This is a genomic window from Clostridium gasigenes, assembly GCF_017348895.1.
GTDB lineage: Bacteria > Bacillota > Clostridia > Clostridiales > Clostridiaceae > Clostridium > Clostridium gasigenes.
The window spans coordinates 3,558,476-3,616,146 of sequence record NZ_CP071376.1; the positions used below are offsets into that span (position 1 = coordinate 3,558,476).

Annotated in this window: 51 protein-coding genes, 1 pseudogene and 1 riboswitch (1 of these 53 cut by a window edge); of the genes and pseudogenes, 8 read left to right on the forward strand and 44 right to left on the reverse strand. The window is 28.8% G+C overall.

The window, feature by feature from the left end:
* Positions 1–471: 471 nt before the first annotated feature.
* The 16 genes from J1C67_RS16685 to J1C67_RS16755 all read right to left on the reverse strand — a co-directional run bounded on the left by J1C67_RS16685 (position 472) and on the right by J1C67_RS16755 (position 11,020).
* Positions 472–705, reverse strand: a complete 234-nt coding sequence (locus J1C67_RS16685; protein ID WP_167865300.1) for a hypothetical protein — start codon at positions 703–705, stop codon at positions 472–474.
* A gap of 272 nt (positions 706–977) precedes the next feature.
* Complete coding sequence (locus J1C67_RS16690) at positions 978–1,550, reverse strand: GNAT family N-acetyltransferase (RefSeq protein WP_167865301.1); 573 nt, start codon at positions 1,548–1,550, stop codon at positions 978–980.
* A gap of 295 nt (positions 1,551–1,845) precedes the next feature.
* Positions 1,846–2,013, reverse strand: coding sequence for a hypothetical protein (locus J1C67_RS16695; RefSeq protein WP_167865302.1), 168 nt, complete (start codon positions 2,011–2,013; stop codon positions 1,846–1,848).
* Between the two features lie 270 nt (positions 2,014–2,283).
* Positions 2,284–2,787 (reverse strand): L-2-amino-thiazoline-4-carboxylic acid hydrolase, encoded by a 504-nt coding sequence (locus J1C67_RS16700; RefSeq protein WP_207253529.1) that lies wholly within the window; start codon positions 2,785–2,787, stop codon positions 2,284–2,286.
* Positions 2,788–3,163: 376 nt separating this feature from the next.
* The gene (locus J1C67_RS16705) at positions 3,164–3,697 is read right to left on the reverse strand and encodes a 2'-5' RNA ligase family protein (protein ID WP_167865304.1); all 534 of its coding nucleotides are present in this window, start codon (positions 3,695–3,697) and stop codon (positions 3,164–3,166) included.
* A 37-nt stretch (positions 3,698–3,734) separates the two neighbouring features.
* Complete coding sequence (locus J1C67_RS16710) at positions 3,735–4,394, reverse strand: HAD family hydrolase (RefSeq protein ID WP_167865305.1); 660 nt, start codon at positions 4,392–4,394, stop codon at positions 3,735–3,737.
* A 283-nt stretch (positions 4,395–4,677) separates the two neighbouring features.
* The gene (locus tag J1C67_RS16715) at positions 4,678–5,181 is read right to left on the reverse strand and encodes an L-2-amino-thiazoline-4-carboxylic acid hydrolase (protein WP_207253530.1); all 504 of its coding nucleotides are present in this window, start codon (positions 5,179–5,181) and stop codon (positions 4,678–4,680) included.
* A gap of 472 nt (positions 5,182–5,653) precedes the next feature.
* Entirely contained in the window at positions 5,654–6,097 is a 444-nt protein-coding gene (locus J1C67_RS16720; protein ID WP_243176632.1) for a hypothetical protein, read from the reverse strand.
* A 785-nt stretch (positions 6,098–6,882) separates the two neighbouring features.
* Entirely contained in the window at positions 6,883–7,674 is a 792-nt protein-coding gene (locus tag J1C67_RS16725; protein WP_167865308.1) for an alpha/beta hydrolase, read from the reverse strand.
* Positions 7,675–7,717: 43 nt separating this feature from the next.
* Entirely contained in the window at positions 7,718–7,840 is a 123-nt protein-coding gene (locus J1C67_RS19745; RefSeq protein WP_279286151.1) for a hypothetical protein, read from the reverse strand.
* A gap of 69 nt (positions 7,841–7,909) precedes the next feature.
* Positions 7,910–8,395 (reverse strand): 50S ribosomal protein L7ae, encoded by a 486-nt coding sequence (locus J1C67_RS16730; RefSeq protein ID WP_167865309.1) that lies wholly within the window; start codon positions 8,393–8,395, stop codon positions 7,910–7,912.
* 344 nt (positions 8,396–8,739) lie between these two features.
* On the reverse strand, positions 8,740–9,543 hold the full coding sequence (locus J1C67_RS16735; protein ID WP_089972733.1) for a lipid II flippase Amj family protein: 804 nt from the start codon (positions 9,541–9,543) through the stop codon (positions 8,740–8,742).
* A 192-nt stretch (positions 9,544–9,735) separates the two neighbouring features.
* On the reverse strand, positions 9,736–10,191 hold the full coding sequence (locus tag J1C67_RS16740) for a hypothetical protein (RefSeq protein WP_167865310.1): 456 nt from the start codon (positions 10,189–10,191) through the stop codon (positions 9,736–9,738).
* A gap of 63 nt (positions 10,192–10,254) precedes the next feature.
* Entirely contained in the window at positions 10,255–10,428 is a 174-nt protein-coding gene (locus tag J1C67_RS16745) for a hypothetical protein (protein ID WP_167865311.1), read from the reverse strand.
* A 34-nt stretch (positions 10,429–10,462) separates the two neighbouring features.
* Complete coding sequence (locus J1C67_RS16750; RefSeq protein WP_167865312.1) at positions 10,463–10,795, reverse strand: DUF6897 domain-containing protein; 333 nt, start codon at positions 10,793–10,795, stop codon at positions 10,463–10,465.
* A gap of 69 nt (positions 10,796–10,864) precedes the next feature.
* The gene (locus J1C67_RS16755) at positions 10,865–11,020 is read right to left on the reverse strand and encodes a hypothetical protein (protein ID WP_207253531.1); all 156 of its coding nucleotides are present in this window, start codon (positions 11,018–11,020) and stop codon (positions 10,865–10,867) included.
* A gap of 146 nt (positions 11,021–11,166) precedes the next feature.
* Here J1C67_RS16755 and J1C67_RS16760 point away from each other — a divergent pair, with 146 nt between their 5' ends.
* Together J1C67_RS16760 and J1C67_RS16765 are read left to right on the forward strand one after the other, a co-directional pair.
* Entirely contained in the window at positions 11,167–12,531 is a 1,365-nt protein-coding gene (locus tag J1C67_RS16760; protein ID WP_089972721.1) for an MATE family efflux transporter, read from the forward strand.
* 121 nt (positions 12,532–12,652) lie between these two features.
* A complete protein-coding gene (locus J1C67_RS16765; protein WP_089972716.1) occupies positions 12,653–13,096 on the forward strand; it encodes a magnetosome magnetite crystal formation protein family in 444 nt (147 codons plus the stop codon).
* Between the two features lie 62 nt (positions 13,097–13,158).
* On the opposite strand, the gene J1C67_RS16770 is transcribed toward J1C67_RS16765, so the two are convergent.
* The 5 genes from J1C67_RS16770 to J1C67_RS16790 all read right to left on the reverse strand — a co-directional run bounded on the left by J1C67_RS16770 (position 13,159) and on the right by J1C67_RS16790 (position 16,175).
* Positions 13,159–13,659: a zf-HC2 domain-containing protein gene (locus J1C67_RS16770; RefSeq protein WP_167865314.1), complete on the reverse strand. Its 501-nt coding sequence runs from the start codon at positions 13,657–13,659 to the stop codon at positions 13,159–13,161.
* A gap of 80 nt (positions 13,660–13,739) precedes the next feature.
* Complete coding sequence (locus J1C67_RS16775; RefSeq protein WP_089972710.1) at positions 13,740–14,267, reverse strand: zf-HC2 domain-containing protein; 528 nt, start codon at positions 14,265–14,267, stop codon at positions 13,740–13,742.
* Positions 14,257–14,745 (reverse strand): RNA polymerase sigma factor, encoded by a 489-nt coding sequence (locus J1C67_RS16780; RefSeq protein WP_242874012.1) that lies wholly within the window; start codon positions 14,743–14,745, stop codon positions 14,257–14,259. Before J1C67_RS16780 ends, J1C67_RS16775 begins: the two co-directional genes overlap by 11 nt.
* Positions 14,746–14,859: 114 nt before the next feature.
* Entirely contained in the window at positions 14,860–15,471 is a 612-nt protein-coding gene (locus tag J1C67_RS16785; protein ID WP_167865315.1) for a DUF4004 family protein, read from the reverse strand.
* Positions 15,456–16,175 carry a hypothetical protein gene (locus J1C67_RS16790; RefSeq protein ID WP_089972703.1) on the reverse strand — a complete coding sequence of 240 codons (720 nt, stop codon included), beginning with the start codon at positions 16,173–16,175 and terminating at the stop codon, positions 15,456–15,458. Before J1C67_RS16790 ends, J1C67_RS16785 begins: the two co-directional genes overlap by 16 nt.
* A gap of 355 nt (positions 16,176–16,530) precedes the next feature.
* On the opposite strand from J1C67_RS16790, the gene J1C67_RS16795 reads away from it, so the two are divergent.
* A complete protein-coding gene (locus J1C67_RS16795; RefSeq protein WP_167867717.1) occupies positions 16,531–16,971 on the forward strand; it encodes an HTH domain-containing protein in 441 nt (146 codons plus the stop codon).
* The gene (locus tag J1C67_RS16800; protein ID WP_207253499.1) at positions 16,932–17,864 is read left to right on the forward strand and encodes an IS3 family transposase; all 933 of its coding nucleotides are present in this window, start codon (positions 16,932–16,934) and stop codon (positions 17,862–17,864) included. Before J1C67_RS16795 ends, J1C67_RS16800 begins: the two co-directional genes overlap by 40 nt.
* Before the next feature lie 216 nt (positions 17,865–18,080).
* Here J1C67_RS16800 and J1C67_RS16805 read toward each other — a convergent pair whose 3' ends face one another.
* Together J1C67_RS16805 and namA are read right to left on the reverse strand one after the other, a co-directional pair.
* Positions 18,081–18,284 carry a DUF4177 domain-containing protein gene (locus tag J1C67_RS16805; RefSeq protein ID WP_242873960.1) on the reverse strand — a complete coding sequence of 68 codons (204 nt, stop codon included), beginning with the start codon at positions 18,282–18,284 and terminating at the stop codon, positions 18,081–18,083.
* 65 nt (positions 18,285–18,349) lie between these two features.
* Entirely contained in the window at positions 18,350–19,381 is a 1,032-nt protein-coding gene (namA, locus tag J1C67_RS16810) for an NADPH dehydrogenase NamA (protein WP_089967619.1), read from the reverse strand.
* 191 nt (positions 19,382–19,572) lie between these two features.
* On the opposite strand from namA, the gene J1C67_RS16815 reads away from it, so the two are divergent.
* Positions 19,573–20,652 (forward strand): sugar ABC transporter substrate-binding protein, encoded by a 1,080-nt coding sequence (locus tag J1C67_RS16815; RefSeq protein ID WP_167865585.1) that lies wholly within the window; start codon positions 19,573–19,575, stop codon positions 20,650–20,652.
* A 59-nt stretch (positions 20,653–20,711) separates the two neighbouring features.
* On the opposite strand, the gene J1C67_RS16820 is transcribed toward J1C67_RS16815, so the two are convergent.
* The 10 genes from J1C67_RS16820 to J1C67_RS16865 all read right to left on the reverse strand — a co-directional run bounded on the left by J1C67_RS16820 (position 20,712) and on the right by J1C67_RS16865 (position 42,619).
* Positions 20,712–21,440, reverse strand: a complete 729-nt coding sequence (locus tag J1C67_RS16820; RefSeq protein ID WP_139164828.1) for a hypothetical protein — start codon at positions 21,438–21,440, stop codon at positions 20,712–20,714.
* A gap of 3 nt (positions 21,441–21,443) precedes the next feature.
* Entirely contained in the window at positions 21,444–21,779 is a 336-nt protein-coding gene (locus J1C67_RS16825) for a PadR family transcriptional regulator (RefSeq protein WP_089967625.1), read from the reverse strand.
* A gap of 279 nt (positions 21,780–22,058) precedes the next feature.
* The gene (locus tag J1C67_RS16830) at positions 22,059–27,248 is read right to left on the reverse strand and encodes a S8 family peptidase (RefSeq protein WP_139164829.1); all 5,190 of its coding nucleotides are present in this window, start codon (positions 27,246–27,248) and stop codon (positions 22,059–22,061) included.
* Between the two features lie 151 nt (positions 27,249–27,399).
* A complete protein-coding gene (locus tag J1C67_RS16835; protein ID WP_089967628.1) occupies positions 27,400–29,145 on the reverse strand; it encodes a S8 family peptidase in 1,746 nt (581 codons plus the stop codon).
* Between the two features lie 361 nt (positions 29,146–29,506).
* A complete protein-coding gene (locus J1C67_RS16840) occupies positions 29,507–35,080 on the reverse strand; it encodes a S8 family serine peptidase (protein ID WP_342356956.1) in 5,574 nt (1,857 codons plus the stop codon).
* 305 nt (positions 35,081–35,385) lie between these two features.
* Positions 35,386–38,967, reverse strand: a complete 3,582-nt coding sequence (locus tag J1C67_RS16845) for an SbcC/MukB-like Walker B domain-containing protein (protein WP_167865583.1) — start codon at positions 38,965–38,967, stop codon at positions 35,386–35,388.
* Positions 38,960–40,096 carry a TIGR02678 family protein gene (locus J1C67_RS16850; RefSeq protein WP_167865582.1) on the reverse strand — a complete coding sequence of 379 codons (1,137 nt, stop codon included), beginning with the start codon at positions 40,094–40,096 and terminating at the stop codon, positions 38,960–38,962. The genes J1C67_RS16845 and J1C67_RS16850 overlap by 8 nt, the downstream gene beginning before the upstream one ends.
* A 19-nt stretch (positions 40,097–40,115) precedes the next feature.
* Positions 40,116–41,606, reverse strand: a complete 1,491-nt coding sequence (locus J1C67_RS16855) for a TIGR02677 family protein (protein WP_167865581.1) — start codon at positions 41,604–41,606, stop codon at positions 40,116–40,118.
* Positions 41,607–41,814: 208 nt separating this feature from the next.
* On the reverse strand, positions 41,815–42,285 hold the full coding sequence (locus J1C67_RS16860; protein WP_167865580.1) for a GNAT family N-acetyltransferase: 471 nt from the start codon (positions 42,283–42,285) through the stop codon (positions 41,815–41,817).
* 97 nt (positions 42,286–42,382) lie between these two features.
* The gene (locus J1C67_RS16865; RefSeq protein WP_423738881.1) at positions 42,383–42,619 is read right to left on the reverse strand and encodes a PadR family transcriptional regulator; all 237 of its coding nucleotides are present in this window, start codon (positions 42,617–42,619) and stop codon (positions 42,383–42,385) included.
* Between the two features lie 361 nt (positions 42,620–42,980).
* Between J1C67_RS16865 and J1C67_RS16870 the strand changes: the two are divergent.
* A pseudogene (locus J1C67_RS16870) lies at positions 42,981–43,589 on the forward strand (DUF1847 domain-containing protein).
* Positions 43,590–43,941: 352 nt separating this feature from the next.
* Entirely contained in the window at positions 43,942–44,091 is a 150-nt protein-coding gene (locus J1C67_RS16875) for a hypothetical protein (protein ID WP_167865579.1), read from the forward strand.
* A 302-nt stretch (positions 44,092–44,393) separates the two neighbouring features.
* On the opposite strand, the gene J1C67_RS16880 is transcribed toward J1C67_RS16875, so the two are convergent.
* The 10 genes from J1C67_RS16880 to J1C67_RS16925 all read right to left on the reverse strand — a co-directional run bounded on the left by J1C67_RS16880 (position 44,394) and on the right by J1C67_RS16925 (position 54,856).
* The gene (locus J1C67_RS16880) at positions 44,394–45,092 is read right to left on the reverse strand and encodes a TraX family protein (RefSeq protein ID WP_167865578.1); all 699 of its coding nucleotides are present in this window, start codon (positions 45,090–45,092) and stop codon (positions 44,394–44,396) included.
* Positions 45,093–45,333: 241 nt separating this feature from the next.
* Positions 45,334–46,263 carry a DMT family transporter gene (locus tag J1C67_RS16885; RefSeq protein WP_167865577.1) on the reverse strand — a complete coding sequence of 310 codons (930 nt, stop codon included), beginning with the start codon at positions 46,261–46,263 and terminating at the stop codon, positions 45,334–45,336.
* Between the two features lie 147 nt (positions 46,264–46,410).
* The gene (locus J1C67_RS16890; protein ID WP_167865576.1) at positions 46,411–47,037 is read right to left on the reverse strand and encodes a cyclase family protein; all 627 of its coding nucleotides are present in this window, start codon (positions 47,035–47,037) and stop codon (positions 46,411–46,413) included.
* A gap of 21 nt (positions 47,038–47,058) precedes the next feature.
* Entirely contained in the window at positions 47,059–47,814 is a 756-nt protein-coding gene (locus tag J1C67_RS16895; protein WP_167865575.1) for a hypothetical protein, read from the reverse strand.
* A gap of 87 nt (positions 47,815–47,901) precedes the next feature.
* Complete coding sequence (locus J1C67_RS16900; RefSeq protein ID WP_167865574.1) at positions 47,902–48,657, reverse strand: YoaP domain-containing protein; 756 nt, start codon at positions 48,655–48,657, stop codon at positions 47,902–47,904.
* 195 nt (positions 48,658–48,852) lie between these two features.
* On the reverse strand, positions 48,853–51,564 hold the full coding sequence (gene mgtA / locus J1C67_RS16905) for a magnesium-translocating P-type ATPase (protein WP_167865573.1): 2,712 nt from the start codon (positions 51,562–51,564) through the stop codon (positions 48,853–48,855).
* A gap of 128 nt (positions 51,565–51,692) precedes the next feature.
* Positions 51,693–51,848, reverse strand: coding sequence for a hypothetical protein (locus tag J1C67_RS16910; protein WP_167865572.1), 156 nt, complete (start codon positions 51,846–51,848; stop codon positions 51,693–51,695).
* Positions 51,849–51,940: 92 nt separating this feature from the next.
* A riboswitch (M-box (ykoK) riboswitch) is annotated at positions 51,941–52,098 on the reverse strand.
* Positions 52,099–52,178: 80 nt separating this feature from the next.
* Positions 52,179–52,967, reverse strand: a complete 789-nt coding sequence (locus J1C67_RS16915; protein WP_167865571.1) for an EcsC family protein — start codon at positions 52,965–52,967, stop codon at positions 52,179–52,181.
* 16 nt (positions 52,968–52,983) lie between these two features.
* Entirely contained in the window at positions 52,984–54,159 is a 1,176-nt protein-coding gene (locus J1C67_RS16920) for a glycoside hydrolase family 3 protein (RefSeq protein WP_167865570.1), read from the reverse strand.
* Between the two features lie 205 nt (positions 54,160–54,364).
* Positions 54,365–54,856, reverse strand: a complete 492-nt coding sequence (locus J1C67_RS16925) for a DUF1097 domain-containing protein (RefSeq protein WP_167865569.1) — start codon at positions 54,854–54,856, stop codon at positions 54,365–54,367.
* A 284-nt stretch (positions 54,857–55,140) separates the two neighbouring features.
* Here J1C67_RS16925 and J1C67_RS16930 point away from each other — a divergent pair, with 284 nt between their 5' ends.
* Complete coding sequence (locus J1C67_RS16930; protein WP_167865568.1) at positions 55,141–57,318, forward strand: HelD family protein; 2,178 nt, start codon at positions 55,141–55,143, stop codon at positions 57,316–57,318.
* Positions 57,319–57,474: 156 nt separating this feature from the next.
* Here J1C67_RS16930 and J1C67_RS16935 read toward each other — a convergent pair whose 3' ends face one another.
* Positions 57,475–57,671: the 3' portion of an aldo/keto reductase gene (locus J1C67_RS16935; protein WP_167865567.1), read on the reverse strand. 721 nt of this gene lie beyond the right edge of the window; 197 of the gene's 918 nt are visible here — the last part of the coding sequence; its start codon lies beyond the right edge, outside the window — the gene reads right to left on this strand; the stop codon is at positions 57,475–57,477.

A 57,671-nucleotide genomic window follows, 5' to 3' on the forward strand; every position in this document is an offset into this window, starting at 1 on the left:
TCTTCTCCTTTTCCGTTTTACAAATTACTATTTATCTGTAAGTTCAATAAAGAACTAACTCTCAATTTAATATTATTATTAATTATAACACATTTTTATCTAGTTCACACTATCAACATACTGTTCATTTTCTTTGAATTGCGCACCAAAAAATACCGCATATTCATTTATGAATAATGCGATATTTCAATCTATTATTTATTTTTGTTGATTTATACTGTAAGAACGTTCTGAAGTTTGTTTATTTTAATCCATCTATGAAGCCAAGGGAAAAAGATATGCATGGAATAAATACTGTCAAAATACAAGATATAATTCCTAACCGTTTTATGAATTTATATTTTAAAAATTTTCCTATAATTATTAATATAATTCCTGTAGATAAAAGTTTAATAAAAAGATTTAAAAAATCCAATAGTATCACCGTCCTTAATGAGTCATAAATTACCAGTGTGACTCAATCTAATAATGTCATTCATTTCTCTTCCATTTTAAATAAGTATACATCAATTGAATTGTTAATCCAATAACAATAGTTATTGTCACTATTATATTTAAAATAAAATTATCAATTATAAACCACTGAAGTAACATCGCAATTACACCAAATGGTATCACCCATAGAGTTCTAATAAATTTTCTTCTATAACTTAAATTCCAATAGATAGGTTCATACCCTTTGTCTACCTTACTATTCTTTGACATATTGTACCCCCCTTTTATTGATAGTATATATTAAATAATCTATTACTATTATGAATCAATTATAACATATTTTCACAATACCGTACTATTCAATTTTCAAAGAACAAATTTCATTATCTAATTCGTAATATCCACATACTGTTCATTTTCCTTGAATTGCGCACAAAAAAATATCACATATTCCGCTATGAATAATATGATATTTCAGTCTGTTAGTTATTATTATTAATTAATAGTATCCTAAGGTTCGGTATTAAATTCTCTTATAATATTTATAAATCTAAATACCATATAAGTTGAACTTCATCTTCTACATCAGTATCATTGTAATAAGCATATTCATCTATTTTCCCTAATACAACACCATGTTTATGATAAAATCTACATGCTTGAACATTATTATTTTGGCATTCAATTTTCATCTGTTTGAATTGCTTTAGTTTCGACCATTCAACAGCCATACTAAATAATTTTGTACCTATTCCTTGTTGCTTATATCTATCATCAACTCTTATATCCCATAACACACTCATATCCTCTCTACCATCAAGCATATTAACATTTTTCGTTTTTGAAGCAACTGTGACTGCTCCAATAGGAACTTCGTTATCAAAAGCCATAAAGAATGCCCAATTACTTATGTCAAATTCTTTGGCATATTTTGTTGCTTCCTCATATTCACCTAAATCTCTTATATATTCTTTAACTGATGTTTCTTTTAACAAAATTCCTCCTAAACCATTCTTAACTTTTTCTAATTTAAGTATGCTTTTTACATGCACTAGCATAGGAATACTGTCATATTTTTTAAAGTATGATTTATCAATCTCTCTATATATAATCACTGTATTTACCGCCCCTAATAAAGTTGAATCTGACTTCGTACTTAATTACTATTACAAATTAATTATAACATATTTTGTAAGCATCGCATTATTCAGGTTTCAGAGAACTCTTTTATTCGCACTCTCCACATACTGTTCATTTTCCTTGAATTGCGAACTAAAAATGCCTTAAAATTCACTTCTGAATAATACGGCATCTTACATAATTGTTCGTTTATTTAGTTGTGCTCAGGCAATTGCAATGTACTAGGTTTTTATATGGTTACAACGTTTTATAAGAATATTATTCACAATTTTAATTAATTTTTTTACTATTTGACGCAAAATACATAAGTGAAAAACCTATAACTGCAAAAATGTAAAATAAGCCATCAATATATTCATTTTTATAAAACCTAGGTATTGATAAGATAAAAAATAATACTGCAAAAATTAAACTTGTTAAATTATTTTTATTTTTCATTTTAAATCCCCCTATAATTATGGCTGTGACACAATAATATACCATGTTATCTTATTTTTCCACACCGTATTATTCAATTTTCAAAGAAAATTGTTCGTGTTTTAAATTTCAATAGTTAGTTCGCCATTCCTACATACTGTTCATTTTCATTGAATTGCTAATTAAAAAATACCTCATATTCACCCCTAAATAATGTGATATTTCAATCTGTTATTTATTTATAGTAATTCGTAGTATATGAAGCGAGTAAATTATACACATAAACCTTACTCAAATATATTTACTGTTTTTAAAATGAAAATCACACATTCTCTTTCCCTCCCCAATAGTACCACTTCGTTCAAATGTAATATTAGGCAAATAACCACTAAATGACGTTATATCATTGGAACAAAAGACTGTACACAACTCAGGGTGTCCATACTGACTTGTAACTTCAAAATACACACACCTTTTAAGATTAAAATGAACCTCTTTATTATCGTATCTGACCCACTCTGTTTCCCATCCCTCATCAGGAAAATTCTTTCCCATAACCTTCTTACTACACAATTTAAACAGATAATAACTAAACGGCATTTTCCCAAGTTTTTCGTTCTTTTTCTTTGAAAGCGTAGCATGTTTCTGTGTTTCTTCAAGCGTGTTTGCATATGCATCATTAGTTGAAAAACTATATTCAAGCAAAGCCATATAATATGCAAGGACAGGAAAAATATTTTTTGTCATATGCTCTTTTATTACATCGCTATTCCTGTAATCCGCTTCATCTTTCATTTTCCGGAAAATTTCTTCTGCTTTATTCTATATATACAAACCTTTTCCATTTCCATATTTTTCGATACATATTTATTTCAAATCTTTGTATTTTGTATCACAGTAATTCATTACTTCAATTCCCTTCTCTCAAAATTACTTATATCCGATAAAATATAAATAATCTTTACTTCGCTATTATCTACTATTATAAATTAATTATAACATATTTTGTAAATATAGTATTTTTTATCTAGTTATCAATATCTACATACTGTTCATTTTCTTTGAATTGCGAACAAAAAAACATCGCATATTCAGCAATGGATAATGCGATATTTAAGTCTGTTATTTATTTTTATTAATTCGTAGTATATTAAAATTATTTCTATGTTACTTATTCAGTAATCTTTAGTGGAATCTTTAACTCTATAATTGAGTCTTGATTTTCATCAATTATCTCTACACTAACCTCATTAACAACTGTTTTAAAACAATTATCTATATTCTTTGTATCATTAGTTGCAATTTTAAAAATTTCATTATCATCTAAACAACCTACTGTCATATGAGGTAAGAAGTTACCACATTTTAACCATTCAGGATAGTGAACTTCCAAAATTCCTGTATATAATTTTTCATGCAATTTAATAATTTTATCATTCCCTTTTTGTATTCCTAAAAACAGATAATTCCCAAATGATTTAACTGGAGTAATACCTTGAAGAATAACTTCAAATGGTTTAATTTCACTTACTACAGATGATATATGTTTTTTTAAATCGCCTGTTTCTATATCACTTTTAAATGGAAATACCAGTGTTATATGAGGTCTTACATTCTTTGCTAAAGGGTCATACTTATCTCTTATTCCATCAATTATTTTTACATTTTCAAACTTAGGAAAAATCATAATACATCTTTTTAACATTTTTATCCCCTCCATCTTAATGAACAATAGAAGAAAATTATTCATTACAATTAGAATTAAGTAGATGAATTACTTCATTAAGACTTGTTAACTTGGAATATAATATACTCAATATTTCCTCTGTAGGCTCAATTAAGTCAGGTATCATTACTGGTTTTAACTTAGCAGAATATGAAGAATTAATTCCATTTGGAGAATCCTCAAGCGCTAGACACTCTGATGGGATAACTCCTAATAATTCAGTAGCTTTTAAATAAATATCTGGTGCAGGTTTACTATTTTCAACCATATCTCCACATACTATTACATCAAAATATTCTGTAATATTGGCTCTTTTAAAATGCCTAAGTGCAACTTCTTTATTTGATGATGTTGCTACTGCAATCTTATAATTGTTCTCTCTTAAGTAACTTAATAACTCAATTAATCCTGGCTTCAAAGGTATGCCATAGTCATTAAAATAATCATGGAAAAATTCTTTTGCATGCTCACTTAAATCTTCCTCAGTAACCTTATCTCCATACTCTTCAATAAAAACTTTCCTGGCACTTTTAATATTCATACCTAAAGTTTTATAAACCATATGCCCCATTTTATCCATACCAAGTTTTTCTCCAGCATAATCCCAAGCTTGAATTGTTAGCCTTTCTGTATCAAACATCAGTCCATCCATATCAAATACTACGGCTTTTATCATTTCTTTCTCCCTATAAGTAAAATTTCCACAACACGTAACTGTTTCACAATATTATACTATTACAACTCAATTATACCATATTTTACAAATATAACATTGTTCAATTTTTAAAGATCATATTTTATTATCTAATTCGCACTTTCCACATACTGTTCATTTTCATTGAATTGCTAATTAAAAAATACCGCATATTCACCCCTGAATAATGTGATATTTCAATCTGTTATTTATTTATAGTAATTCGTAGTATACGAAGCGAGTAAATTATACACATAAACCTTACTCAAATATATTTACTGTTTTTAAAATGAAAATCGCACATTCTCTTTCCCTCACCAATAGTACCACTTCGTTCAAATGTAATATTAGGCAAATAACCACTAAATGACGTTGTATCATTGGCACAAAAGACTGTACACAACTCAGGGTGTCCATACTGACTTGTAACTTCAAAATACACACACCTTTTAAGATTAAAATGAACCTCTTTATTATCGTATCTGACCCACTCTGTTTCCCATCCCTCATCAGGAAAATTCTTTCCCATAACCTTCTTACTACACAATTTAAACAGATAATAACTAAACGGCATTTTCCCAAGTTTTTCGTTCTTTTTCTTTGAAAGCGTAGCATGTTTCTGTGTTTCTTCAAGCGTGTTTGCATATGCATCATTAGTTGAAAAACTATATTCAAGCAAAGCCATATAATATGCAAGGACAGGAAAAATATTTTTTGTCATATGCTCTTTTATTACATCGCTATTCCTGTAATCCGCTTCATCTTTCATTTTCCGGAAAATTTCTTCTGCTTTATTCTATATATACAAACCTTTTCCATTTCCATATTTTTCGATACATATTTATTTCAAATCTTTGTATTTTGTATCACAGTAATTCATTACTTCAATTCCCTTCTCTCAAAATTACTTATATCCGATAAAATATAAATAATCTTTACTTCGCTATTATCTACTATTATAAATTAATTATAACATATTTTGTAAATATAGTATTTTTTATCTAGTTACAAGTATCTACATACTGTTCATTTCCCTTTAATTGCGAACAAAAAATACCGCATACTCAACAATGAATAATGCGATATTTAAGTCTTTTATTTTTTTTTATTAATTCATAGTGTCCTAAAATTATTTCTTTAAAGTTAATTTAACTCACCCTATAAATTGGAATTTAATTGTAGCATTATGATTATTTGGTGAGGTTATGCACGAAAACCCTCCGCTCTTTTTGTTGTCATTATTATTGCTTTTTGAGTTTAACCGTTGTAGTCGTGCCCATAGCTGAAGCTTCATAGCTTAATATGCCGTTTTGGTATGTCATAGTTTTAGTATCATCACTCGAAGCAAGCAAAGCACTTTTAGTTTTACTATGGTCATTTTCCGAAGTCCATGAATAAGGTTCGTCAGCAGTTGTTGGAGCGACGAAAGAACCAGCCCAATAAAGTGATTTTGTGTCGCCACCATCACTTACCCAGTAAATTGCAATCGTATCACCAATTATTGTTGCAGCTTGATAAGAGTTATCAGATTTGCTATTTTCTTGTTTCCATTCACCCGTCAAGTCAGGTATTTGCTTTTCAGGGGCATTACCGCTATTGTCCGAGCTTGTCAGCTTGGAGCTACACCCAGTAAATATTGCTATTAGTAGAACCACGCAAAGGCTAATTTCCGCCAGTTTTTTCATTTTCATTATCCTCCTATTTTTTAGTATAGTCTTAACTTAATCTATCAATCACAATACCATTAATCATCACCTTAGCCAAAAACATATAGAATATTCTTATATATGTAATGTGGACATATAACATAAGAATATTTATTACATCCATCTTCCCAAGGAAGGGCCAAATACCCTCCAGACAACGATTGTTGGTAGTTAATACATTCATCCTCCTTATAATTTTTTAAAAAAACTCGATACATCCTTCTATTTACAACTTTTCTTACTAATTTGCATATCGTTTTCATCTATAGCAATCACTATCTCTCTAGATGTTATAATATTTTTCAAAAGAAAATACTCGCTAATATTACAAATTTATTTTAACATATTATAACACATTTTGTAAATATCACATTATTCAATTTTAAATAATACGGTGTTTTAAATAATTATTCAGTTTTTATTGTTGTGACGTTAAGTTATAACTTTATGAATTAATTCAGCTTCAAATTATGTTCATTTCTAAATTTCGTCTAAAAAAATCTGAAAGCGATAAATGTGCTCCTATGCAACAAATTACCACAAAAATTATATAGAGATTTTTCATCCCGTAAAGAAACGCATCTTCCTTACCAATCACATAATCTGAAACATGCTACCCTAGATTTTGACTCATAAAACTATATAAGCTTGTTGTTGAAATCGTAATCCCCACAATTTGACTCTTGCTTTATAATAAATCTACATAAAGTGATTTATTATTTTTTTATACCTATATAAATTACACAAGTCCTATCCACAATATATTAACATCCATAAAATTTTAGATATTTTTCAATATTTGATTGTATATATTCAGCACTGTGATTACCAGGGAATATATAATTTCGAGAATTTATTCCTTTTTCTTTCAATATTTTATGTAAAATTGAACAACCTTCATAAAATCTACCTTCATCTTTATCTCCAGAATCAAGATAGACATCAATATCAGAAGAGATATTATTGTTTCTTGCAATATATATTGGATCATATTTTTCCCATATACCCATGCCTTTATAATATGACTTGTCTTCATCTTCAAGTTCCAGTTCTAAAGCAGGCATATGCCCTCCTACTTTTGAAAACATATGCTGATGTCTAAATGCATTGTGAAGAGCTGCATAACCTCCAGCAGATATCCCACCTATATATCTCCCTTTTCTATCTTTTATAGTATTAAAAGTTTTATCTGTTAAAGATACCATCTCTTTTATAAAGCAATGTTCATACATTCCTAAATTTATGACTCTATTATTATCTCCAGAATCAGGCACTTCTTTACAGCTTAAGGATGAATTCAAACCTCGGCTGTTTTCAATTCTTGGACATACAATTATCATTGGCTTAATTTCCCCATATTTTATCATTCGATCAGCTTTAGTGTTTATATCCATTTCAAACATTATATTTTCACTCCCACTTCTTCCATGTAGAAAATATAATACAGGTAAACGAGTTAAACTATTATAGCATTCAGGTAAATACACCACCATTGGAATTTCTTTACCAAGTACATCGCTATAAAAATTCACTTTTTCTACTTTTGATTTATTCATTTTGTACTACCTCATTTACTATTACAACTCAGCTTATTACTAATTATTCAATATAAAAATTTTTTTCCAGTTTAACATGCTTTTTATTATCTAAAACTAATTCTATTATTTCTGTAGCTGTATTTACATCAACAAAATCAATCTTATAACCATATGTTTTTAACATATGCTTATAATACTTCGTCGCATCTTTGACTTGTTATTTCTTTTCACAACCCTTACTAACTTCTTATGTTTAAAAACCCATTATTTCAAATGTACCTTCATCAATATGCAATTTAATGTCAATATCTGCTTTTTTATAACCTATTATTTTTATACGATTATCACCTTTTTTTATAGGTAAAGTTATTGATGTTTCTCCCTCCATAATAGCTTTTTCTATATTTTCTACAAGAGTAACAACTGTACCATCAGGCGATATTAAAACAATTTTTGCTTTTCCACTATTTACTGATAAATTATATGTCATTTCTAAATCAAAATCCTCATTGCTTTTATATCTCCAAACAGTTCCACTTCCACTTAATTCCACATCGCCTTTATAGCTTTCAGTTTCTATAGTTTCATTACTTTTATCTAATCCAAAGCTATCAGATTCATTAGCTATTTTACTATTATCATCATAAATGCTGTCCATACTATTATTACCACATCCAATAAACAAACTAATTATCATACTAACCATAGATATCAATATTATTCTTTTTTTAAAATTCATTTTGACACTCCTCATATCAATCTACGCCTTATCTATACGCTTAACCATTATTATAAGCAATATTTACATTTATTTTTTCTATAATAAACCAATTATAATATATTTTAAATTATATGTATTAACTTTCAAAACAATGTTATTTATATATTAACCATCTTAAAATGTTATGAACTAAAAAACACCACATATTCATTTAAATAATACGGCTTTTTAAGAAATTACTTAATTATATAGTTGTTGTATCTTATATGAAAATTGTGAACTAACTTTATTTGACCAATTCTAAATACTTACTAATAACTAATTCTTCTAAACATTTTGATGAGTGGATAGCAAATTATATTCTAAATTGTTTTAGCTATAAAGGATATTATTTGAGCTGCTGGAACTAATAAAATCTGTGCTAAAATCGTACCTACTATTAGTCCGCCAACAATAAAAATTATACATCTATCAAATTGCAATTGAGTACATTCTCCTTTGATTACATCATCTGTTAGAATTGATATATATGGATCGATGAATATAACCATAAGTATTGTTGACAGCCCATTTATCACAGCTGACAATGTACTGCATGTTGTTCTTAATTCTGGATTTAAGCATCCTGCATACAGTGATGCCAAAACACCAACAGTTGATATTGAAAATGCTAAAGTGTTAAGTAAAATAATTTTTTTCGGCATAATTTTCAAAAATTTCAAATGTGACAAATTTTCTTTTTTAGGTCTTGTAACACTATTTTTAAATTGCAATATCCCTGATTTCGAGAACCCATGTAATAATAATTTAGGTATAGAACGATTAATACTAAATGATTCGACAGCCTTCACAAAAATTTTTATAAAGGTTGGCATTAATGCCGAGCCAATAATCGTCGCAAGTGTTGTCGATAATAATATCCATCTGAATGTAGATAATAAACTTTGGGGATTTCCTGTTTTTATAGTATTTTCAATTGTTTTAGCCAATAACGGCGCTTGAACACTGTTTGCAGTTCTAGAAATTAATGCAAAAATATTAAATACTGCAAAAGATACTGCTATTCTTCCTGTTCTTACAGCAACAATTCTTACAGAATAAGCTAGCGTTGAAATTATAGAAATTATAACTGTAAGAATTAAAACTATTATTACTTGTGTAGACATTTACTTTCCACCATCCATTCTTCTACCTTAATTCATCCTATTCTACGAGTGCTCTTTAAGCTCACTCATTCTACCCATATTGTAACATATTTTTACAATATCCTACTATTCAATTTTCATTAACAATTTCTACATATTGCTCTCCACCTTTATTTTAACCTAATCGCTATATCTGTCTGCTCATAAATAAATTCATGACCTACCATAATAGAATTTGCCAGGTATTTTTTCTTTTAGAATAGTCATAACTTTATCATAATCACTCGTTTTAAAATGAAATGTTTGCTCCATAAATCTACCTGATAACTCAATCTTTATATCCTTTGAACTAATTACCATAACTTTTTCAATTTCATTCCATAATATAATCTCTTTATATTTATACATTGATATGAAACCTTTTGAGTTAATTCCTTGTTTAATCCACATGCTTACAAACATAAAAATGCCTAATATTCCTGTTATGTAATGCATCCAAGTATTCGCATAAAAATATATAATTCCAATGAAAATAATCACAGCAAACAATACAGTAATAATTTCCACATAACTCTTTCTTGTTGATATTATTAATTCTTTTATATATCTTAACTGTTTTAAAATAATAGCAATAAAAAACAATGGGATGACAATGTCAATAACACCCATTAAAAACATCTCCTTCTAATCTCTAGTTATTATATATCGTATTGTAATATTCCATCCGCACTTCTACACAAATCTATCTTTAATAATTTTACTCTTTCCTATTGCAATTACATTATACCCATCATTAACAATGCCTCCTATTTTCATTGGAACTCCATTAGTAATAAGGATTAGTACCCCACTTATAAAAGTAGAAATTAAAACTGTATTTACAACATTGTTCCAATCATTTAACAAATATATTAGAATACATAAAATCGAAATTAAAGCATTAATCAATTATAAATGATTTTTTCTTTCCTTTTTTATTTTTAGGATATTCCCGAATACGGCTTATATAGTCAATATTTATTATTTCAGAAGAATTTCCTGTTTTTATAGAAATCCAGTTGTTTTCCAAGGATTCAATTACTCCTGAAATTTGCGCTCGAAAAGTATAAATCAAACATTCTTTCCCAATAAAATTTTTAATTATCTCATTCATTTCTATTACTCCTTCTTTCTTCTTCTTTATTTTTTTAATTATATATTTTTGCCATTCTTTTTCCTTTCTTACTGCCATTACATAACATATAAATATACAAATATAAATTGCTGTATTCAATTACTGTGACCTCCAATTATACAATTATTTAAATTTTAAATATTTTATTTCATAATATCCTACAATATTTTATTTAGCCCCTCTATTTTCCTTTATAGTACTATTATAACATATTTTTATATATGCTTTTTCATATCCAATTTTTAGCCCTGTAAGCGCCTTTACTGTATAGAAACTAGTCTGATGTGTAGACCTTCTAAATTTATAAAATTCTACAAAAGCCATTTTACAATATTCGCTAGTTTGACTGAATATTTTTACTACCGTATAATTAATACCATACATCTTTAAATAAATAACATTCTAAATATTATTTAACTTGTTATTTGGAGATGTCTTATATATTTACCTAACTTTAAGGGGGCTGCATAATGAACTTAAAAATATTAAATAAAAGTACCGAAGAAAGAAGAGATTTAATTTTAAATGGATCTATTACTAAAACTATATTACTCCTATCTATTCCGGCATTAATGTTTGGAGTGGTCCAATCACTAATGCCTGTTATTGATGGCTTGTTTATAAATAATGTTATTGGAACTACTACCGCTGGAGCTATTTCTTATAGTTCTCCAATTATAAATATGATAACAGCTTTAGCTCAAGGGTTAAGTGTTGCTGCTTCTGCAATTATTGGGCAAAGTAATGGACGAGGTAATTTTCAAAATTCCAAAAAAATTTCAACTCAAATAATTGTTTTTGCATTTTTACTTGGCTGCGTTTTAGCACCTATTCTAGCTATTTTAGCTTATCCTGTTTCAAAAGGCGTAAGCACTGAAATGTCTAAAACTGTTTTTACATATCTTTCTTTATCATCTTTAGTTTTACCATTTTCATTTTTAGAATCTATTTATAATTCTATAAAAAATGCAAATGGTAAGCCTGAAGCAACTTTTATACGAATGATTATTATGCTAATATTAAAGGTTATCTTTAATAGCATATTTATTCTTGTTTTTAATTTAGGTATAGTAGGTGCTGTTCTTGCATCTCTTGCTTCAAACATTATTATATCTATATGGATGTTTTATGAACTTTTTGTTTTTGAAGGTGATGATAAGCTTTCATTAAAGGATTTTTCCTTTAAAATTAATATTATAAAAAGCTTACTTAGAATTGGTATTCCATCTATGATTTCTAGTTTAATGGTTAACTTAGGTTTTTTTCTTATAAATAGAGAGGTTGTTAAGTTTGGTGATACAGTTTTGTCTGCACAAGCAATTGCCTCTAATGTAAGTAGCCTTTGCTTTAATATTCCTGCGGCTTTTAGTTTAGCTATTACAACAATGGTTAGCATGAACATAGGCTCTGGAAATGAAAATAAGGCAAAGAAATCTTGCCTTGTAGGTTGTATTGTTAGTTCTATTGCATCTGTTATTATAATTATTATAATGATTCCACTTGTTCCATATTTAACTGTTCTTTTCACAAGAGACCCAGAAGTGCTTGCAATAACTAATAGTTCTTTAAATATTTACATATTTTCTATATTAGGATTTGGTATTTGCATGATTCAGCAAGGTGCATTTATAGGACTTGGTAGAACTCGCATTCCTTTAATAACAAACCTACTTAGATTTTGGCTACTAAGGTACTTGTTTATATTATTAACTGAAAAATACTTAGGCTATTATTCAGTGTTTTATGGCAATTTATTTTCTAACTATTTAACTGCTATAATATCTACAGTTATTATATTTAAAATCCAGTGGAAATCTGGAATAAAATCATCATAAAAAAGTATATAACCAAACTAAGGAGGTAAATTCAATTTGCCTCCTTAGTTTTTTATATAAATTGTAACACTTATTATATTTTAAGCATATTAATTAAGGAGATTATTTTTAAGGAGTATATATGGAAAATAAATTTGAACCACATAAATCATCATTAGGACTAGATGCAAACATAGTTGTATTAATTGCATATCTTGGAGGTATAATTGTAAGTTTTATACCTGGTATAAGTTTTCTTGCCTTTGCAGTTCCTGTTATAATCTACTTTGTAGAAAAGGATAGTAAATTTGTAAAGTTTCATGCAATGCAAGGTGTACTTTTAACTGTAGTAGGTGTAATTTTTTCAATTATAATTAGTATTTTAGTTGGTATCTTTGTAGGACTAGTACTTTTTTCTTCAGCTGTTGGTGCAGTTTCTGTACTAAGCATAACTAGTATCTTCGCTTTAATTGTACCTGTTATTATGTTTATTTTTATGATTATAGCAACAGTTAAAGGTTGGAATTATGAATGTTACGAAATGCCTGTAATAGGTAAGTTGGCTTCTAAAATTGTATTTAAATAATTAAATTTCATTCAAAAAGGAGGTAATTTAAAATTATCTCCTTAGTTTCTTCTAATTTAAAATCAACTATTAACTATAATATTTACTAGTGAATAAAGAAATAAGCAACTACATATAACAGAAATAACCACACAAATAACCTTTATAAATTTTTTCTTTGTTTTTTTAAATAAAAAAATACTTAGTATGGCTCCACCTAAAGGCAATGCAAATTTTATAATTATTGCTATTATAACAATCAAACATAATGTCAATGTAAAGCCAGCATCTCCATAATTTACTTCACTCTGAAATACTAAAATTAGAAACGTAATAACACCGAGAATAATACAGGCCAGTAAAATAGTTGTACATTTCTTGCTTATTCCTTTTAAATAATCAATTTTTCTTTCTTCAACAGGATCTACATCAATTAATGTATTCATATTCTCCCACTCTTTTTTGCAACAAACACATTCTTTTAGATGATCCCTTACTAATTCTTTAGTCTCATTACTAAGAATACCATCTATATAATTTGGCAGTAAATCCTGAACAATTTGACATGATATATTCTTTTTCATCATTAATACCTCCTCTTATAATAAGTTTTATAGTTAGCTTTTAATTAATTTACAGTATATAATCTAAAAGATAACTTTCACTAGTAGCCCCTTATTATTAATAAGAAAAAATGCCCTAATAATAAACCTATTCCAACTAGAGCCCATATTCCTAAAAATGAAATAATCACGTTAGGCCAAAATGCTTTTTCTTTTTTACTAATTGTCTTCTTCCATATCACCGCAATAAATACTCCAAATAAAGGTACTAAATATATTCCTGCAAAGAAAATTATCATTTGTATTAATCCAGAAGTTATAAAGCTTTTCCCCCTTGATTCAACATAAAAGCAAAAAGTTAATATACTTGTTAAAATAATTCCAAGTATAATAACTATAATAAAGGAAGTATTTACTCTTTTTCGTAATTTTTTTATAGACTCAGCCTCATTAATAACTACTTCTCCGTTTTTTTCTCTAATTTCACAATTTTTTTTATATTCATTTGCGCATATCTGACATTCACTTAAATGTTCTTTAACACATATATTAGTTTCTTCACTTGCAATTTCATCTAAATATATAGGTAATAAATCTTGCACCGTATTACATGATAAATCACTCTTCATCTCGCATCCTCCTAATAACTTTTGATTTGCTCCTAAAAAAAGTAACTCTAGCCCAGTTTTCTGTTTTATTAAGTATTTCTCCAATCTCTCTAAAGCTCAAATCACCGGTAAGTCTAAGGTACATAACTTCTTTACTAATATGGTCTAGAGATTGTATCATTTTATATATTTCTTTCTTATTTTCTGAACAAACAACTAGTTCTTCTGTAGAATATATACTATATTCCATATTATAATCAAGGGTAGTTATCTTATTCTTGTTTTTCTTGTTCCATTCTTGATACAAAACATGTTTCGCAATCTGACAAAGCCAAACCGAAATTTTACATTTCCCATTATACTTATTAAGAGACTTCATGGCCCTTACAAAAGTTTCTTGTGTTAACTCTTCTGATAAATCTGCATCACGTGTATAGCTATACAAGAAACGATATACAGTTTGTGCCTGTTCCCTATAAATCCCTTCAATATTATTCACTATTTCACCCCCTATAATATATATCTGGTTTTTAACAATTCCGTTACAAGGCAAATTTAAGAAATTAAAATTTTTTATTTTTTTGCCACTAATATTTCGATAAATTTCCCTTGTTTATTCTAATACTTCCATTATTTTAGATAGCTCAATTATATAAATTACTTTTGCTTCATTATCATTTATTAATTCTTCTTTTTCTTTAGTTACATAATGAAAACAAACTCCTAGTTTTCTTTTAATTATTAGGTTGTAGTCACTTTTTATGATTTTTGAATAATCCTTACTTGCTTGCATTGAAATATTTTTTATCTCTTCATTACTCATTAATCCACTTTTTATTAATTCATTATATATAAGCAATGAAAATAAAATGTTATCATCATATTCTTCTGAAGTACCCATAAATTCCTCAAACCTGTTTAAAACTAATTCTGATACTATTTCTCTAGTTATTAAGTAGCTTCTTTTAATGTTTTTTACTATTGTTTTATTTGTAAACTTATTAGCTAGTTCATCTAATGACGCATCATCTTTAAGTTCTAGTATTATATTAATTCTCTCTAATATTTTATCTCTTTGGAAAAATGTTTCTTGACCTGTACTAACACTTTTCTTTATAAACCATTCTTCTGGAATTATATTTTTTCTTTTCCATCTATATAATTGTCCGTATGATATATTAGTTTTACTTAATAGCTCTTTTTTAGATATTAATTCTTCATGCATTCTCTTTCACCTACTTCACTTCTTTTATCTACTGTTAATGTGCCTGAATATTCAATTTTATTAATATTGCAACCTTCACCAATAACAATATTCTTTCCTCTAACGACTTTACAAATAGTATTTTCAAGATATATAGTATCTCCTTCAATAGAATCACAACTTAATTCTTTCTTTAAAATTGGAAAAATAGAAAATCCAAGTAAACTTAATCCTTTTCTAATTGTTATTTTTTCTCCACCTATTTCACTTATACTTGATTTACCTTCTATATTTATTTCAACTATATCAGCAGATAAAAGTTTTCCAATAACTAATCGTGCACTTGCCTTAAAATCTCTTCCTTCACAAGAACCATCAATATTTAAGTTACCTGAAATTCTTACCTTATCAAAGGTACAATCATTATTCACCTTAGTTGTACCACTAATATTTAATGTAGTTGCTTTAATAAAGTTCACCTTTGTAGAACCACTTATTTGAATTAAATCTGAAGATATTAATCCCCCTTCTGATTTCATTGCTCCAGAAATATTTATATAACCACCTTCTAAATTAGCAAAAGACGTGCAGCTACCCGATGCTATAATCTTATTCCCTTTAGCATCACCCATTATTTTAGTAGCACCTGATAAAATAATTTTGTCATACGCTCCCCCATCTAATCTACCTACGCCACTAATATTAATATTCTTTAATTCACTCATATTACACACTCCTTACCTTTTAAACCTATCTACTCAACGTAACATTGTTACACCTATACCTAAAACAACTAATGATTAATTACTATGAAATAAGAGTATAGCGCAACATTGTTTCATTGTAAATACATTTTTTATATAAAATGTCTATAGTTCAAAAGGTATTCTATATAGCTTATTTTCACAAAACAAATTAACTATATGTACTTTTTTCTATTATTGAAAAAACTGCAATAAAGTTTTAAACTGGTACCTATAGAATGGACAGTTAGAAAAAAAGTGCTAAACATTTATTTAACTGACTCTATTTTATAGGGTCTTTTTTTATTGTAAAATATTTTAAAGGAGGATTGTAGTTATGGGAAGAATCTATTTTACAGATGAACAATTGAAAGATTTATCAGTAAATCCATTTGTAAAAAAAGCTAGTAATAAAGCTATTACTTATACAGATGAATTTAAGGAGTATTATGTTTCTGAATATAATACCGGGAAAATGCCATTAGAAATACTACGGAATGCAGGATTTGATGTTAAGGCTTTAGGAAAACAGAGAGTTGATAATTTATCGCGCCGATTTCTAAGTATGGGAAAACGACAAGAAGGTTTTAGTGACTTAAGGAAGGAAACCTCTGGACGATTAGCTACAAAACATTTGACACCTGATGAACAAATTACACGTCTCAAACATCAAGTTAGATATCTAAAACAAGAAAATGAGTTTCTAAAAAAAATGAATTTTATAAATCGGGAGGCGCAATGGAAGTTCAAGCTAAAACAGAAGAAAAATTCAAAATAATTCAGCAAATGCTTTCACGGAATAATAATTTATTAAATATTAGTTGGCTCTGTGAATATGCAGGGGTATCTAGATCAGGTTATTATAATTGGTTATCTTCTAAAGATCATAGAAATAAAAAAGAGGAAGAAGATAGAAAAGATTTTGAGATTATATTAGCTGCTTATCAGTTTCGTGGATATGACAAAGGTAAACGTGGTATTTACATGAGGCTTCTAAATACTGGGGTACGTATGAACATCAAGAAAATAAGTAGATTGATGAAAAAATTTAATTTAACATGTCCTATTAGAAAAGCAAACCCGTACCGCCGAATGGCAAAGGCCCTAAAAACTAATAATGTTGCTGAAAATTTATTAAATAGAGAATTCACTAACTATGGGGCAAGAATGGTCTTATTAACAGACATTACATATATATCTTATGCCAATAGTCAAAGAGCATATCTTTCAACTATTCTGGATGCTTATACAAAGCAAATTCTAGCATATGTTCTAAGTGAATCTCTAGAAATAGATTTTGTATTAGAAACTGTACATATACTTATTCGTGAACATGGCATTTCTCTGACAAGCGAAACTCTAATTCACTCAGATCAAGGTTGCCATTATACTAGCGTTAAATTTCAAGAGATTATATCAAAGCAAGAAATTAGACAATCGATGTCTCGAAGAGGTAATTGTTGGGACAATGCCCCACAAGAATCCTTCTTCGGACATATGAAAGATGAAATTCACCTTGGAAAATGCAACACATTTAATCTACTGAAACAAGAAACTGATAATTATATTGATTATTACAATAACAATAGATATCAATGGAATTTGGCCAAGCTATCACCAAATAAATACTACGAATATCTAGAAACCGGTGAATATCCGATTAAAATCTAGCTAAACTAATTTTATATATTAATATAATTTAAAGCACTGGTAAATACCTACAAACGGTATAATACCAGTGCTTTCTTGTCATACATCTTCCATGAAAAATATTCCAATTGATTTTTTAGGCGTTTTTTTCTAACTGTCCTTGACATAGGGACCACTTTATTTCAGCTATATTGCAGTTTAATTTCTTTATATTGAAGATGTTAAATCTTTGATTAGTTATTTTCTTCTCTTAAAAACTGATATTATTTCTCTACTTTCACCATATCCCTTATTAGTTGAAAAACACGATACCAATTCCCATCCTTCTTCTCCAAGCTTATTAATTTTACTGTCAAAATCCTCTATTTCTAATATGCCACCTTGAAACCCTTTAGTTTCAACTTTAATACTTACATATTCCCATTTTTCCAAGACTATCACCTCTCAATTCATATATATTTCTTGTTTAACTAATCTTTCTAAATGATAAACTTTTACAGGGTTATTTAAAAACCTCTTTCATATTGCTTAGGTAAATATTCTAATTTTATACCAGTATTTTTAGCTTGGTTTAGAACCCAATTTGGATCTCTTAATAGTTCTCTTCCTATATAAACTAAATCTCCCCTTTTACTTTCAATAATTTCTGTTCCTTCATTACCTGTAGTTATAAGTCCACCTACTATAACTTTTATATTAGCATTATTTTTTATATATTCCCCTGCTGGTATTTGATAACCTGGGTAAATATTTATTTTTGCTGGCACCACGGCTCCAGTACTTATATCTACTATATCTATACCTAAATCTTTAACTAACAAAATAATTTTAGCCATATCTTCTTTTGTGTTTCCACCCTTTTCATAATCTTCTGCTGAAACTCTAAGCATTATAGCTTTATCATTTGGCCAAACTTCTTTTACTTTTAGAATAACTTCTTTTAAGAATCTTACTCTATTTTCAATATTTCCACCATATTCATCATTTCTTTTATTAGATAATGGTGATAAGAATTCTGATATTAAATATCCATGAGCCCCATGTATTTCTATAAAATCAAATCCTGCATCATCTGCCCTTTTAGCTGCATTTTTAAATTTTTCTGCAACTTCTGCAATATCTTTCTTTGTCATTTCCCTTGGTGTTTTTAAAGTTTTTTCTTCTTCATTGAAATGAATTGCAGATGGTCCAATAACATCTTCACTTAAAACAGAGCACTTTCTACCTGCATGCCCAAGTTGAATTCCTGAAACTGCTCCATATTTCTTTATACTATCTGATATTTTTCTTAAACCTTCTATATGAGAATCATCCCATATACCAAGATCTCTATTAGAAATTCTACCTCTTGTTTCTACGCCTGTAGCTTCAATAATAATAGCGCCTACTCCGCCTATTGCCCTAGCTGTATAATGAATTTCATGAAAATCATTTGCATAACCTTCACTATCTGCACAGTACATACACATAGGTGCCATAACTATTCTATTTCTAAATATTAGGTTCTTAACTTTAAGCTCTTTAAAAATCCCCTTCATAATTACTCCTTTCAATGCTTTTTATATATTTAAACATATTTTTCAAGTTCAATCTCTTCTTTCTTTATTATATCTTAAAGACAATTAAAATAGATTATAAAAATAAAAATATTATAATATGAAGTAAATGGTAACATGTGCATAAAATAGGAATAAGTTAATTATAGATAATAAGTAATTTGGAGGTAAATATGTATCTATCAATACCAGATGCTTTTTTGGTACCAATTTGTTATGATAAAGAAGATATTTTCTATATTAAAGAAACAGTAATATTACAACAACGTAATGGTAATATTTATTTTGCAAATAGAAAGGATATAGTAATTGGTATATCTTTACCTACTCAAAGAGAAGAACGCTGGGTTAGGGATAGGGACGTTATGGAAGGATATGCACAAGGAAAAGGGATTCCTGTAAATATTAAGGTTTCTGATACTGATTTAGCACAGCAAGCTTCACAAGTAGATGAACTAATATTAGACGGAATAGATGTATTGATTTTGGCACCTACAGATTCGGATGCTGCAGCAGATATGGTTGAAAAGGCCCACAAAGCGGGAATCAAGGTAATATCCTATGATAGACTTATAAAAAACAGTGATATAGATTTATTTATAACTTTTGATAGTCTAAGGGTCGGAGAGCTTCAAGGAAGATTCCTTATTGAGAATGCTCCAAAAGGGAACTATATTATTCTGTCAGGAGATGCTGATGATAATAATGCTAAGTTGTTAAAAGAAGGTGCAATGAAATATATAAACCCCTTAGTTAATAAAGGAGATATAAAAATAGTTACAGATCAAGCAGTAGATAACTGGGACCCCAAAAATGCTTTTATTATAGTAAGGGATTCTTTAATTGCTAATAACAATAAAATTGATGCGATATTAGCACCAAATGATGCCATAGCAGGAGCTGCAATTGAAGCATTGTCAGAAAAAGGTTTAGCAGGTAAGGTTCCCATAACAGGACAAGATGCAGAATTAGCAGCGGCGCAAAGAATAGTTGAAGGAACTCAACCAATTACAGTATTTAAAGACACTAGACAATTAGGTAAGGCGGCTATAGATGCTGCAATAAAAATTGCTAATGGGGAAGCTATAGATATAAATAATACTGTATATAACGGTAAAATTAATGTACCTGCAATACTTATGTCACCAGTAATTGTAAATAAGTATAATCTAGATAAAATTCTTATAGACAGTGGCTATTTAAATAAAAAAGATGTTTATAAGAAGCCCAATCAAACAGAGCAACTATTATAGTATGTCTCTATTAAAATTAAAATATATTAACGTAACAATAATAACCTTGAAGCATAAATTTAATTATTTATGCCTCTTCTATTTCTACTTTTTTTCATTCCTCTTGTTGCATCTAATGGTATTTTAACCATACTTACTAAAGAAACTATTACAATTAGAAATGCTATTATTATAGGAATTGAAATATTATCTAAAGTTATTAATTGAACTTTTCTTCCTAATAACCCTATTATCACAAAAGATATGGTTATTAAAACATACGCAATGAAAAATAGTATTGCTGATTTTTTATTATCAACCTTTTCACTTGAACTTTTAGCAATAAACTTTAAAACCCCAATTGCAACTATTAAAGCTATTATGCTATTCATAATTGGTGCTAGTGTGATTGTATATTTTATATTGATTAAATCACTTAATTCATTTGGCTTACTACTTAAAACTAAAATTACTATATCTAATGCAAAAAAGAACACTATTGCATAAATCATATTTGGAATGTGGTCTATAAGCATTTTAAGCTTATAATTCTTTACACTATCCTTGTAGGAGGCTATAACTTCTTTACAAAACTCCTTATAATCACCTATAATCTCAAATAAATTTTCGCCTCTATCCTGCGCCCCTAGAAGTATTTCATTAATATCATTTATTGCTTCTTCAGCATCATAAGCCGTTAACTCCACTCTAATATAACATACAATATTTGTTACTAAATCCTCATATTTATCATCTATCTTCATCATATTCTTATAATTATTTTTTATTTCTTTACTAGTCTTACTCATCATTTACACCCCTTTATAATTTTTTAAAATACCATCTACAAAATACTTGAACTCAATCCATGTATTTTCAAATTCACTAAGTTCTTCTTCTCCCTGCTGTGTAAGTGAATAATATTTTCTCTGTGGTCCAAAAGGAGATTCTTTTTTCTCAGACTTCAGACTTTTTCGTTTTTCTAATCTAGTAAGAAGTGGATAAATAGTGCCTTCTGTACATTTGCCAAAACCAAAGTTTCTAATCTCTGTAACAACTTCATATCCATAAGTTTCACCCTTATGCTTAACTATTTTTAAAATGCAGCCTTCGAGTACTCCTTTTAACAATTGTGATTTATTTTGCATATTAGCCTCCTTACTATGCAATACATAATAGCTTTTCTAAAAAATATACTTACTTTATAAAATATGATAGTTAGTTATTTTTATAGGTATTATGTTTTACATAGTACCATAATATTATTACTATAATTATTTGTCAATAATAATTTATATATTAAAAATGTTATTCCAAAATTCCTCTATAACAAAAAGACTTAACTACCTTTTATTTGGTATCTAAGTCTTTTGTTATATTTAACCTATAATATAATATGAGAATTTTCATATATTTTAATAAATAATTTAAAAATCCTCAGGTAACCTTATAAATAAATTCCCTACATAATATTCATTCATTGGGCTTTCTATCATTCTATCATCATCAGTATATTTATTATTTTTTCCCCCTCTAACATTATCAAAAACACCTTTCAAATTAAGCATTCCATATCCCCACTGTGGATTAGGATATACGTCTCCTGGTCGTTTTTCAGCACCTCTTATTAAATACGTTTTTAATTTTGTAGCATACATAGTGGGATCATTACCATCAATAATTCCCCATTGAAAAAGTAGTGCACATGCTCCTGCCACAACAGCTCCGGCTACACTTGAACCACTAATAATTTTAGTGGTTCCTCCTACTGCTGTTGTCTTAGCATTAATGCCACCAGCTGCAATATCAGGCTTAACCATATCATTTCTTGTATATCCCCTTCCAGACTGTGGCATAATTGAGTTATTATTTTGATTATAATATGCTACAGTTATTGCATTAATAGCGGTTCCTGGGAGAGTCAATGTAGTATACGGATTAGGTCTAAGAAATCTTGTACCGGGTGCTAAAAGTTCTCTTTGTGATATCCAAGAATCATATTTTCCTACTACAATTAACTCTCCTATAAGCTTAAATTGCCATATACCATCTCTAATATTTCTCGCAGTAATAACTATTTTTTGGTCTCCACTTATTTCCTCTGGTATAAAATATTCTATTGTCATTCTAGTTTCTTCATACACAAAAGTAATATCTGTAATTTCCTTAAGCTTTGGAGGTATTCTCTTAATAACCTCGCCTGTAGGAGAAGTTATTGTTAGTGATACTTTATCCGGCTTAGAAATCCATATTTCAATACGTATATCCTTCTGATTTTCTCCTATCTTAAGTTCTATAATACTCATATCTCCTGTCTTTTTTATTGTTCCAGAAGTATGAGTGGCAGTATTTCCTTGATTACCCGTTGGATAAACTACCGCTACTCCAATAAATGAGGTAATTTCATCTGAATACCTTTCAGTAAATGATTCTCCAGTATGTGAACCATTGTTTGTCCCTGTTCCACTATATATTACAATAGGCTTATTTAATTTAGATGCTAACATATATAAATATCTCTGAGCTAAAAATAAAGCTGTATTTTTATATGATACTTCATCTCCATAAAGTGCATAAAAATCTCTAAAAGCCTTATTACCAGGTCTCATCTTTACAACTGCTATACTACAGTTTGGAGCTACTCCTATAAGTTCTGGATTAGCACCTCTTGCACCTATAATTCCTGCCATATTTGTTCCGTGGCCTATTTCATCTTTAGATGGTACAATTGCATAGGGGTCCTCACCATTCCTCTTTGCTTGTATAGCCTTATTTATATCTTCTTGTGTGTATATACTACCTGCTAAAATTTCTGAAGGTAGAGTATCACCTTCAATATTTTGGTCATAAATTGATATAATCCGAGAAGTTCCATCCTTATTTATAAATTCTTCATTTAAATAATCTATTCCTGTATCAATTATACCTACAATTACACCTGAGCCATCCAAAGGTAAATATTCATTATTATAAAATAGAGGTGCCTCTGATGCTACTACCGGAGATATATCACATAATGTAAGGGCTGATCCAGGATCTGCATAAACTATTTCAGGAGTTGTATTTAACACTTTATTTACTAGTTCATATGGAATTGTTATAACTGCACGTCTTTCATCTATTACATATACATCCGAGTCTGGGAACTTCTTTATCGCATTAACTATATCTCCCCTATATTCAAGCATGATGTTCATATTACTTTCTTTCAAGAAATAGTTTACTTTTTTATTTATAGGAACTTGTCTGCTTTCCTTATTTTCTAAGCCTCTAATATTATCAAATATACCTTTTATATTTAGCATACCATATCCCCACTGCGGATTAGGATAAATATCACCTGCTCTTTTGCTTGCACCTCTTATCAAATAAGTTTTCACTTTTGTAGCATACATTGTGGTATCATTACCATCAATAATCCCCCATTGAAATAATAGCGCACAGGCTCCCGCTGTCACAGCCCCTGCTACACTTGAACCACTAACAATTTGAGTTCCTCCATTTGCAGCAGTTGTAATAGCATTAATTCCACCAGCTGCAATATCCGGCTTAATCCTATTATCCCTTGTATATCCCTTTCCAGATTCAGGAACAATTGAGTTATTATTTTGATTATAAAATGCTACAGTGATTGCCCCATTGGAAGTTCCTGGATTAGTTAATGTAGTATTTGAAGTAGAACTTAGAAATTTTGTATTTGGTGCTAAAAGTTCTCTTTGTATTATCCACGCATCATATTTTCCCACTATAATCAACTCACCTATAAGTTCAAATTGCCATATACCTTCTTTAATATTTCTTGCAGATATAATTATTTTTTGATCTCCACTTAATTCCTCAGGTATAAAATATTCTATTGTCATTTTAGTTTCCTCATAAACAAAAGTAATATCTGTGATTGATTTAAGCTTTGGAGATATTTTCCTAATAACTTCACCTGTAGGAGAGGTTATTGATAAAGCTACTTTATCTGGCTTTGAAATCCATATTTCAATACGTATATCCTTCTGATTTCTTCCTATCTCAATCTCTATAGTAGCTGTGTCTCCCTTATTTTCTATTATTCCTGAAGTATGGGTATCTGTATTTCCTTGATTGCCAGTGGGAACAACAACTGCTACCCCATTATATCTAGAAATTTCACTTATATACTTTTCAATAAATGCGTCTCCATTGTGAGGACCCGTATTGGAACCCAGTGGAATATATATTACAATAGGTTTCTTTAGCTGAACTGCCAAATTATACAGATGTCTTATACCAAGTAATATCCCTGATTTTTGGTATGCACTCTGACTTCCATAAATTCCATAATATTTTCTAAAAGCCTCATTTACAGGGCTAAGCTTTATTATAGCTAAGTTACACCTAGGAGCTACTCCTACGATATCAGGGTTAGCTCCTCTTGCTGCTACTATTCCCGCCATATTTGTTCCATGACCTATTTCATCCTTAGAGGGTACAATTACATAAGGATCTCCACCATTTTTCTTGGCTTCTATTGCCCTATTTATATCCTCCTGTGTATATACAATTCCTATAGGACCCTGCGATTCTATTAGCTTCCCTTCAATAATTCTCTCTTCAATAGTTCTATCTACAATTACTAAAATTCTAGAAGTTCCATCCTCATTTATAAACTCTTCATTTAAGTAATCTATTCCTGTATCAATTATACCTACAATTACCCCTGACCCATCTAATGGTAAATAAACATTATTATGAAATACGGTGGCTCCCGATGCTTCTACTGGTGAAATATCACAAGTTGTAAAAGGTGCATTTGGATCTGCATAGACTATTTCAGGCGTTAGCCTTAACACATCACTATAAATCTCATATGGTACTGTTATTACTGCACGTTTTTCATCTATTATATATACATCCGTATTTGGAAACCTCTTTAAAGCATTAACTATATCTCCCTTATATTCAATTAAGTCACTCCTATTATTCATATCAAAAAAATAATTAATTTTTGGGGGAGTTTCTCTACTTTCTTGTTCTCCTAATCCTCTAATATTATCAAAAACACCCTTCATACTTATGGATCCAAACCCCCACTGTGGATTAGGATACTCATCTCCTTGCCTTTTTTGTGCTCCTCTTATTAGATATGTTTTAAGTTTTATTGAATACATACCTTTATCCTTACCATCAATAATTCCCCACTGAAATATAAGTGCGCAGCACCCGGCTACTACTGCTGCCGCCACACTTGACCCAGTAATAATTTCAGGTCCCCCACCTACTGATGTTGTTAATGCATTAACTCCTCCAGCTACTATTTCTGGTTTTATTCTACCATCTCTTGTATATCCTCTACCCGATTGTACTTCAATAGCATTATTTGTTTGATCATAAAACCCAACGGATATAGCATATCTTGATGTTGATGGAATCATTAATGTTCCGTTTGGATCGGGCCTTAAAAATTTTGTGTTAGGCGCAAGTATTTCCTGCTGTGGTAGATACGCATTATATATACCTACAGATACAAGTTCTCCTACAATCTTAAAGTTCCATATACCTCCAGTTATATTTGTAGCTACAATTGTAATTTTTTCATCACCTGTTATTTCTTCTGGTTTAAGGTATTGAATAAACATTTTAGTTTTTTCATATATAAAATTAATCTCTGTGACTGCTTTGTTTCTAGGAGGTATTCTATCAATTATTTCTCCAGAAGGAGATGTAATTGATAATGTTAATTTATCTGGTTTAGAAATCCATATTTCAAATCTTAAATTTTTTTGATTATTATCTACTATAAGCTCAATGTTACCAACGTCACCTTCTTTAGCTACTAATCCCGATGTATGAGTATCTGAATCTCCTTCATTTCCATTTGGTACAACAACAGCTATTCCTCTGATTCTTGAAATTTCATCTATATATCTTTCATTAAGTGCCAATCCATCATGAGACCCCATACCGTAACCTAATGGTATTAATATTACGATTGGTTTTTCTAACTTAAGTGCAAGCTCATATAGATACTTTATTCCTAAATATATTGCAACACTTGAATAAGTAGGTGTATTTCCATATACATAGAATTCCTCTCTAACTCTCTTACTTGCAGGAAGTAGCTTTACAACAGCGAAATCACATTTTGGTGCTGTTCCTACAAATTCCGTTCGTACACCTCTACCACCTACAATTCCTGCCATATTTGTACCATGCCCTATTTCATCCCTTGAAGGCACTATATCATATGGATCAGCACCCTGATTCTTAGCGTTAATTGCATTATTTATATCATCTCTAGTATACTCACTTCCTATAGGCTGCCCATCAGGCCTTTTCCCCGTATTAATAGTTTGATCCCAAATTGATAAAATTCTTGAGGTACCCTCTGGATTAATGAACTCCTCATTTAAATAATCTATTCCAGTATCAACTATACCTACAATAACTCCTTCTCCATCTAAGGGTAAGTAAAGATTGTTATGAAACTGCTCAGCTCCAGATGCCGCAACTGGTGAAGTATAAGTCAATGTATAGATCCCTACAGGATTTTTATAAATAATTACATCAGGAAATTTACTAACTACCTCATCTATATCCATATCTACAACTGATAACAATGCACGGTTTTCATCAAGTACAAACACCGTTGCATTTGTTAATTTACTTATAGCACTAACAATATCTCCAGTGTATTCTATTATTGCATAACTTGCATTTTCATCTATTAAAATATCCTCTGTAACTTGTCTATGATCTTTTATATTAATATTATTATTTTTTATACTAACACCCCCATCATATAGGTAATCTTATGAATAAATTCCCCACATAATATTCATTCTTATCTATTGGTTTTTTAATAAATATATCATTCACACTGCTAATAATATTAGATTTTAATCTAATATTATTAAAGACACCCTTCATATCAACTGCTCCATATCCCCACTGTGGATTTGGATATATGTCACCTTCCCTTTTTGATGTCCCTCCTATTAAATATGTTTTAACTTTTGTTGAATATAAACTTGTGTCATTTCCATCAATAATTCCCCACTGAAATATAAGTGCACAGCATCCAGCTACCACTGCCGCTGCTACACTAGATCCACTAACAACTTGTGTTCCAGAACCTACCGTAGTTACTAAAGCATTTACTCCTCCTGCTACTACATCTGGTTTAACTCTATCATCTCTTGTATATCCTCTACCTGATTCTCTTACATTAGAATTATTATTTTGATTATAATATCCAACAGATATAGCATATGCTGATGATGATGGAATAGTTAATGTTACATACGGATCTGGTTTTAAAAATCTTGTACCCGGAGCTAGTAATTCTCTTTGAATTAAATAAGCATCATACCTACCTGTTACAACCAATTCTCCTATAAGCTTAAACACCCAAATTCCTTCCTTTATATTTCTAGCTTTAATTGTAATTAGCTCGTCACCTGTTGACACTTCCGGCATAGAGTATTGTACATATATTATAGTGCTTTCATATAGAAATTTAATTTCTGTTATTTTATCAGTTGTAGGTGGTATTCTTTGAATTATTTCTCCAGAAGGTGAGACAATTGACAGTGCAAATTTATCTGGTTTACTAACCCATATTTCAAATTTTATATTTTTTTGATTTTCATCTATTTTAAGCTCAATATCCATAGTATTTCCTACCTTAGCTATTGTTCCAGAAGTATGAGTATCTGAATCTCCTTGATTTCCTGTTGGAACAACTACAGTTATTCCACTTACCTTTGAAATCTCGTCTATATATCTCGCAATAAAGGATAATCCATTATGACCGCCCATATTTGAACCTAGAGGTACAAGTATTATCATTGGTATTTTTAACCTGCGGGCTAAATCATATAAATACTTAATACCTGAAAATACAATTGAAGTTGAATAAGTAGTTTCATTTCCGTACACCCCAAAATCATCTATTACTGTTAATGGTGTAGAGTATAACTTTACAATAGCAAAATTACATTTTGGTGCTACGCCTATAACTTCTGGGTTTGTACCTCTTGCTCCTATAACTGATGCCATACTAGTACCATGTCCAATTTCATCCTTTGAGGGTACTATTTTATAAGGATCCTGCCCATCATTCTTAGCTTTAATTGCGTTATTTATTTCTTCTCTAGTATACTCGCTGCCTCCGAACTGTCCTTCTATAACTTTTTTACTACTAATCGCTTGATCCCAAATAGATAAAATTCTTGATGTACCATCTTCATTAATAAACTCTTCATTTAAATAATCTATGCCAGTATCAACTATTCCTACAGTAACTCCCAATCCGTCTAGTGGCAGATAAATACTGTTATGAAATGTATTTGCTCCCGATGCATCTAATGGTGAAATATCACATAATGTATGTAATGCAGTAGGGACTGCATAAATAATTACATCAGAAAGTTTATCAAGTACTTCCTGTATATCCTGTATACTTCCTACAATTATTAATATTGCACGCTTTTTATCAACAATAACAACACGGACATTGGGAATTTCTTTTACAGCGCTCACAATATCTTTTTGATATTCTATTGTAGCAAAAGTACTCTCTGGTAATACAACAAACTCTTCATCTGTAAGGTTTGGAATTACCTGAACAATTACATCAGAAAGTTTACCAAGTGCTTCCTGTAGATTTTCTTCAGCTACTACTATTGCACGCTTTTCATCAATAATAAAAACACGGGCATTTGGAACTTGTTTTATAGCATTTTTAATATCTCCTTTATATTCTATAGTCGCAGAAATATTTTGAGGTATTTCAAAAGCCTCCGTCTCCGGAATTTTTTTTATATTCTCTTCTAATATCCAATCCTGTGTCCCATTAGATGGTTTTATATTAATTTTATTATTTTTTATATCAGTCCCTCCTTCAATTAAATATTTTTAAGTATCCTATAGGTAATCTTATGAATAAACTACCAACATAATATTCATTTTCATCTATTGGTTTTTTCATAAATATATCGTGTTCACTAAGCTCATTAGTTTTTAATCTAATATTATTAAAGACACCCTTCATATCAACTGCTCCATATCCCCACTGTGGATTTGGATATATGTCACCTTCCCTTTTTGATGTCCCTCCTATCAAATAAGTTTTAACTTTTGTGGAATATAAACTTGTGTCATTTCCATCAATAATTCCCCACTGAAATATAAGTGCACAGCATCCAGCTACCACTGCCGCCGCTACACTAGATCCACTGATAACTTGTGTTCCAGAACCTACCGTAGTTACTAAGGCATTTACTCCTCCTGCTACTACATCTGGTTTAACTCTATCATCTCTTGTATATCCTCTACCTGATTCTATTACATTAGAATTATTATTTTGATTATAATATCCAACAGATATAGCATATGATGATGATGATGGAATAGTTAAGGTTACATACGGATCTGGTCTTAAAAATCTTGTGCCAGGAGCTAGTAATTCTCTTTGAATTAAATAAGCATCATACCTTCCTGTTATAACCAATTCTCCTATAAGCTTAAATACCCAAATTCCTTCCTTTATATTTCTAGCTTTAATTGTAATTAGTTCCTCACCTGTTGATACTTCAGGCATAAAGTATTGTACATATATTATAGTGCTTTCATATAGAAATTTAATTTCTGTTATTTTTTCAGTTGTAGATGGTATTCTTTGGATTATTTCTCCAGAAGGAGAAACAATTGATAGTGCAAATTTATCCGGTTTACTAACCCATATTTCAAATTTTATATTTTTTTGATTTTCATCTATTTTAAGCTCAATATCCATAGTATTTCCTACCTTAGCTATGGCTCCAGAGGTATGAGTGTCTGAATCTCCTTGATTTCCTATTGGCACAACTACAGTTATTCCACTTACCTTTGAAATCTCGTCTATATATCTCTCAATAAAGGATAATCCATTATGAGGGCCCATATTTGAACCTAGAGGTACAAGTATTACCATTGGTATTTTTAACCTGCGGGCTAAATCGTATAAATACTTAATACCTGAAAATACAGCTGAAGTTGAATAAGTAGTTACATTTCCGTACATTCCAAAATCATCTCTTACTGTTAATGGTGCAGATATTAACTTTACAATAGCAAAATTACATTTTGGTGCTACTCCTATAACTTCTGGATTTACACCTCTCGCTCCTATAATTGATGCCATACTAGTACCATGTCCAATTATATCCTTCGATGGTACTATCTCATAAGGATCCTTCCCCTCACTTTTAGCTTTAATTGCGTTATTTATTTCTTCTCTAGTGTACTCACTGCCTCCGAACTGTCCTTCTGGGCTTTTGCCTGTACTAATCTCCTCATCCCAAATAGATAAAATTCTTGAGGTGCCATCCTCATTAATAAACTCCTCATTTAAATAATCTATTCCACTATCAACTATTCCTACAGTAACTCCCGATCCGTCTAGTGGCAGATAAATACTATTATGAAACGTACTTGCTCCCGATGCATCTAATGGTGAAATATCACATAACGTATGCAATACAGTAGGAACTGCATAAATAATTACATCAGAAAGTTTATCAAGTACTTCCTGTATATCCTGTATACTTCCTATAACTACTAATATTGCGCGCTTTTTATCAACAATAACAACACGGGCATTTGGAATTTCTTTTACAGCGCTCACAATATCTTTTTGATATTCTATTGTAGCAAAAGTACTCTCTGGTAATACAACAAACTCTTTATCTGTAAGATCCGGAATTACCTGAACAATTACATCAGAAAGTTTATCAAGTACTTCCTGTAGATTTTCTTCAGCTACTACTATTGCACGCTTTTCATCAATAATAAAAACACGGGCATTTGGAACTTTTTTTATAGCGCTTTCAATATCTCCTTGATATTCTATAGTTGCAGAAATATTTTTCGGTATTTCAAAAACCTCCGCGCCTGGAATATTTTCTACATTTTCTTCTAATCTCCAATCACTTCTACCCTTAGATGGTTTTAATCTAATATTATTAAAGACACCCTTCATATCAACTGCTCCATATCCCCACTGTGGATTAGGATATATGTCACCTTCCCTTTTCGATGTTCCTCCTATCAAATAGGTTTTAACTTTTGTGGAATATAAACTTGTGTCATTTCCATCAATAATTCCCCACTGAAATATAAGTGCTGAGCATCCAGCTACAACCGCAGCTGCCACACTAGACCCACTGACAACTTGTGTTCCAGAGCCTACCGCAGTCACTAAAGCATTTACTCCGCCTGCTACTACATCTGGTTTAATTCTATTATCTCTTGTATATCCTCTACTTGATTCTCTTACATTAGAATTATTATTTTGATTATAATATCCAACAGATATAGCATATGAGGAGGATGCTGGAATAGTTAGTGTTACATATGGATCTGGATTTAAAAATCTTGTACCAGGAGCTAGTAAATCTCTTTGAATTAAATAAGCATCATACCTGCCTGTTACGACCAATTCTCCTATAAGCTTAAATATCCATATTCCTTCCTTTATATTTCTAGCATTAATTGTAATTTTCTCATCACCAGTTAATACTTCGGGTATAAAGTATTCTACATATATTATAGTACCTTCATATATAAATTTAATTTCTGTTATTTTATTAACGCTAGGTGGTATCCTATCAATTATTTCTCCAGAAGGAGAAATAATTGATAGTGCAAATTTATCTGGTTTACTAATCCATATTTCAAAATTTATATTTTTTTGGTTTTTATCTATTTTAAGTTCAATATTCTGAGTATCATCTTCGTTAACCATGGTTCCAGAGGAATGATTATCTGAATCTCCTTCATTCCCTATTGGCACAACTACAGTTATTCCTACAGCTCTTGAAATTTCATCTATATATCTCTCAGTAAGTGATAGCCCGTTTCGACCACCTCTACTTGCACCTAAGGGTACCAGTATTACCATAGGTATTTTTAACCTGCGTGCTAAATCGTATAAATACTTAATACCTAAAAATACAACCGAAGTTGAGAAGGTAGGTGCATCGCCATAAACACCGAAATAATCATTTAAAACCTCTGGTCTAGGTCCTAACTTTACAATAGCAAAATTGCATCTTGGTGCTACTCCTATGACTTCAGGATTTACACCTCTGGCCCCTACAATTCCTGCCATACTAGTACCATGCCCTACTTCATCCTTTGATGGTATTATTGCATAAGGATCCTGTCCATCCATCTTAGCTTTAATAGCACTATTTATTTCTTCCCTAGTGTACTCAGTGCCTCCAAACAAATCTTCTCGTCTTTTTGCACTAGGAATAGTTTGATCCCAAATAGTTAAAATTCTTGATGTGTTATCTTCATTAATAAACTCCTCATTTAAATAGTCTATACCAGTGTCAATTATACCTACCGTAACTCCTAGTCCATCCAATGGTAAGTAAGTACTGTTATGAAATGTGGTTGCCCCAGAGGCCTCCACTGGTGAAATATCACACAAAGTATACAATCCACTAGGATTTACATAAACAATTACATCAAAAAGTTTATCAATTACTTCCTGTACATCTCCCCTAACTGCTAATATTGCACGAGTTTTATCTGCAATAAAAATACGGGCATTTGGAATTTTACTTACAGCACCGGCAATATCTCCTATATATTCTATAGGGCTAAATACCGTATCTATTAATGTAAAAAACTCCTCATCTGTCATATTTTCTTCTAATCTACTTTGACCTCTAACATTAGCTAATTGCAGTAAATTTAATGAATCATATGCACAAACAGTTCCATATCCCCATCTAGGATCTGGATATGGTATCTCTAACCTATCTCTTTTTGCACCTTTTGAAAGATAATACTTAAGTCGCTCTCCATAAAGGAAAGGATCATTACCCTTAACTATTCCCCACTCTAAAAGTAATGCACATATTCCTGCTACATTAGGCGATGCCATTGAAGTTCCTGTTTTAGTATCAAACCCCCTATTTGAGACTGTTGATAATATATCTTCTCCCGGAGCTACTATATCTGGTTTTTCAAAGGAAGTTCTATAGATCTTCCCCCTTCCTGAAAACGAGGAAAAAGTATTTGTCATATTATTATAACTGCCCACTGAAATTGCACTTTGTACTGTAGCTGGTATTCCTAAGGTATTATATACATCAGGTTTAAGAAACCTTGTTTTTTCATTAATTGCTTCTGTAATAGGCAGCCATATATCATATATTCCCCTATATTTATTAAGAACTTTTAAAGTTACTTTCCATTCACCACTGGGTAAGTACTGTAATCCAGGCAAAAGACTTATAGATATTTCACCATTTATGTCAAAGGGCTTAGGCCCTGTATTATAAATAAGACATTTATCAACACCTATGTTAAGTTCTCTGTATCCATTACGTATTACTATTTCTCCACTTTTTTCGCCTAAGGGATTTTCTATCTCAATGGATATATCAACTAAAAGAGGTTTATATAATTGAAGCGATAGTGCCATTTCAGAATCAGATACACTTAAAGGAATCACATTAATATCGCTTAATTCACCACCTACATGGTGAGCTGCGTCACCTTCATTACCTGCTGCAATAACTATTGCCACTCTCTCAAGCCTACATATAGTTTCTATATATTGTTCTAAAAGACTTGTACCATTATGTGCCCCATCATTAGTACTTAAACTAATGTTTATAGCAAGTGGTTTATTCATTTCATTTGACTTATCTACTAAAAATTTTATTCCTCTCATAATCTGAGTACTTAAAGCAAAATTTAAAAAACCGTATCTAGTAGTCTTTACCATTGCAATAGAACTTTTAAAGGCTACTCCATAATTTTGCTTAGGTATGTTCCCACCTGCACAAGCTATTCCAGCTACATGTGTCCCATGGTCTAGTGGGTCTCTTACATTTACAATTGCATATGGGTCTGGTGCTTTTAAAGCTTCATTTATTTGAGCCTTATCATAAACCTTTCTATCCTCAGCCAAATCATAAATAAAATCAATTCTTGTATTTCCATTCTCATCTCTAAATGCAGGATGCGTATAATCTATACCAGTATCAATAAATCCAACTAATACTCCCTCTCCAGTAAGCCCATACCTATCCCAAGCATTTGGAACGCAACTAGCCTTATTACTTTCAAGATCAGAAGTAAATAAAACCTTAGGTAACTCTACATACTGTACTCCTTGTAGCTCTGATATTTTACGAATATCTTCAGACTTTACAGTAACAATACCAAATCCATAACCTAAATTTTCAAATGTTCCACCTATTGCCTCAACAGACCTTGTAACTTTATCTAAATTGTTTCCAAACAAAACTACTATTTCTATATTTCCTTTATTAATTTTTTCATTTTGTGATAAAGGAACCACCTTATATAGTAACTGTTCTGGTATTTTATTTAATAAGTTCAATTTAGCGTCAAACTTGTTACTTTCTATGTTAATCTCCCCCTGAAAATGTATTGCTATATAATAGGTTATTCAAATATTCTTTAATAAAAACCATTTAAATTTATAATTTGTTAATTTCTTAAAATTTATTTCTCAATTCTTAATTAAATATTAATCACATACCACTAAATCAAAAATTAAGTAAAAAAATAAAGCCATGTATTTCTACATGACTTCTATTATTTTTCAATTATATCTTTTACATATTTATTATTATAAAATCTATATAATCTTTTATTAATAACTCTTGATAAGCTGAATATTTTTCCTTAATAATACAATTTTTTATTTCTTTATATGCCTTAAGCCCATAAATTGTGGTTGTATTAGATATTTCATTCTATGCCTTCTATACTTTTAACTTTCCCATTCCATTTGTATTTTATTGGTAGTATAACATCATCCCCTTGCCTTATAAGTTCATAAATAATCAGAGATTTTACACTTTCATATGTTCCCCATAAAACTTGAGAGTTTAATACATAATCTAAATCTAACCCTTCTAAAAGTGTAAACATAGTATTTATGTTTTGTTCATCAACCCCTGCAAATGCTTCATCTAAAGCTATAATTCTTGGACAATCCTTTTTATCAGCAGCATTATATCTTGCATTTATTGCTGCAAATAATGGGATATACATTGCCATAGCTTTTTCTCCACCTGATAATTTGAAAAATTCATTATCTGTTAACTCATTTAATTTAGAACTTTTATTGTTACTATATGACAATCTAAATTCATACCATTCTCTATAATCTAAAACTTCCTTAATAATAGCTTGATAGCTCTTATTTATATCCTCATCATTTGCTAACTTTTTTGCCTTTTTAAGACTTTCCTTGAAATGATTAGATAACTTTTCTCTTTCATCTGCATCCATAAATTGTGGGTTACCTATTATCTTAGTTAATTCCTTTGAACCTAGTTCCCCTATGTTTTCTGATTTTTTTGCTATCCATTTTAAATCAAGCTTTAACCCATTAGATGTATCCATAGAACTCATTAATGTATTTATTTGCTTTACCCACTTATTAGCATTATAAATTTTAGCACTTATTTTAGAGCTTAATGTATTTATAAGCGTATCTTCAAAAATTTCTCTTTCTTTATCGCTTATTAATAATTTTTGGTCTTCTATTGACCTAACTAAATGATTTATTAAATCTATTAACTTAATATTTCTTCTGTTTATCTTAAACATTAAATCTATTCTTATTCCACCACTTAAGATTTCATTTATTTCTTCATCTTCTGTTTTAGTATAATCTAAAAATATGTCTTCCTTTTTCAAATTATATTCAACTAATTCCGAACCATATTGTGATATAGTTTCAAATAGTTTAGATACTATACGATCTTTCTTTTCTATAAGTCCTTGTCCCTCAGATTCTAAAATCTTAATTGCAGCCTCTTCTTCATTTAAATCTCTTATTTCTTCAATATACCCTAGAGATATCTCATCATTTAAAATCTTTTTATAATATTTAAATATATTTTTTTCTTTTTCAAGCTTATCCTTAGATTTAATTATATCTTTTTGTATAACCTCTATTTTAGCTTTATTTCTTATATATGATTCTCTCGAAACCTCTATTGCATCTGGATAGTTTTCGGTTATGTGTATAACACTATTTAATTCTTCTTTAGTCTTACCTAAATTTAAGCTTTTAAGTATTTCTTCTAAAGATTGTATTTCTGCACTTATTTTTTCTCTTTTTCCCTTTAATCCATGTATTTCACTAATAATAATATCTATATCAAAATTTATATCTTCTATAATATCTTTAGTACTTTTAATTTCTTTTTCTATATGGCTTTTATTATTATGGTTATGTTTTAAATTATTTATTGCTTCTATATATAATTTAATTGACTCTACCGCTTCTTCAAAAGCCTCTAAATTTTTAGGAATCTTAATATATTCGCCTTCTTCAATTATCCTACTATCTAATTTTTCTTTATCTCTTTCTTTTTCAAATAATTGATCTCTTATAATCTTCAACAAACTTTCTCCATCTTTTAACTTTCTTTTAGCTTCATCAATTAATGTTATACTTGTTTCTATATCATTCACTTTTGGAAAATTATCAATTTCATTTGTTATTGTAAAAATAGATAGTTCTATATGAGTTATACTTTGAGTTATTAACAGTTTCTCTTTTTTAAGATTTTTTACATTTTCCTCTTCTTCAATAGATTCTTTATTATTTTCAAGTTTTATAATTTCATTTTCTAATTCTTTTATCTCATTATCTTTACTTTCATTTTTATTATCTAACTTTATATTTTCATCTTTTAATTTCATTAATTTTTCTTCAGCTAGTCCCTTTATAATAAACTCTATTTTATTTGCTTCATAAATTTCTTCTACTTTATGTATAGTTCTAAATAATTCATTTAGCTCCTTATCCTTTATTTTTAGTTCTTTACACTTGTCCAAATATCTATTTATTTTTTCTATATACTCTATTTTAGAAGTTGTTAACAGCTCTATGCCCTCATTTAATTTTCTATCTAGTTCCTTAACTTCTCTTTTATTTTTATGTTCTAGTAAAAATATTTTATCTAATTCTTTTTTAGCTTCGCTAAGTTTTATAATTAGCTTATATATAGTCCCTATTAAGTCTTCATAAGATCTTGCATTTTCTAATACTAAATCCAAACTACAATCTTCTTTAAGGCTTATTTCATTTTTAATATTTACTATAGACTCATAATAACTTTTTTCTCTATAATATTCTTCATCATCTAATAAACCCTTTATCACCTTCTCTATATTATATATTTTAAGTTCTTTTCCCTCTATTTCACCTTTATTTTTTCTTTTTTTATCTAACTTATCCTCTTCAATTTTTTTCTTATTTTCTAACAAATTAATAACTTCATTATTTTCATTTTTTAATTCGACTAATTTTTCAGATATTTTAAATCCTTTATGATTTTCTAATGCTTTTCTCTTTATCTTTGCATCCTGTAATATTAACTTTAATTCTTTAATCTCTTCTTTACTAACTTCTTTTAAAATTTCTGCCGCACTATTTTCTTTATATAATTTATCAATACTATCAGCTTCATTTTTCACTCTTAATCTGCATCTATTATAATCTAGTCCTTTTTTATATATAATTGTTTTATTATACTTTGAAAATGCATTATAAATTTTTTCCGCACTTCTTAAACTTTTATCTAATTCTTCTAGATTATTATTTAGGCTGTCCATATTGTCCATAGCTTCTGATATATCTCTAAGATCATCCTCTGAAAGGGTATTTAGTGATTTATTTAATATTCCATATATCTTAGTTGGTTTAAAATCCTTTGATAGCTTAGGGCTCCTTAGCTCTATTAAAAGATTTAATAGTTCTTTATAATTTTCAATATCAGAATATCCAAAAAGATGTTCATTTACCTTATTCATATATTCTTTTTGACTTAAGGTAAATACGTTACCTTCACCTAATCTATTTTCAAACTTCTTTTGATTTAATGGAATCTTTTCTCCTGAAAATTCATATAATTTAAAATCTTTATTTATTCTTCTACCATCTTTTAATATAAAATGCCAGCTTTCTAATTTTTTCCCTTTTCTTGCTCTAAATCCAATTCCTATAGTTATATAAGTTTTTGATTCTGGTTTTTTAAACTCCATATAAAGATATGAAATTCTATCCTCTTCACCATCTTCCATAAGTATATAATCTTCTATTCTTCTCGATTTTGTACCAAATGGATCTATTCTGTTAGGTCTTTTATCTCCATCTAATAATAAAGGAATAAAGCTTTGAGTTGTTACTGATTTTCCACTTCCATTTGTTCCTTTAAATATTACCTTACCATTTTCAAGTTTATATTCTTGATCATCATAATACCAAAAATTGAATAATCCGAACTTATTTGCAACCCATCTACTACTCATTACTCTTCCTCTCCCTATAATCTTTTGGGTACTCCCCTATAACTTTTGCTATTAAAGGCAATAGTATAATCTTATCCTTTTCTTCTTTAATCATAGAAAAGTTTTTCATAAACTTTTTTATTTTACTTACTATTATTTCTTCACTGTAATCTCTAAATTCTTTAGTAAAACCATCTCCATATTTATTTCTTGTATTTATTATTAAATCTTTAAATTCATCTACTGAAATAATAACTATGTCCTCTATAGTTACATTTAATTTTTTTTCTTCTATTAAACTTCTGATTTCTTTATTTACAAATAGCGTTACTACTCCATCTCCATTTTTACTTGGAAACACGTCATTTACTCCCGATGATCCACCAAGTGCAACCATTGCTCCATTTCTGTGAACATGTAAATTCCAGTCTAAGTTTTTTTCAAATGCATTACAAATTGGAGCTCTATAGTTTTTAATATATTCATAATCACTATCTTCTTCTATATTATTGTAAACTATTGGTGAAAGTAATAGTTTTCTATACACTCTATTTTTTCTCATTACCCCTCTTTCATTATATAATTCTCCAAAAGTTTCATTAAGTAAATCTTCATAATTTTCCATTTCATCTAAGTCTTTAGAAAATCGCCTTACCATGTACCTTGATATACCTGTACTTTCATATAAAACTTCTGCAGCCTTACTTTTACTAAAGTCATCTTCATTCCCATCATTATTTTTAATTAATCCAAGATCTAATGAAAATTTCATTACTTTTATAAGTGATTTTCTATTTGAAAACACTGTCCAATCAATTTTTTCATCCACATAGGCGCTTTCTATATACTCTGTAAGGTTTGACAATATAAATTGCTCTTCTTTATTTTTATCCTCAAGGAACATAAGTATATTCAGAAAAAATATATACTCTTTTTTATCCGTAAAGTCACTAATTCCCATCCAACTTTCTGGTGAAGATGGGATTTTCTCTAGTTTTATAAATTCATCTTTTATTATTAAATCATAACCTAAGTTATTACTTATAAAATCTTTATATGAGCTTACATTATCCTTTATAGAGTAATATAAATCTCTATCTTTTTCTTTTATAATCATATAATTTTCTATTAAATCAATAAGCTCCAACATCTTCACTCCTATTAAAAAACTATTTAAAAACTATTTCGTAATCTGGCATTGTAAAATCTCCATCTTCACAGTTAATTTTTATATTATCTTTAGGTTTTAAATTTACTATTTTATATGACTTTCCATATTCATTTCTTATCCAACTATTTGATTTATCATTTATTGATTTAGATAACCATGTTAAAAATATTATTCTTTCTTCTTTAGAAATTCCTGCTAAATTTCTGAAAATTAATTTATTATCTTTTATATAACTTTCTATTAACTCTTCCTCTTTTTTTCTTTTTTCTAATACCTCTATTCCCTTTTTATTTTTTTCTTCTGATTTATTTTTAACTATAGCTGTACTTGCTGTTTTTCTACCATAATCTCTACGGCTTGGCGTAATAGTCACAACTGTTGGATTTTCCTCAAATATACTACTATTGATGCTCTCTGTTTCTCTCTCTGTGTTACAAACTATATGACGAGTATTAAAAACACCAAATACTAGTGATGAGAGTTTATGAGCCTCTTCAATATTCTTTGTATTATTAAATATCTGCGCAAGTTTTCTATAATCTACTAGCCTATTTCCTCCCCCATAGTTTATTTCAGTTATTTGAAGAGCATATCTTGTTATTTTTCTTATTATTCCGTTTGTACTTTCTAAAATTTGTTCTCCCATTGGAGTTCTTCCTTTTATAGCTACAAACCATTCCTTCATACTCATATATCTTCCCGCATTAATTTCATACCTTGCATTTTCATTGTAATCAGCATTTAAAGCTATTGTATTTTTTTCATATTTAACAATTTTTTTTATACATAAATCTAATCTTTCTGTATCTTCTTCTAATATTTCTATACTTTTTTGTATTTGTGGTACGTTAATTTGTATTCCCTTTATAAATTCTCTTAAATACTTTATAAAACTCTCTTTATATATTAAAAATTCTGTTGTTTTTAATAACTCCTCTGTTTTAGGATTAAAAAACTTACTTATATAATCTTGATAATTTTCATTAAGATGTTTAAAATCTCTATTTAACATTTCCCAAAGACTAAATAAATCTTTGCCATTATTATTAATTTCTATTTTTTCTAATTTTTTCAATGTATCTCTAAACCTTTCTATTAAGGATATTTCTAAAGAACCTCTCATACCATCACTTGCAGCTTCAATCTTTATTAATGTTCTTTCAAGTTCTATTGTTGCATAAGAAATTTGATATCTAAATTTCCTATTTTTAAACTCTTCAATAGTTGTTGTTCTTTTTGTATCTTGAATTGCAGCAAAGTTTCCCCAGGATTTTAATGCTTCTAAATCCCCTTTTAAATTATCCAATGTGTAGCTGTTAAAACCCTGTACATTTATTATTTCATCATATATTTCTTCAGCATATAGCCAATACTTCATCTTTTCATAATTAATATAAGCTATTCTAATAATATTTCTATATCTCCAAGTGTTATCCGTATTTAAATAGTTTACTTCTGTTAGCCTTTTTCTAACATTTGTACTAATCATTAGTTGCTCCTTTACCCACTCTGTAATTAATCTAATTTAATCTAATTTAATCTAATTATAACATATTTTTCAATTTTTAATTATATAGAATGATTCATATCTAAATATAAAATGTCTATATCTAAATATGAATCATCCTAGATTTTATTAAAAATAGCCAGCGTAATTCAATAATTACACTGGCTATAAAATCTATTCTATCTTTAACTTATAATGTTTTAATGTACCACACATCACAAGCAAAATGTTCTGTTTCAATTAAAGGTTTTTCTAGTTTTATAAATCCATTTTTTTTATAAAACTTATTTGCTCTAATCATATTGCTAAAAGTTTCTAAATAACATTTACTATAATGTTTTTTTGCAAATTCTAAGGAAATTTCCATTAGTTCATTTGCAATACCTCTTCCTCTTACTTCTTTTAATGAATACATTTTCTGTAGTTCACATATGTTTTCTAAATTTTCTAGTGGCCCAATTCCACAGCCAGCTATTATTTTATTATTTTCTTCAACAACAAAGTATTTTGATCCTTTATTTTGATAAAGCTCATAAAATTGGCCTAAATTTGGATCAGTCCAAGCACAACCTGGTTTATCACCTCCGAATTCTATTAAACATGTTCTAATAAGTAACTCTACTTCTTTATTATCTTTTTGCTGTATTTCTCTTATTATCATATATTACTCCTCCATTTTTGTTGGTGATTTAATTACAACTCCAATTAACAATACTTCTATAAATGACATTACTATTAATATAAACCCCTCCCTAAAATTATAGTTCTTTAGCATTAATTATCTTATTAGTATTAATTGTCATCTCTTGAAAAACACTTTTAAAATCTTCATAATATTTTTGTCCGTCCTCTGTTATAGAATAGTATTTACGCTTTGGCCCTAAAGGTGATTTACCTATGCGACAACTTATTAAGTTCTTTTTTTCCAACCTACTTAATAAGGGATATAATGTACCTTCATAAATATCTTTAAATCCATACTTCTCTAATACCACTAAGATTTCATATCCATAAGTCTCCTCATGTGAAATAATACTTAATACACATCCCTCTAAAATACCCTTTAACAGTTGTGATTCATCTATAATAATCCCCTCCTACTTTGCTATTCATAGTAGTAACATTATTTTGCATTCACTACTTAGATATGTCAAGTAGTGAATGTATTTTTTATTATGAATAAAGCACTCACTTAATAAATATATAATCCAATATTGAAGTGTAAAATCAAAGTTTAAGATATTTTCTTTACACCTATGCTAGCTTCTTTTATACTTATTTTATTGTATTATTTTAACAAGTAAGGTAATATAAATTGTATTATTCTATAAATTACAAACGAAAGAAGGGATTATTATGTTTAATTGTGCTTTATGCTCTGTACACGCTTGTAATAGTGGTGATATTGATAGAGCTCCTAGAAACTGTCCTTGTATTAATGAAAAAACAGAGGAAATTAAAGAATTATATAATGAAAAAGGCAATTTAAATATTGCTAGAGCATCAGCTTTAGTAGTAAGTGACGGGTATTGCCAAAAGACAAGCTTAGAAGAAACAATGGATTTTGCAAATAAATGTGGATTTTAAAATATAGGGATTGCATTTTGTATAGGATTAGCTAATGAAGCTAAAACCTTAAGCAAGGTTCTTTCATATAATGGATTTAATATAAACTCAGTTATATGCAAAAATGGGAGCATACCTAAAGAATTTATTGATATTAACGAATCAACTGTACCAATGTGTAATCCTATAGGCCAAGCTATGTTTTTAAATGAGGCTAAAACAGAATTGAATATAATTTTAGGTTTATGTGTTGGTCATGATTCTTTATTTATAAAATATTCAGTAGCACCTGTAACTGTATTTGCCGTAAAAGATAGAGTTTTATGTCATAACCCTTTAGCAGCAATTTATCAAGCAGACGCTTACTATAAAGATAAATTATTTCCTAAAAAAAAGTGATAAGTATCTACTATAATAGTTATATTAATTTTAAGGAGGATTAAATTTGAAAAATAAAATAGGAGTTTGTTTTGGGATAATGTTATCATTAACTATAGGATTATTCATCGAGGCATTAGCATTGCTTGCATACCCACTCTATCCATTTGCCTTACTTACATTTCTATTCTGTATTTATTCGGGCGTATGTTCCTTTTTTTTGTACAGGATTAATAAAGGGAACTTTAAGTAAACATTCCCCTCTAACACCTCCGTGATCCAGAAAATTTTCCCATACATATCCACCCTAAATTTGCAGAAACTATAACTGTTAATAAAATAATAATTATTACAAATGGAAAGGAGATTACTTATGAATAGAAATAAAAAAACTAAGAATGTTAAAATGAATAAAGCTATTGAAAACATTCAAAATATTGAATTGGCTAATAATGTTGATACTTCTAACACTATAAATGATAATACTAACAATAGTAGAAAAGAAAGTGATTCATTTAGGTAGAAACTTATATTTCCACTATAATTAACTGCATTTAATTAAGCATTATCTATACAAATAAAAATACAACCTTTGCTTATAAAATAGCTAGGTTGTATTTTTTATTATTCACATTATGATTTTTCAAAATAAATTTTATATATTCTACTTTACATCTACGTTTTCTATATTTCTTATAGTAAAATATGCCATTAAGATACCTAATGACCCCATAGCTAATGCTACTGGTAATATAGTTATTAGTGATTCATTACCTCTTTTTGTATATTTTATTAATAGACCTTAACAGTTACTCATAATTATTCTTATAAAAGTCGTCCTATTAATACTAATGTTATAAGATGTGCTGGATAGAATATATAAAACATCCATTTGGTAATTGTATTTTTCAAACCTAATTTACCGTTATACATAAGTATTAAGGGTAATGCAAACAGCATCATCCATTGATAATCATATAAGAAAAGTTGAGCATAAGAATTTGGTGTTCCTATAGATGCAAACACTGGCATTAAACTAAATAAACTATAAACTATTGCCATTATTATTTTTTTATCTCTAAAGAAATAGAATATAAGTGTCATACCTAAGCCAAACATAGACGCTTCTGTAAACATATATGCCGCACCTATTGCAACTACAGCTAAGGTTGCAATTATGTATATATATGATTTTTTAGATTTTTTAGCATAATCTATAACCATTAACATAAGTACTGATAAAGTAAGTGATAAGAATATATTATTACTTATTCCCATAATCTTATCTATCCCTATCATAACAATTCCAAAGCTAGCTAATCTAGATAAATATTTCACTTTACTTTTAGTATGGAAAAATCCTTCTACTATTAAATAGAAAAATATAGGTGCTGCAATTTTCCCTAAATATCCAAACCATATAGGTACATCTATACCAGTTCCCCCTATATATGCATAAACATGATCTAACAACATAGTTATCATAGCTATTATTTTTAACGTAAATGAATTTAATTTTTTCATTTTTTAACTTCTCCTCTATTAACATATTGATCATTTGGAATTTTATTATTCCTATAACCTTATTACAATGCTAATTTTATTCTATTACATTAAAAACACATATCTATTTACCTTTCAGTTAGATTACATTTTTGTAATAATAGCATAATTTTTTTTAATTCTAACCTGATTCTTTATTGAATTTTATCAAATATCTTTAAGTCATCATAAAATAAATAATATTCCTGATTCAACTTTAGTTCTATTTATTATCTTTAACTCTATAAACAAGGAATATCCCAATACACACTAGTATTAATGCTATTAAAATCTTAATATCAAATATATTTTCTCCTAAAATTATTGCTGATAGTAATGTTCCAAAGATTGGTATTGAGAAATTAAATATTGTTATTATCCCTACTTTATTATATTTAAGCAGTTGTGCCCAAATTACAAAAGCAACTGATGATAAAAGTGCCATGTAAATTAATAAAATTGATGATGTTAATGTGAACCCTACTAGTTGTCCACCTAAAACAAATCCTAAAATAGTTAAAACAGCTCCACCAATAGTTAATTGGTATCCTGTCGCTATTGATGGATCTATCCTTTGAGTAATTCCTTTACCGTATATAGCAGCGCTTGAAAGTAGGAATGCTGCAATCATTATAAATCCTTCTCCCTGAAAGCTAAAAGAACTATCTAGCAATGATTGTCCATTAAAATTAACAATTATAACTCCAAGAAATCCTATAATGCATCCTAATATTTTATTGAAATTAAGTTTATCATTCTTATAAACAAAATGGGCTATTATTATACTAAAAAATGTTGATGTTCCATTTATTATTGATCCTCTTACTCCTGTTGTGTACGATAAACCAATATAGAAAAATATATATTGAAGAGTAGTTTGCCCAAGTCCTAATATGGTTACTTGCAAAGCTTGCTTTTTAGATAACTCGAATATTTTTTTCTTTCCAACTACCTGAACTATTAATACAAAAATCCCCGCAATTAGAAATCTATATCCTGCAAATATTAATTTTGTTGCTATATCATCTGAAGGTATATTAAATAATGAATATCCAACCTTTATTGAAGGATACGCACTCCCCCATAGAGCACAGCATAATATTGCCAATAACATAATGTTTTTTCTATTAGTATAAAATTTTTCTCTATCCATATCACTTTCTCCTATTAGTTATTTTTTAATTAAGTTTACAAAAGCCTAATTAAATTTATCAAATGAAATAATATTATGTTTAAATTAAAAACAACAAACCAATGTAGGATGTATATTGGCTTGTTGTTTTTTAAATATGAACAAAAGTTATATAAATCCAAATGTTCTTACTGGTACCCCATCACTATTTTTTATTTTTAATGGTGCTACAATAAGCTTAAATATTCCATTAATTATTTTTTCTAAATTTAAGTTTTCTATTATTAAAATTTCTTTTTCTAAAAATATTTTATGAAGAGTCATTTCATCTTCTGATTTTCCAATAGAAATACAATCTACCCCAACCCCTTTTAGGTTAAAGCTTGATAAATATTCTGCTGCCTCAATTGTTAATGTGGGATAATTAGTTAAGTATTTTTCACTGCACCAATATTTTTGCCATCCCGTCTTTATTAATACAAACTCTGCTTTTTTTATTTCTTCAATGTGTATAAGCAGGTCTTTTTTAGTTATTTCTTTTTCATTTATATTACTAAAATCTAAGATAACTGCTGGTCCCATTAAATCTTCTAATTTATATTCATCAATATATTTCCCTTCTTTAAGCATATGTCTTTGTGAATCTATATGTGTTCCTGTATGGGTAAAAATATTTATACTTCTTTCTTCATAATGATCTTTATCTATAGTAGCTATTTGCTCTATTTTAGGTTTTGTATCCTCTGTATATGAAGTTATTCCATTATCTATAGTGTGTGTAAAATCAATAACCATAAAACCCACCTTTTTTATCTTTTATTTTTTAGTAACTGATGTTACTGTTGATTTTTCTACAGATACTCCATCTAATAAAACATCATATTTAACACAACCTAAACCTTCTGAATAATAATATACTTTTACTGTTTTTTTACCATTACTCTTTACCTGTTCCCATGTTTTTATATAAGCACCTTTTAATGTTTCCTTATCTAATTTTAAATTTTCCCCTACTTCAACAATTTCTTTATTATCCCATTTAGTTCCAACTTTTAATGGCTCATTTAAAATCAATAATTCCTGTGATTTATCATTTTTACTTAAATAATTTATTTTTCCTATATCTTTCATTTCTTTATCTGTTAAATCACCTGTGAAAACCTTATTTAGACCTCCATTTTTTATACTATAAACATTTATAACAGGTCCTTTCCCAGTTGTCCCAACTACTTGATATGATGTGCCATCACCTTTTATAAAGTTATCATTTGATATAACATCACTGCCTTCACACTTAACTTCATAACTCCCATTTGGTACAAACATCCCTATATTTAAAGTTTTATTACTAACCTTAGTACTATCAGCTACAGGTTTATTATCATCTGCATTTTTCTTTTCCTCTTTGGCAGTGCCTTCATTAGTATCTTTATCATTCCCGTCTATCTTTTCTGTCTTCTCATTTTTCTTTTCAATATTATTAACAAAGTCATTAATAGTCGAACACCCCATTAGCCCTACAGTCATTGAAGATACTAACATTACTACCAACATTGTTTTTTTTACATTCATTTATACCCACCCCTTTTTATTAAGCACCTTCAAAAATAACAAACCATTTTTAAGTACCTTAATATAATTTATGAATATACCATGTAATTACATTCCTTTTTCAGTAATTATTTTGTTGAATTTTTTTTCTGAAAGAATTTCATTTGTTACAAATTCTCCATTATAGAACAAGCTGTAAGAAGTAAAAGGTGCAGGAGCATTTTGTGCCTGGTCTGTAGTTTCAAACCGAATGGCTTTAAAAGGAATCCCTTTAGATTTTGCTATTTTATCAATAAGAGGAACATATTTGGCAGTAAAGGGACATTGATATGCATAATATAGAACAAAGCCCATCTCACTAATTTTAAGCTCTTTTACAGTTTCCTTAAAGTGTGGCTTCTTTGCATTTTTATCAAAAGACAAGCACATTAACTCGTAGTATGGACCTACAGTATCAACTACTTCAAAGTTTTTATATTTCAAATACTTCGAGTCCGATAAATAAGGCATTTTCTTTTTTGATGATAGCATCACAAGTCCTACTTTGCCTTTTTCTTTGCTATCTTTTACACATTCCTCTAAAAACATATTAGAATATCCCATGCCTTTAAACTGTCCTGAAATCCATAAGCAGTTAATAAACATATATCCATCAGCCTCAATTGGGCACCATGCTTTTTCCGCAGGTATGTACTCTATAAAACATTTCCCACGAACATCTCCTTTTTTAAAAACAAGGCCATCATCAAAACGTTCTGCTAACCAGGATTTTTTTGCATTCACTTGGCAATCACTATTATTAGAAATAGCGCAGCAAATATGTTCTTGCTCCAAATTTTCCTTTGTAACTGTTATAATATTCATTTTTTTCCCCCCAATGTTATCTAAATAGTCTTTGCTTCGTAATAAATTTTTTTAATTTTAGGATTAATATTACCTGTTTACTAGTTTCTTATTTATTAGCGATAAATGTTGTTATTTTATAATACCAACGTTTATCACTAATAACTAGGATTAACTCTAAACACTTATATTATATCATTTAATAATTTTATTTATCTATAATAAATCTCCATACTTTTCCACATATTTGTTCTTAACAACCGTAACTAAAATCATATAGGCAAATATAGTAGCAAATAACATTAAGAAATATATCCCTGGCATAGGGTACATTCCTAAAGTTTTCCCAAAAGCTGTGTATGGAATAATTGTACCTATTAGAATTGAAATACTTGTTAATACTATTACTGGCATTGATGCTCTGCTTTGTATAAATGGCTTTTTGGTACTTCTAATCATATGAATAACTAATGTTTGTGTCCATAATGATTCAACAAACCATCCTGCGTTAAATACCATCATAAATAATGTTTTATCAACATTTACATTTCCATAGCTACCACCACAAACTATTGGGCAAATAACAAAGAACATTAATATATATGTAGTAATATCGAAAACTGAACTAGTTGGTCCTATCCATAACATAAAGCTCCCTATTGATGATGAATCCCACTTTCTAGGGACTTTAAGGAATTCTTCATCTACATTATCCCAAGGAATTGATATGCAAGATATATCATAAATAAGATTTAATACTAATAATTGTACAGGTATCATAGGTAAAAATGGAAGTACTGCACTTGCAACTAAAACGCTAAACATATTTCCAAAATTAGAACTTGCTGTCATTTTAATATATTTAATAATATTAGCAAAGGTCTTACGACCTTCAACAATTCCTTTTTCAAGAACCATTAAATCTTTTTCTAATAATATAATATCTGCAGATTCTTTTGCAATATCTACGGCTGTATCAACTGAAATTCCAACATCGGCTTTTTTCATTGCTGGGGCGTCATTTATTCCGTCTCCCATGAAGCCAACAACATGTCCATTCTCTCTTAACATTGATACTACTCTTGCTTTTTGTTCAGGTGATAATTTTGCAAATATATTTATTTTTTCTACTTCAACTTTTAGTTCTTGATCTGTTAACAACTCAACTTTAGAACCTAAAAGTATGCTTTGAGGACGGATTCCAACACTTTCGCATACATATTTTGTTACTTTTTCATTATCTCCTGTAAGTACTTTTACACTTACACCATATTCCTTCAACGCTGCTATTGCTTCTTTTGCTGAAGATTTTGGTGGATCTAAGAACCCGATATATCCCATAAGCACCATATTGCATTCATCCTTAACAGAAAACACTTCTTGTGTTGATATTTTGTTTTTTTGTGCCACTGCTATAACTCTCATTCCACTTTCATTTAATTCATCTACAGTTTTAAGAATTTCTTTTTTAACCTCTTTAGTTAGCAATTTAACTTCACCTTTGTATTCTGCAAAGCTACAAATATCAAGCATCTCTTCAACTGCACCCTTTGTAATTAACTGTGTTTTACTATTTTTATCATTTAAAACCACTGACATTCTACGACGAGTAAAATCAAATGGTATTTCATCTATTTTTTCATATATTTTATGATAGTCTTTAAATCCTTCTTTTTCACCATGCTCTAAAATAGCAACATCAAGTAAATTATTAAGTCCAGTTTGAAAATAGCTTACTAAATATCCCTGTTTTAATACTTTAATATCTTCATTTCCATGTATATCTAAATGACGTTCCAAAACAATTTTATCCTCTGTAAGAGTACCTGTTTTATCGGTACATAAAATATCCATAGCTCCTAAGTTTTGTATTGAATTTAAATTTTTTACTATTGTTTTGCATTTAGCCATTGCTACAGCGCCTTTAGCAAGGTTTGTAGTAACTATCATCGGCAACATTTCTGGAGTTAGCCCAACTGCAATTGATATTCCAAATAAAAATGCATTAGCCCAATTTCCCTTTGTAATACCATTAATTACAAACACAATTGGAACCATTATAGCCATAAACTTAATTAATAAAAAGCTTACTGAATTAACTCCTTTATCAAAACTTGTTGATTCCCTTTTTTGGGTTACTGCATCTGCTATACTTCCGAGACAAGTATCATTTCCGGTTAATAAAACTATAGCTATAGCAGTTCCACTTATTATATTAGTTCCCATATATGCTAAGTTTTCATATTCAAGATAGCTAGATTTATATGATTTAATTTCATTATATTTTTGGTTTGCAAATTTTTCAACTGCTTCAGATTCTCCTGTCATAGCTGATTGGCTTACAAACAAATCCTTTGCAAATATAATTCTAGCATCTGCTGGTATCATATCTCCTGCATTTAATTTTATAATATCTCCTGGCACAATATCTTCAATTGCTATTTCTATATCAATGTTATTACGTGCTACGGTTGCTGTTGTTTTTATCATAGCCTTAAGCTTTTTACCTGCATTATTTGATTTTCCCTCTTGTATAAATCTCAATGCTCCACTGATTGTAACCATAATAGATATTATAATTACTGTTGTTAAATTTTTATCCTCTGGTAATGACATTACATAATCAGTTATGAAAGATACTAGTGATAATAGAAAAAGTACTACTGTAAATGGATTTATAAAAGCATCTATTGCTCTTTTATACCAAGAATTTTCATTACCATAACTTATTTCATTATTTCCATATTCATCAAGCTTGATCTCTACTTCATTATAAGTTAATCCTTCATCTCTTGATTTTAAGTTTTTAAACAAATCATTTTTGTTTATTGTTGCATACTCTATTAATTTAGCCTCTAGTTTCTTTCTCTTAATTTCCTTTTCTTGTATTGAGTTAATATTCTTATTTTTTCTTAATAATAATTTCATTATTATTCCCTCCTCAAAATTTAATTTTTGAGTATATAGGAACAAATGACAATAAAAAAAACCTGTTTACTATAAATTTATATAGCAAACAGGTAGCATAATTGAAAAACTCTTATAGGTCTATATCTTTAGGCATCGTAAACAAGCAAAGTAGTAAGTAATAATTTTAGGAAACTATTATTTTTTCCCATCTCTACTTTTATTGTTTTTGATTTCTTATGAAAATATAACCTTTTTAAGTCAAATCCATCTGTTCCCATATCACTACTACTTTCTGATTCCACTTGTTTTCACCTCACTTATTTTTTTAAATTAAAAATCCTCATTGGCTAAGCTCAACGAGGATGAAAAAACAAATTATTAATTGTCTTTATTTAATAATATACCCGTTCAAGCTTTAGCATCTTAGGGCAATATAATTGCATTAAAATACGCCTTGTATTCGACGTATCCTGCTAACCTACTAATAATGTCTCCATTATTTCGCGGTAGCAACCTGTATCCCTAAGGTAACCTCACCTACCGAAAATTATTTAGTTTTATTTCTACTATATTATATGCCTATTCATCCAAATAAGCAACGGTAAATTTATTCCAATTCTTATCTCTACCTTTTATTTTTTTGTATTTAAGTAACGTTTTTTATATTTAAGTGATGCATATTTCCCTATCTTATTAACTACGTTGTAATTTGTTATACTTCCTACAACCCCAATAATAGGAATTCCCTGAATAAACTTCGATGTTACCATTACTTCAAATAAATTGTGGGAAGTTTCTTTCATTTCATCATCTAAATTTTCATTAACAATACCATTAAAATCTATATTTCCAGATAATTCATCTACTTTTGTATTATATCTACCCTGTACTTCTTCAGTTGTAACTGCTGCTGAAATAAGATTTAAAATATATATTTTTTCATTATTACTTTCATAATTAAAACCATAACTTAAAGAAATCTCATATATGGTTTTTAAAATCACAGAAATAAGCAAGGGTATATCCGGCATACCAAGTCCTAATAACCCAAGTCCTGCCCCCTCAATTGTTGCTATTGATTTGTTCACTATCCTACTTTTATTTGGTTTTATATCCATAGTTCTTATACTTTTTTTACTAGTATTTCTATCTATATAATAGTTATTAACATCATGTTGTATGTTAATTTCTTCTTTGTTATAAGTTTTCTCAATATATTTCGTACCTTTTTCAAATACAACTTGAAATCCTTTATAAAATGCAATATCCATAGTTTTTTTTAGTTTATCAGGTATTTTTGCTTCAATTTTATTCTTAAATGGAGTTAAATTTTCTTTTATTAGCTTATTTGGCTTCTTATTTAATATTTTTTGTTCTTTTTTTTCTATTTTAAGCAATTGCTTATTTAGTAATTTTTTCATATTCACTTCTCCCTTCTTAAATATTACCTTTAACCTTTTCTTTAGCCTTTAATATTCTCATTACTGCATCATCTATTCTTTCTTGTTTTATGTTTCCTTTATTAACTTCATCTTTTAGATATTTAATTAATTCATCATATTGTGAAATATCTTTTCCTGGAATTATTGTAATATCAGGAATAAGTGCAATATCATTTCCACTATTTATAGCTAATCTTACTGATTCGTATTTATCATAATTTTGAGTTATAGCCCCCATGTCTAATGCATCTGTTATAACTACCCCTTTAAATCCCATTTCATTTTTTAATAAATCTGTTACTATTGGTTTCGATAAAGATGCTGGCGTTCTACTACTATCTAAAGCTGGCACTGATATATGTCCTACCATAACAAAATCCACATTATTTTTTATTGCTTCTCTAAAAGGAAGTAATTCTACATTTCTTATTCTATTTATATCATGAGACACTTCCACAAACCCTTTATGAGAATCCGCTGATGTATCTCCGTGACCTGGAAAATGTTTAGCTGTAGATAAAATCCCTTCCTTTCTTAAACCATTAATAAATTCTACTCCAAATTGACTAACTATCTTTGGATCCGAGCTAAAAGCTCTATCCCCTATAATTGGATTATTAGGATTAGTATTAACATCCATAACTGGAGCATAATCTACATTAAATCCAAGCTGTTTTAATGATTTTCCAATAGTTTGTGCACCTTCAAATGCTTTTTTAGGATTCCCTGTATTTCCTATTTCAGTTGCTGCTTGTATATTTAATTTTATTGGTATTTTTGAAACCCTTCCACCCTCTTCATCTACTGTAATAAAGAACGGAACTTTATCCTTCATATTTTGAATTTCACTTATCATAGCAGTTGTTTGCTCTTTATTTATCATATTATTTTCAAATAGAATAATTCCACCTGGTTTTCTTGTCTTAAAGAATTCTTTAACACTTTCAGTAACCTTTGTAAAATTAACTTGATTGTTATCTTCATAAATATATGGAATATCAATAATAATCATTTGTTCTAATTTTTCTTCTAATGACATACTATCTAATAATATTTGTGCATCTTCTTTTTTTGTACTTGATTCCCATGCTACTACATCCATAATCATAAATCCACCAAAACATAAAACTAATACTAAAGTTGCTAATAATAGGATGTTTCTTTTATTCATATATAATACTTCCTTTACTATCATATTCTTAGTATTAGTATTCCCTAAAAATTCTTTTTCAAGCTTTCACCTAATATAATTTTACTAATAAAATCTATTTATCTCAATGCCCTTAGACTTTTAATATATTCTTTTCAACTAAAATAAGCACCTATAAAAGATGCTTAGCATTAGTTTAATTATTAAGACATTTTCAACAAAATAACTAATAAGATTTTGGTGTATTTTTTTTCATTTCCCTAACATATCTTTTATCTAATAAATTATGTAAGTGGAAGCCGCCTCTATCTGATACGAATCCCAATATTCCGCCACATATTAAGGCAGGCAACACTGCCCTCCAGTTTCCCGATGTAGCAAATATACAACAGCACCCACAAAAAGCGCCTGGTATAAATTCTAATGTTTTAAACTTTGCTTGTATGCACATTACAAAAGAAAAAAATCCAGTAAATAAATAAGACCATTGCGAGTCCTTAAAATAAGATGAACATATTATAATTGTCATAGCCCATATTATTCCACTAATATTAGAATAAATTGATTTTTTTAATCCACTTAAGCTTCCACCAGAAGCAAAATAGCTCGTACACCCTATAAATCCTATCCAAGTAATTAAACCTGTAGAATTACTTATCCATGCCCAAATACCTGAAAATATACCTACACTAATAGCTGTAATAGTTGATCTGCTCATTATATTCTCCTCTTAAATCTTATAATAATACAATTGTATTTAGATAGCTCAAAAAAATAACTACTCAGATTTTGATCTATTTTCTTTTAGGTCCCTTACTCTATAGTAAATATAATAACTTTATACTATATTTACTGATTTCGTTTACAATAGATATTATATCACTTGATTTTAACAACGTCTATAATTATAAGTACTAATATTAACTAGTATACTCTTTTTTCTTGACATATTAAATTATAAACTTTAAAATCTAATGACGATTATAAAAGTGAGGTATAAACATGCTTATTGGTAAAGACATTTTAGATGAAGAAAAATACTTAGAATCAACTATTGATACTGTTAAAGAATTGTTAAATAAATATGTTGATTCAAGTGAAGTGCAAGACAAGGAAATAATTAAACATAGAAAATTTCTTTGGGATAATAGAAGCGAACTAGATGAAATTGAAATTAATGAAAACTGTGGCCAAGTAGCCCTTCAAGAACAAATGTATTCTAATAAAATAACTAGAATGAGAACTCTTGAAAAACAACTTAAGTCACCTTATTTCTCTAGATTAGATTTTAGACAAAATGGAGAGGATATAGAAAGTTTCTATATTGGTTTATCAAGTGTTGAAGATGAAAAAGACTATAACTTTTTAGTATTTGATTGGCGTTCACCAGTTTCAACTATGTTTTATGATTTTGAAGTTGGCCCTGCTTTTTACGAAGCTCCTGGTAGACGAATAAATGGTGAAATTGAATTTAGCAGACAATTTAATATAAAAAATGGTGAAATAGTATTTATGCATAGCTCTGATGAATCATTATGTGATGACTCATTAACCTCAATGCTTGGAGGAAATGCTACTGATAAAATGAAAAATATAGTAGCTACTATCCAAAAAGAACAAAATGATATTATTAGAAATGATGATAGTAGAATATTATTTATTCAAGGGGCTGCAGGTTCTGGTAAAACATCTATTGCATTGCATAGATCTGCTTATCTTTTATATAAACATAGAAAAGATCTTAAAGCTGATAATATTTTAATCTTTAGTCCAAACCAAGTGTTTTCTGAATATATTTCTGATGTATTACCTGAACTTGGCGAAACTAATATTCTTCAAACTACATTTGAGTTATATTCAAAAACATTTTTACCTTCAAACTATATATATGAAAGTAAAAATGAGCATTTAGATTATATTTATTCAAAATGTGAAGATATAGATTTATTTAATTTAGAGGCTAAATCTATGGAATATAAAAATACTAATGAATTTATGGCAGTATTAAATAAATTCGCTCCAAGTATACCTGAACTTATAACTGACTTTAAGCCTATATTTATAGATGATAAACAAATAGTAAGCAAGCAAAATGTCTCTAAAGCTTTCTTAGAGAGGTTTAATAATATTCCTTTCTTAAGTAGAATTGAAGTTGTTAAACAAAGTTTATTTTCTCAAGTCGAAACTAAATATTTATCATCAGATGATAATTCTCACTTTGACTATGTAGAAGATAAAAGGAATTTTTACGATTATTGCAAAGAGCAGGTTGATATTCAAGTAGATGCAATGATTAAGACATTAAATCATGTAGAAATTTATAAAATACTTTGGGATAATATTAAAAAGTTCACAAATAAAGATTTAATATCTATAAAAGATATTACATTAGAATATTTAAATTGTGGAAAAGTAAAATATGAAGATATTACTCCAATAATTTATATAAGAGCATCAATGGAAGGCTTTAGAAATTACAGTAATGTAAGACATATACTTATTGATGAAGCACAAGATTATAGTCCTCTTTTCTATGAAATAATTAAAAAATCATTTTCAAATGCATCAATTACAATTATGGGAGACCTTAACCAAAGAATTGATAAGCATTCTAACGTTAACAATAAAGAGGATATATTAGGTGTATTCCCAAATATTAAAACAGTAGCTTTAACTAAGTGTTATCGCTCTACATATAATATAACTAATTTCACAAAAGATATTTTAGATACTCATGAACCTATTGAAGCAGTTGATAGAAAAGGTGACAACCCAACTATTCATATTACAACTGATAATTTAGAGTTAAATATCACAAATATTATTAATGAAATGAAAGCTAAAAATTATACATCAATAGCTGTAATTTGTAAAAACAAAGCTAATTGTGAATTTATATATAACAAGCTAAAACAGAAGGATCCTTCTGTTAATATTATAGATAGTGACGCTTCTGAATTCAAACTTGGAATTAATGTTATATCTTCTTATTTAGCAAAAGGATTAGAATTTGATGGTGTTATTGTAGCTGATGGAGAAAATTATTTATTTGATTTAGATAAGAACTTATTCTATACAGTTTGTACAAGAGCTTTACATGAACTTCATGTATTCTCTACTAAACCATTAGATCCTGTTCTTCCTAAAGATAAAAGCTTATATTCATTATTAACTTATTAATTTAAAAGAGGTATTGGAAGTATAAATTAACTTCCAATACCTTTTATTTATGTTAGTGAGTTTCAAAAAAATAACTAATCAGATTCTGGTCTATTTTCTTTCAGCCCCTTATTCATACTGATACTTGTAATATTGATATTTTATAAATTCTTAATTCTAAGGTAATTTATTTCCAGCTGCTCTATATATTTCATACCATTCTTGTCTTGTTAGATTCACATCTGAAGCTTTGCAAATATCTTTAAGACGAGCAGCATTAGTTGTTCCAACTATTGTTTGAATTTTTGCTGGATGTCTTAATATCCAAGCTGTTGCTATTACTGTGTTAGATACACCTTTAAGCGCTGCAATTT

Coding starts and splice junctions, on each gene's coding strand:
- J1C67_RS16685 (WP_167865300.1), bottom strand. CDS start 705: ATGTCAAAGAATAGTAAGGTAGACAAAGGGTATGAACCTATCTATTGG.
- J1C67_RS16695 (WP_167865302.1), bottom strand. CDS start 2,013: ATGAAAAATAAAAATAATTTAACAAGTTTAATTTTTGCAGTATTATTT.
- J1C67_RS16700 (WP_207253529.1), bottom strand. CDS start 2,787: ATGAAAGATGAAGCGGATTACAGGAATAGCGATGTAATAAAAGAGCAT.
- J1C67_RS16705 (WP_167865304.1), bottom strand. CDS start 3,697: ATGTTAAAAAGATGTATTATGATTTTTCCTAAGTTTGAAAATGTAAAA.
- J1C67_RS16710 (WP_167865305.1), bottom strand. CDS start 4,394: ATGATAAAAGCCGTAGTATTTGATATGGATGGACTGATGTTTGATACA.
- J1C67_RS16715 (WP_207253530.1), bottom strand. CDS start 5,181: ATGAAAGATGAAGCGGATTACAGGAATAGCGATGTAATAAAAGAGCAT.
- J1C67_RS16720 (WP_243176632.1), bottom strand. CDS start 6,097: ATGAAAAAACTGGCGGAAATTAGCCTTTGCGTGGTTCTACTAATAGCA.
- J1C67_RS16725 (WP_167865308.1), bottom strand. CDS start 7,674: ATGAATAAATCAAAAGTAGAAAAAGTGAATTTTTATAGCGATGTACTT.
- J1C67_RS19745 (WP_279286151.1), bottom strand. CDS start 7,840: ATGTTAAAAACATATGGTTATAAGATTGATTTTGTTGATGTAAATACA.
- J1C67_RS16730 (WP_167865309.1), bottom strand. CDS start 8,395: ATGAATTTTAAAAAAAGAATAATATTGATATCTATGGTTAGTATGATA.
- J1C67_RS16735 (WP_089972733.1), bottom strand. CDS start 9,543: ATGTCTACACAAGTAATAATAGTTTTAATTCTTACAGTTATAATTTCT.
- J1C67_RS16740 (WP_167865310.1), bottom strand. CDS start 10,191: ATGGGTGTTATTGACATTGTCATCCCATTGTTTTTTATTGCTATTATT.
- J1C67_RS16755 (WP_207253531.1), bottom strand. CDS start 11,020: ATGGCTTTTGTAGAATTTTATAAATTTAGAAGGTCTACACATCAGACT.
- J1C67_RS16760 (WP_089972721.1), top strand. CDS start 11,167: ATGAACTTAAAAATATTAAATAAAAGTACCGAAGAAAGAAGAGATTTA.
- J1C67_RS16765 (WP_089972716.1), top strand. CDS start 12,653: ATGGAAAATAAATTTGAACCACATAAATCATCATTAGGACTAGATGCA.
- J1C67_RS16770 (WP_167865314.1), bottom strand. CDS start 13,659: ATGAAAAAGAATATATCATGTCAAATTGTTCAGGATTTACTGCCAAAT.
- J1C67_RS16775 (WP_089972710.1), bottom strand. CDS start 14,267: ATGAAGAGTGATTTATCATGTAATACGGTGCAAGATTTATTACCTATA.
- J1C67_RS16785 (WP_167865315.1), bottom strand. CDS start 15,471: ATGCATGAAGAATTAATATCTAAAAAAGAGCTATTAAGTAAAACTAAT.
- J1C67_RS16790 (WP_089972703.1), bottom strand. CDS start 16,175: ATGAGTGAATTAAAGAATATTAATATTAGTGGCGTAGGTAGATTAGAT.
- J1C67_RS16795 (WP_167867717.1), top strand. CDS start 16,531: ATGGGAAGAATCTATTTTACAGATGAACAATTGAAAGATTTATCAGTA.
- J1C67_RS16800 (WP_207253499.1), top strand. CDS start 16,932: ATGGAAGTTCAAGCTAAAACAGAAGAAAAATTCAAAATAATTCAGCAA.
- namA (WP_089967619.1), bottom strand. CDS start 19,381: ATGAAGGGGATTTTTAAAGAGCTTAAAGTTAAGAACCTAATATTTAGA.
- J1C67_RS16815 (WP_167865585.1), top strand. CDS start 19,573: ATGTATCTATCAATACCAGATGCTTTTTTGGTACCAATTTGTTATGAT.
- J1C67_RS16820 (WP_139164828.1), bottom strand. CDS start 21,440: ATGAGTAAGACTAGTAAAGAAATAAAAAATAATTATAAGAATATGATG.
- J1C67_RS16825 (WP_089967625.1), bottom strand. CDS start 21,779: ATGCAAAATAAATCACAATTGTTAAAAGGAGTACTCGAAGGCTGCATT.
- J1C67_RS16845 (WP_167865583.1), bottom strand. CDS start 38,967: ATGAGTAGTAGATGGGTTGCAAATAAGTTCGGATTATTCAATTTTTGG.
- J1C67_RS16850 (WP_167865582.1), bottom strand. CDS start 40,096: ATGTTGGAGCTTATTGATTTAATAGAAAATTATATGATTATAAAAGAA.
- J1C67_RS16855 (WP_167865581.1), bottom strand. CDS start 41,606: ATGATTAGTACAAATGTTAGAAAAAGGCTAACAGAAGTAAACTATTTA.
- J1C67_RS16860 (WP_167865580.1), bottom strand. CDS start 42,285: ATGATAATAAGAGAAATACAGCAAAAAGATAATAAAGAAGTAGAGTTA.
- J1C67_RS16875 (WP_167865579.1), top strand. CDS start 43,942: ATGAATAGAAATAAAAAAACTAAGAATGTTAAAATGAATAAAGCTATT.
- J1C67_RS16880 (WP_167865578.1), bottom strand. CDS start 45,092: ATGAAAAAATTAAATTCATTTACGTTAAAAATAATAGCTATGATAACT.
- J1C67_RS16885 (WP_167865577.1), bottom strand. CDS start 46,263: ATGGATAGAGAAAAATTTTATACTAATAGAAAAAACATTATGTTATTG.
- J1C67_RS16890 (WP_167865576.1), bottom strand. CDS start 47,037: ATGGTTATTGATTTTACACACACTATAGATAATGGAATAACTTCATAT.
- J1C67_RS16895 (WP_167865575.1), bottom strand. CDS start 47,814: ATGAATGTAAAAAAAACAATGTTGGTAGTAATGTTAGTATCTTCAATG.
- J1C67_RS16900 (WP_167865574.1), bottom strand. CDS start 48,657: ATGAATATTATAACAGTTACAAAGGAAAATTTGGAGCAAGAACATATT.
- mgtA (WP_167865573.1), bottom strand. CDS start 51,564: ATGAAATTATTATTAAGAAAAAATAAGAATATTAACTCAATACAAGAA.
- J1C67_RS16915 (WP_167865571.1), bottom strand. CDS start 52,967: ATGAAAAAATTACTAAATAAGCAATTGCTTAAAATAGAAAAAAAAGAA.
- J1C67_RS16920 (WP_167865570.1), bottom strand. CDS start 54,159: ATGAATAAAAGAAACATCCTATTATTAGCAACTTTAGTATTAGTTTTA.
- J1C67_RS16925 (WP_167865569.1), bottom strand. CDS start 54,856: ATGAGCAGATCAACTATTACAGCTATTAGTGTAGGTATATTTTCAGGT.
- J1C67_RS16930 (WP_167865568.1), top strand. CDS start 55,141: ATGCTTATTGGTAAAGACATTTTAGATGAAGAAAAATACTTAGAATCA.